This window comes from Bergeyella anatis, from assembly GCF_036016955.1.
Taxonomy (GTDB): domain Bacteria; phylum Bacteroidota; class Bacteroidia; order Flavobacteriales; family Weeksellaceae; genus JAYWXI01.
Genome location: NZ_JAYWXI010000012.1, coordinates 1 through 57,671, shown reverse-complemented (window position 1 = coordinate 57,671; position 57,671 = coordinate 1). Strand labels below are relative to the sequence as shown.

The following is a 57,671-nucleotide window of genomic DNA, read 5'->3' as shown; positions in this document are numbered from 1 at the left end:
ATAAAAAGACAAAGACCGACGAAAAACCTCCAAATTACTGGAAGTCCTCTTCGCCGCACGCACCCGATACCCCCGCCGTATCAATTCCAAAACGACGACCGTACCGACCATTCCTGTTGCTCCTGTGACTAATACCATTATTCTATAAGATTCACAAAGATAATGGAAAAACCAAAGCAAAGCTAATTTGCCCGCCGAAATCCCCCTAAAAGCACCCCTTCCCAAAGCAAACCTCCATCCAAACAGCGCGCCCGATTGAATTCAATCGGGCGCGCTGTTTGGGATTATAAAAAAAATCACACCACAAACTCCTCAATCGTCAGAGTACGCTGCTCCCCCGTGGCCAAATCCTTTACCGTAAGGCTTTGGGTTTTCAGCTCCTCTTCCCCCAAAAACACCAAATAAGGAATACCCTTTTTATCGGCATAAGCAAATTGCTTTTTCAACTTCGCACTCTCCGGATAAAGTTCACAAGCCACCCCTTTGGCACGCAACCGAGCAATAATTTTTGCCGCCTCCAAAGCTTCAGCTTCGCCATAATTGGCAAAAAGATATTCGGTCTTGCAAGAAGAACTCTCAGGAAACAATCCCAACTCCTCCATCACAAGGCAAATCCGATCCAACCCGAACGAAATACCAATCCCCGGCATATTTTTAACCCCAAAAACCTCCGTCAAGTTATCGTAGCGGCCTCCGCCCCCAATACTTCCCATTTCCACTCCTTGGGCCTTCACCTCAAAGATTGCTCCCGTATAATAGTCCAACCCCCGAGCTAAAGTAAGATCCACAACCACTTCGTCCGAAAGCCCCAACGCCTTGCACTGCTCCAGAACAAAGGTAAGTTCTTCAATCCCCTTTCGACCGATTTCAACCGTCTCAAAGCACTGATTCAAACAGAAGAGCACTTCATTTTCAGAAAGATTTTCAAATAAAAACCCAAGCTTTTCAATCGCTTCCTCGGAAATGCCTTTCGCCCTGAGTTCCTTCTCGACGCCGTCTTTTCCTATTTTGTCCAACTTATCCAATGCCACCGTGAAATCGACCAAACGATCGGCTATCGCCGCATATTCCGCCAATCCACTAAGAATCTTACGGTTATTCAAATGAATTTTGACAGGAATACCCAAATCGGCAAAAGATTTGACATAAAGCTGAACCAACTCCACCTCCTGCCAAAGGGAAGTGCTCCCCACCGCATCCGCATCGCATTGGTAAAACTCCCTAAAACGCCCCTTCTGAGGACGATCTGCCCGCCATACCGGCTGTATTTGATAGCGCTTAAACGGAAAGTTAAGCTGCCCATGATTCATCGCTACATAACGCGCAAAGGGAACTGTCAAATCATAACGCAATGCCTTCTCGGAAATCTGAGGCGTGATGCTCTGAATATTTTTTAGCCCCAGTTCTTCGTCCGCAATCTTATCCAAATAATTTCCAGAGTTCAAAATTTTAAAAATCAATCGATCGCCCTCTTCCCCGTATTTTCCCGTTAAAGTAGAGAGATTTTCAAAACTTGGCGTTTCCAAAGGCTGAAAACCAAACAACTCAAAGTTATTCTGCAGCCGTCCAATAATGTATCGTCGCTTGATGACCTCTTCCGCCGAAAAATCTCGCGTTCCTTTAGCTAAACTGGGCTTCATGTGTTCTGTTCTTAGGTATTAAAAACGCAAAAATACACAATTAAATCCACTCTTCGAGGATGCTAACCCGTGGATTTTACCCCATCGCCCTCCTTAAAGCATTTCCAATAAACCCAAAATTTCTTCGCCGTAATTTTCGATTTTATGTCGGCCAAATCCTTTAATCCGCTGCAACTCTTCCCGTTTGGACGGACGCTGCTGCGCCACGCAAAGCAATTCCTTATTGGAAGCAATGCAATAAGCCGGAACATTTTGCTCTTTCGCCTTTCGGGTTCTCCAGTCTTTTAAAGCCATCAAAATACGGTCCTCCGTCTCTTCCGAGACCGTCATCGGACGGAAAGACGCCCATCCCTCCGAAGTCTCCATAGGCTCTTCCGTGAAAAACAAAACGGACCAATACCCGCCTTCCTGATCTTCCGGCACAAAAGCGGCTTCCACCTTAAGTACTGTATGCTCCCGCAAAAAAGCATTCACCTTTTTTTGATCTTCGACCACCTCCTGAGCCGATGCCCGAACCCGCATCACTTGTATTTTCATAGTAACCGACTGTTTTTATGTTATTTTCAATGTAAATTAAGAATACGCTTCAGAAAAGCTATTTGCTCCCCAACAATAAAAGCTCTTCCACCCGAATCTCCGTTACAGAGCGCATCTGCCCTTCTTTATCCTCAAAACGGCGGTAGGTAATCTTGCCCTCGATGCCAATTTCCTTTCCTTTTTTCACGTACTTTTCCATCAGTTCGGCAATACGCCCATAGGCCACCAGCTGATGCCATTGGGTTTGCTCCACCTTCTCGCCCGACGAATTGGTATAATAATCGGTTGTAGCCAAACTCGTCTTTGCCACCTTACCATTGGCTAAATTCAACATTTCCACCTCTTTCCCTGTTCTTCCGATCAAACGGACCTGATTTCTCATAGACATCATAAATAAATTATAAAACGTTAAACTTTGGAAACGGAGCGCCTACTGTTTTTCCTCCGAATCCCTGAGGCAAAGATGCCCCCATCCCGTCTTTCGATTCGGTAAAAAAATATTTATTATCGTTTGTAGTCGTTTGTAATCGGATAAATAATTATATTTGAGGAAAATACCTACGGATGAATTGTTTGGAATGCCAAAGTAAAATCATAGGACGCAGCGACAAAAAGTTTTGCAACGACGCCTGCCGCAACGCCTACAACAACCGTCAAAACAAAAACACCTCCAATCGGATGCGCAACATCAACAACCTTTTAAGGAAAAACCACCGCATCCTGAGTGCCCACGCCTTTACCGACGGTAAAGCCAAGACCACCAAAGCCAAACTCGAAGCCGAAGGCTTTAACTTCGACTATTTTACGCAACTAAAAACCTATAAAAACGGCGCCCAGTACCGCTTTTTATACGACATTGGCTATAAATTTTTGGAAGAAGATTGGATTTTGCTGGTTCGGAAAGAATAATTTGCTATATTTGCACACCGAAAAAAGGATCGGGATGTAGCGCAGCCCGGTAGCGTACTTGCATGGGGTGCAAGTGGTCGCTGGTTCGAATCCAGTCATCCCGACGAAGATCCCTCCGCTTCAGGATTAATCCCGAAGCGGATTTTTATTTTATGTCTATTCGTTTTGTTTGCAAGGTAAACCTCCATAAGCGGCGTCGGCGTCCCAAGTCAAATACCGCTTTCCGCTCCTTCTTCCCTTCCCCTGTCGGGTTCCTCCGACACGGGCGGACAAACTTGCAGAATGCCCTCTCGCAATCCGCCCCTAAAAACGGCCGTGGTTTGTTCCCAAAACAAAGCCAAATTTTAAATCAAACCCAGCCCTCTTTTGAGCAACTCCGAACCAAGTTTCGGAACGCCTATGGTTAGGGGCTTTCCGAAGACAGGTTAGGTCGGCTAAAAAACCTGCGCAGGTTTCACTAAAAACGACCGCAGGTTTTACCCAAAATCACCGCAGGTTTTACCCAAAATCACCGCAAGTTTTATAAAAACCGCCCGCAGGTTTCCAAAGAAACCTGCGGGCGGTTTTTAAGGCGCATAGACAAGACGGTTTACTTCACTTTTTCAAAGCCTGCTTCTTTCATACGGTCTAAGATGCGTTTACCGGGGCGATAGTTTACACCTACCGATTTGATAAGGCTTTGGGTAAAGTCTTTCTCCGTGGCGGCTCCGCCGCTGCTTAGAGTAGGATACAGCGTCCCCAACTTCTCTAAACGGACGATTTTACTATCCGACAAAGCATTTTGGATGACATTCTCTAAAGCGATGATAACGCCTTTAATATCGGCCTCACTGAGGGCCGAAAACTTCTCGATTTGTTTTACGAGCTCGTCGATACCTATCTCGCCGTCTGTGGCAGCACTGGCATACCACTTTTTGTTACCGCCGCCGCTTACGCCCGGCCGGCCTCTTTCGATGACTTTAAATTTTACCTGCATAATCCATTGCTTTTGCAGGTTGTATGTTCTATTTGTTTATATCTATCGGGAGGTCTTCCCTTTGTTTCATTCAAATTCCCGGCCTTCGGTCTTGAATCCCGCCCAACGCAACGGTTCGGCACCCCCCAACCCCACTTCCTAAAGAGGTTCAGCAAAGTTTCTGGGACTGCTGCCATAGGTAGAGTTGTTTTTCTATATTGGTAATTTCTCTAAAGATGTAAGTCATTTGCTTTACTTTTAACAAACGGTACTCAAAACTTAACCGCATATAGAGTTTCAGTTGGTCTATTTTTCGGGTCATACGCTTAAAGTGCTTTTGCTGGGGTTTGCCTTGGCTCGTTGCGATGGAGTAAAGCGTTTCCACCACCGCCAAATTCGTTTTTATGATGCGCTGCCCTATGGTGTGGTAGTATTTCTTAGGATAGGTGTTCACCACGCGGTCGATATAGATATGAAGCCGAAAAATCACACGGTAAACTGGTATTTTTGCCAATTCTATCATAGGGCAAACGGCATTACGACACACTCCGGGTGTAGCTTTGCTTTCATTTGGTTTTTACTACTTACAAACTCAAAGGTGAGCCATTGGGTAATTTGGTTTGGTAAGGAAGCCACTAAGTGGTGCACATAACGGTAGGTATTGGCTTTGCAGAGGATACCAAAATAGGAGTTCAACCGATTGACCACCTCTTGCAAAGCCTCTAAAGTTAAGGTGGTGGTGCCTTGTTCTATGCGTGCGGCATAGGCTTCCATCTCTTTTATAAACCGGTAAATATGCTTTTTAATGCGTTTGCTGATGTAGGTTCGGTAGGGCTTAATGTACTGCCCAAGGAAATAGAACCCTTTGGTATAATGCTGAAAGTAGATTTTTTTCGGGTGGAGATTCAGTTGGATTTCTGCCAGCCAAGTGTTGATTTGTGGAACGAAGTCCAAGAGTTTTTCTTTATCTCTATCTATAAGGAGGAGGTCGTCCACATAGCGACCATAATAGTGGAAGTGGGCTTTTATCTTATGGTCTATATCATTAAGGTACACATTGCTAAAAAGCTGGCTGGTGAGAGAGCCGATGGGCAGCCCACAAGCTTCGGCGGTACAAAACAGGCTTTTGCTGGCGGGGATACGCTCCCAATAGTGGCGTGGCGACCCACGCTCTGCCCCAATGGCGGCATCGTGCAATACCACTTGCCTGACTAAGTAGTGGAGCGTATCTTGCTCGGTTTGGGTAATGTTGAGGGCGGTATAGTCTAAGTGTTGTTCCACACTCTGCCAAAGGAGCTCGCGGTTGATGTTCATAAAATAGCCGTTGATGTCTAACTTCAACACATAGGCGTCTTGCGTATAATTGGCGGAGGCTTTTCTTAGGAAGCCTTTTGCCCGTTCGATGCCAAACAAAGTGCCCTTCCCTACTCGGCAACTGTAGCTATCGTAAATAAATTGGGCATCTAAGTGCTTATAAATGTACTGGTAAATGAGGTGATGCACCACCCTATCGCGGAAACGAGGGGCAAAGATTTCTCTATCCACGGGTTTGCGTGTCACAAAAACCTTAGACGGCAGCGGCGTGTAGTTTCTGCTGATGAGGTCTTGGTAAAGGCGGTTGATTTCGGTTTCATAGTTTACTTCAAAACGAAGCTGTTCGGGTTTGGTGCGTTTGTGTCTTCGGGCGGCAAAATACGCCTGGTAAAGCTGTTGGTAGAGGAGGCTACTCATTGGGCAATAGTTTTTTTAGTTTCTGTACCAGGTTGAACGCATCTAATGGGGTGGCAGCTTCTATTCTGAACTGCTGTACCATTTTCGCTATTTTTTCGTAGGGTAAATGTGGGGGTTCTATCTCTTGTGTTAGGAGGTGCTGCTGGTATTGCAGGTCTTTCAGTTGGTTATGCTTTTGTATTTTTAGGGTACTCCATATTTCGTAAGGGGTGGTCATGGGCCAAGGCGAGGTGGCGAGTAGGATATAGTCTTGCGTTTCTTCTGCCACTTGGGCTTCGTGGTGGTTTTGGCAATGCTCTATATAGCGGGGCAGTGCGGTTTCGGGGAAGCCCATACTATGCACATAGGTATTGGCATTTTTGTAGAAACGGGTATGCACTTTCATAGGTTTGATGTGTTGGGTAAAGTGCATCGCGTGCTGGTTGTAGCACTTGCGAAAACCTCCCTCTTTGAAGAAACACAGGCCTGATTGCTGATGCAAGCCTACTATACTTAGTATATTATGAATATTCATAGGGTTTATATTTTTTTATTTAAGTTAACTTTATGACATAAGTTCTAAAAAGTGTAAAAACCGCTTCCCAAAACAAAGGGAAACTAAAGCCTACTTGTGTTATAATAAACACCTTGTGGGGCTATTCCTGAAGACAGCGGAGCGGGCGCCCCCAGTTGCGATTGTTGTTGTTGTTCGTGTTGCTGTTGCCATCATTGAAGTTCAAGTTCCAAGCGTTGTTACTGCTATTAGGAGAAGACGACCAGTACCAGCCGCTATTGGTTCCCGGAGCAGGATTCCAACCGCCCGAAAGACTAAAAGCCCAAGCCCGAAAAGGCAAAGCCTAACGGGAACGGGCGGCAACCCAACAACCAAAATAAGTTTACTTTTAATCTTACCTATGCTTATAGATAAAATGGGTACTGCCCCATACCTTATCCCTTCCCCCAAAGGGGTATAGGGGTAAACTTGGATTAGCCAAACCTATTCTTGTGTGTTTTTTACAAAACATACTACAGACAAGCTCCCGACATAACCCCTCCACTTTGTACTTGTGTAAACATAGCCGGTAGGTATTTACTCTTTCCAAAGTTTTGTGTTACATACCCGGATGTGGCTACTACGGAATTCGTATGCCTGCGAACAAGACCTTTCTAATTTCTACACTTTTAAAGAACTATGCTCTGTAAACTAAAGTTTACAAGTATCTCTTTGTTTTAGAGATAGGGCAATGCTTATAAATTAAGCTTACCGAGAAGTCCCCGCCGGCTTGCCTACGGCGGGCCGGCGGCAAACAGATGTGAACGCTCACCTAATCCTGAAGACAGCGGAGCGGGCGCCCCCAGTTGCGACTGCTGCTGTAGTTCGTGTTGCTGCTGCCATCATTGAAGTACAAGTACCAAGCGTAGCTACTGCTACCAGGAGAAGACGACCAGTACCAGCCGCTATTGGTTCCCGGAGCAGGACTCCAACCGCCACTACTACTCAAGTCCCCAGCATAGGTGAGCTTTAAAGGGCTTGCAAACCAACCTGCCGCATTCTTAGAGGTAAGCAAATTCTGGTAAGCCTCCCATTCTACTCGGGTAGGCACGTGATAACCATCAGGACAAGGGTTAGTATAAGTCTGCAACTGAGCATTATCATACAACGGGATACTTGGGTTTACTCTATTCCCTGTGGCTGCCGTTGGATAAGTTACCAGCTCGTGCCCGTCAGCATCACGCCCCCACTGGAAGTGAGAACCATAAGCATTCTTATCCGTCAAACTGGTGGCTTGTTTCACAGGATTAAAAGCGGGAGAATTGAGGTTAGCATAGTCCGCCCCAAGGTTATTATTGAGCCAAGTTTTACCATCACTCCCCGTTATAGGAATATAGATAAACTGATGCTCTAATCTTCCGTTAGTCTGCACCCCAAACTTCTTATCCGGAACCCCACCGATGGCTTTTACCCCAAACGGCGTACTGGAGACATTCCCATTAAAGGTGATGGTGTAATTAGATGCCCCCAAAATCAGGTTGTACTGCTGACCGTCAGGACCATAAGTTTTCGCTTTGAAAGGAGCACCCGACACATTTCGCAACTTCGCCGTAATCGTTCCGCTTGCTCCCGCCAAAGTCCCCGCAGGATAGTACAGCTTGAAGTTCTGGGTGCCTCCCGCATCGTTCTGGAGCGGCAAAATCTGCTCGTAAGCCGAATAACTGCCGTTGGTCGGGTTGGCATTGGTGTAAGGGATTTTCACCTCAAATTCGTAACCGTCCGGAATACCCGTGGCCGGCGAATGGTACTTTTGATTGTTGTAGTCTAAAGCCACAATCAACTGGTCTTTTACCGGCCCCAAAGTCGCCGTGGCGGCACTGATGTTAAAATTAGTGGTTAGGGTCGCAAACGGCGCCGAGCTAAAAGTCGCTGTAGCGCTACCGGGAGCCGTTGGCATCCCCGTTACCGGATATGTCAGCGTAAGCGACTGGTTGGCGGGGAGGGTTACGCTGCTGTTGCTACTCCCATTGATGCCCAAACCGTTGGAAATGCTGAGGGCATTGCTCAAATCCAAGTTATTGAGGGCATAATTGTTATTGTTCTGAAGCATCACCTGTACCGTACCATTGCTGCCTACGCCCACTACATAAGTCCCGTTAACGGTTAAATTGCTGGAAGTCGCATTGGCAAACTGCCCAAACGCTTGGTTAGCAGTTTGCGTACCGCCAACCTGTCCAGAGGTAAAGTTCGCCTTTAATGTCCCTATCGAAGGCGAAGACCCCGCCAACTGGTACTGCAAGGTTTTTATCGTATTTCCAGCAATGGTTACCGAAGTGTGCTGATTCGGCACTACACTAATCCCCGAAAGCTGGCTTAGGCTGATGGCATTAGACAGGTTGAGACCACTTGCCGTTGCCCCACCCGTATTCTCGATTTCAACGGTGATGTAGTTGTTTGTATCCATCGCCTTCCCTCGAATCCAAGAACCGGAAGCGTTAAACGCCATCGTTTTCAGCGTAGGGGCGGCGGCGGTTACCACTTGCGTGCTGCCACTACCCGATAAGCCCAAACGGCTGAAGTTCGCCGTGAGCGTCCCTGCCGTAGTAGGCGTCCCCGAGAGTTTATAGGTCAGCACACGCGACTGCCCCGGGTTGATGGTTACATTCGTCGTGTTAGAATCCCCCACTACCGTAAGCCCATTGGCCACCTCCGCAGGCGTACCGCTTAAACTTACGGCAGTACTGAAGTCCAAAGACCCCACGGGGTTAAACGAGTTGTTGATGACCGAAAACTTGACGACATTCGCCGCATCAAAGGCTTGCGTGGTAACATAACTGCCCTCGAAGGCGTCAAACGACACACTGACATTAACCGCCGCATTCGACACGCAACGCCACTCGGGAACCGAACCCACCCCAAGGGTGTAAATCTCCAAACAATGTTTGTCTTTGTTGTAAATCATCAACCCTTCTTTCGGAGAGGGGATGTTCGTTTTTTCGGATTCGGCTAAAGTAGGGAACAACACCCCGCCCGTTTCGCCCGAATCTTTACCCAACTGCGCCACCGCCGACGGGTGGACATCGGACACCCGAAGCCCCAAACGGTTGCCGCCCGTAATCAACACCTGGGCATCGCCCGTGATGGTAAGTTTGCGGTCTAAATTCGATACCGTGCGGTCGGTCGCCAAAGTACCGTCGGCTTCGTAAAGGGTGGTTTTAGTCCGCCAAACGTATTGGTTGGCAGCGGCGTCCCAAGTCAAAACCTGACCGTCCGCCGTACCGGTAGGAAGGCTGAAAGGCACGCCTGCATTCAGCTTGACCCAAGTGCCGGGATCCGAAGAAGTTTCTTGGCTGTAGTAATAATACCCCACATCGGTAATCCCCGTAATCGTGCCGGTCCCCATGCTGCCGGTGGGGTTCACGTCCTTCACAAACACCAACATCGAGTGCTGGTCGGGCGTCAAGGTCATATGGGACACGGCTTCCAAAGTCAATCGGGGAATGAGAAGTCCCTTCGCTCGTTCTTTGGGAAGGCTCTCATTGGGGGCCACTTCCAAAGTGGCTTTGGGCGTGGTGGTGTTAATCCCCATCCGCCCATTGTACTGATCGCTCTGCCCGAAGGCCTGCACGCCGAGACCCAAAAAAGCCCAAACGGCGTAAGATGTCGTTTTTTTCATCATGGTCTGTTCATTTTAAGTTTGTTCTTAGGAATGGTTTTTTTGGGGTTCTGCAAACGCCCTCTGCAAGGGCTTTCGCAAGGCGCCCCAAAAACACACGTGTTTTTGGAGAAAAACACGCGTGAAAAAAAAATCCGCACGCGTGTTTTTTTCTCCAAACACGCTACATTTTTTCATACTTCAGCGTGGCCAACATTTTTTTCAGGTCAGAGCCTGGCGTAAAGACCACTTTGGCGCTTTTTATTGCCGAGGCGGTTACTTCTTCCTCCGTGGCTTTACCCTCGCTACTAATGCTCACCCGCATACTGCCGAGCTCGCCTAACCTCACCACCTGCCCCTCCGCTAAAGCGGTCTGCATGACATCCACCAAGGCGTACAACACCGCCCTAATGTCCGCGCCGCTTACGGTGGAAATTTTCTCGATGTCTTTGGTAAGTCCGGCTAAAGTTTTCTCGCTTACCGTGTTTGCAGAGGCGTAATATTTCTTCTCGCCTCCGCCGGCAACCCCGGGTTGCCCTTTCTGAATGACTTTGTACTTGATTGGCATAACTTAATAATGATTAATGGTTAATGATTAATGGTTAAGGGGTAAAAGCATCGGAAACGGGCCGGAATGGGGTTAGGTGTTGGTTGGTTATGAAGACTACCATCCCATGCCCGTACTCCCGATGCAAAAAACAATGAACGCCTGCGCCGTGCTTCCGCACTTTTTTAATGCTTTTCTTTTTCTCTATTTTCCGACGAAGCCGCCGCTTTACTTTTTTGACTATCGTCGGAAGTGCTTTGGTCTTTGGTCTTGAAACCAACCTAACGCTGGGGTTCGGCGGAGCCAAAAGAACCAAACGTTCAAGCCCCTGAAAACTCGGCTAAACGCCCCCGTTTTTGAGGGGGCGGAAAAGACCGCTTTCTTTGTTTTGGACGGAAGACCAAAGGGGAACGCCTTGGTCATAATTGGCTGCGAGGTTTTATTGTGAGGTTGAAATCGTTTTGAAAGAAAGCCGGAAAGCCATGGGGTGGCCTTCCGGCGGCTAAAAGCCCCGATACACTTAAACTTTAACTTATGAAAACAAAAACGGGCTTTTAGCTTGGGATTTAGCGTTGAGAATAACCTTTCCGAAAAAGCAAAAAGAATAATGGCTAAAGCCACCGCAAAGATCGAAACGAAAAAAGCGTCGTTTCGGGGAATGAAATTTCCTAAAACGACGCCCAAACCCCAAACCTCAAAAAAAGAAAGCAGGGTTGGTTTTTCCGAATTTTTTTTATAAGCTACGCCTACCTGCGCGCCCCTATAAGAATTTAGGGAATAGTTGTGTGTGTGTGTGTGTGTGTGTGTGTGTGTGTTTACACAATTATCCGAAACCACCAAATTTTTCGGCCGTTTTTTTTCGTTTTTTCGGATGTCCTTGGGTTCCAAAAGCATAACAGAGCCAAATGTAGAAAATTACAAGGACTTGCACAACAATTTTTACGGATTTGTGGCTTTTTTCCCTCCCAAACGCCATCCATTCGGAGATCTCCCCCCCTTAAAGGCTAATACCGAAGCAGGACACTCCCCCAAGTAAAACCACTGCCAAAAGCCGAAAGAAGAATCAAATCGCCCCGCTTTGCCCTGCCCTGTTCCACCGCCTCGCTCAACGCCAAAGGAATGGAAGCCGCCGTCGTATTCCCGTATTTCTGAATATTATTAAACACCTTCTCGTCCGAAAGACCGAATTTCTCCTGAATAAACTGCACAATCCTCAAATTCGCCTGATGAGGAATAAACAAATCCAAATCCTCCAACGTCTTGCCTGCCGACTCCAAAGCCTCCATCATGGTCTGAGGAAAACGCGTTACCGCATGCTTAAAAACAAAATTCCCATTCATGTAAGGGTATATTTTTCCCGAATCCACCGCCCCGGGCTCTTTCAGCACCCGATCGCTCCATCCGTACTTCGTCCCCGGATAAAGCACCGCCAATTCCTCCGCGTACCGCCCTTCGGAATGCATATTCACCGCCAATATATCTCCGCTGTCTTCCGCCTCCGAAGCCGACAAAATAACCGCCCCCGCACCGTCTCCAAAAATCACCGAAACCCCACGCCCCTCATCGGAAAAATCCAAACCAAAAGAATGAATCTCCGCACCAACCACCAAAATAGTCTTGTACGTTCCCGATTTTATAAAAGCATTCGCCACACTAAGCGCATAAACAAACCCCGAACACTGATTGCGAACGTCCAACGCCCCAACCGTTCTACACCCCAGCATCTCCTGAAGCAAAACCCCACACCCCGGAAAATAATAATCCGGTGAAAGCGTAGCAAAAATAATATAGTCAATAGATTCCGCCGACATCCCCGCCAGGCGAAGCGCACGCTCCGAAGCCTTATAGCCCAAAAACGCCGTGGTTTCCTTCTCATCAATTCGGTTTCTGCGATGCCGCCTCTCCTTAATCCCCGTACGCTCGGTAATCCACTGGTCACTGGTGGTCATCCTCTTAGCCAAATCCTCATTGGTTACCACCTGATCCGGAACATAATGCCCAACCCCCTTTATTGTGCTTTTAATCATAAGTTTTATTAATTTTGGCAAAGATAACCGATATTAAAAAAATAGCTAAACCGCTCACCAGAGCCTACACCTATGCCATCAAAAACCATTTTCAAAAACGAATTCCTCGAATGGATCGATATTGAAGAACCCTCCGAAAAAGATTTGAAAGCCCTAAACCAAAACTATCAAATCAACCATTTGCTCCTGGAAGACACCATTGACACCAACCACCTTCCCAAATACGAATCCTACGGGAATTTCCATTTTTTCCTAATGCGCGAAAACACCGCTAAAGAACGAAAAAGCCTCAACAGCCTAAGCGATGTGAGTACCAAATTGAGCGTTTTCTTATTCGAAAACCAAATCATCACCCTGCACCGAATCCCAAGCCAAAGCATCGAAAATACCCTAAACGAAATTCGCCAACTGCCTCCCGAACAATGCACCCCCGACCGAACGGCTCTGTCCCTAGCCCTAAAAGTCATTAAAACCTTTGACGACGAAGCCGTCGCCCTACTCGACACTTTGGATAAACTGGAGACCCAAATCTTCCTAAGCACCTCCACCCGCTCCAACTACCTAAGACAACTCTACCGCCTAAAACGCAAAGCAGGACTCAACACCCGAGTGCTGAACACTTCGTCCGATTGGGTGGAAAAATTCAAAAACCTGAAACTCTCCGAGTATGAAATCACGGATTTAAAAGACAAATACAAAGATGTTATTGCCGATTTCGATCATCTCAATGCCCAAATCACCAACCTCCTCTCCCTTTCTCTGGCCTTGGCCGATCAAAAAGCCAATCAAGTCATGAAGATCCTGGCCATCTATTCCATGTACTTTCTGCCCATCACCTTCATCGCCGGAGTATACGGCATGAATTTCGACCATATGCCCGAACTTCACCACCGAAACGGGTATTTCGTCACCTTAGGATTCATGGCCGCCATCGTACTGGCCACCTTTCTCTACGTGAAAAGAAAAAAGTGGTAAAATCCTCATCCGCGCCCCTTAAAACCGTCCATCGTCTCGTAAATCCCCAAAACATGACGCATGACCCAATCGTAAAGCGGCAAAGGAAGAATCCCCTGAAAAAACCGAACCAGCCCATAAGGCAAAGGAAAAGCCACGAGTTTTTGCTCCCGTTCCACAGCCCGAAGAATGCGCTCCGAAGCACGCTCGGGCTCCAAAATAGGAATCCGCTTGGAACGCACCCCCTCAAACATCCCCGTATTAATATAATACGGCATCACCGTGGTTACCGAAACCGCGTTCCCCAAATGTTCCATTTCCAAACGAAGACTGTCACTCCAGCCTACCGCCGCCCATTTGGAAGCCGCATAAACCGACATCTTAGGATTAGACACCAAGCCCGCCGAAGAAGCAATATTGCATACCGCCCCACAATTGCGCTCCATCATTCCCGGTAAAAACATTTGGGACACCAACATCGGCGCCAGTGTATTTACCCGAAGGCTCTTCTCCATCTGCTCAAAAGTATGTTCGTGAAAGTAGGAGCCCACCACTACCCCCGCATTATTAATAAGGACATCAATCCCGCCGACTTCCGACAACACCCGCCGCGCCGCCCCTTCCACACTATCTGGACAAGCCACATCCACCACATCGCCATGCGCCCGCCCGCCCAAAGACGCCATCTCAGCAACAGCCCGATCCAGCCCCGTCTTATCTATGTCCCAAATCACTAAATCCGAGCACCCCCGCTCTAACACCTTACGCGCCATAATCTTCCCAATGCCCGAAGCACCGCCTGTAATCAGAACTCTTTTATACTTAAATTCCATTTTGTTTCATTTTAAATGGTTCGTCAGACTTTGCAAAAAATCTTTTGTTTACCTTTACGTTTCAATACCCCCAAGATAATGAATTTTAAAGAAATTTTACAAAGCCAGCGCCTCTTCTTCAACGGCCAACACACCAAGCCCTTGGAAACGCGGAAAACCCATCTAAAAACCCTACGCAAAGCTATCACCGATCACCAACCCTTACTTTACGAAGCCATAGCCAAAGATTTCGGCAAATCCGTGATGGATACCTACACCACCGAAATCGCTTTCGTGCTAAGTGAAATTGATTATTTCCTAAAAAACCTCCGGAAGTTAGCCCGCCCCAAACGGGTAGGCACCAACCTGGTCAATCTGCCGGGACGCAGCCAAATCCATAAGGAACCCCTAGGCTGCACCCTGATTATCGGCGCATGGAACTATCCCTATCAACTTTCTCTATCGCCGTTGGTGGCTGCCATTGCCGCCGGAAACACCGCTATCGTAAAGCCCAGCGAAGTCGCCCCGCATACCATGGAAGCCATTGCCAATCTCCTGAACCAACACTTCCCTCCAAATCTGATTTTTTGCGCCCAAGGCGGCGTAGAAACCACAACCGAATTGCTAAAGCTGCGCTTCGACAAACTGTTTTTCACCGGTAGTCCCAAAATCGGAACGCTTATTTATGAAGCCGCCGCCAAACACCTAACCCCCGTCACCCTGGAACTCGGAGGAAAATCTCCCGCCATCGTCAGCCGCCATGCCGATCTTGACAAAGCCGCCAAACGCATCGTCTGGGGAAAATTTTTAAATGCAGGGCAAACATGCGTTGCCCCCGATTACCTACTGGTGGACCAAAGCATCCAAAAACCGCTACTGGAACGCCTGAAAGCCTACATTACCGCTTTCGACTACCAAAAAGACAGCCCCCACTACACCAAAATCATTAATGAAAAGCATTTCGACCGCCTATCCGCCCTCATCCCGACCGACAAAATCTACCACGGCGGCGAAAGCAACCGAAACCATCGTTACATTGCCCCCACCCTTCTTGCTCCAATTTCTTGGGACGATGCCATCATGCAGGAAGAAATTTTCGGTCCTCTGCTCCCCGTATTAAGTTACGACTCCTTTTCGGACGCCCTGGAGCAAATCCGTCAGCACGAAAAACCACTGGCCGCTTACCTCTTTAGCCATAACGCAGAAGAGCAACAACGTTTCACCCAAGAGATCTCTTTCGGAGGAGGCTGCATCAACGACGTGATCATGCACCTAAGCAATCCCAACCTCCCCTTCGGAGGCGTAGGTCAGTCTGGGATAGGCCATTACCACGGAGCCTTCGGCTTTGAGGCCTTTTCCCACCAAAAAGCCTTACTAAAGAAAAGCCTTTGGGGCGAACCCAACTTAAAGTACCCACCCTACAGCGAGAAAAAATTTGCATGGATTAAACGCTTTTTATAGTCCCCTAAAAAAACATGACAAAAATCATTTTACCAGCCTCTTCGGATTACCTATCTTTGCGGCAAACAAAATAACGTTTTATTTAAAGTTAATAAACAATGAAAAAACTATTTTTAGTAGGTGCTTTGGCACTTTTCGGAGCGGTAAACGCTCAAACTTCAGGATTCGAAGGAAGAACTTTTGTTACTGGTACTGCTCAGTATAACTCTTCTACAGACAACCTAAAAAACGAAACAACAAGCAAAACTGCTTTTGTTCCTACAGTTGGATACTTCATCTCTCCAACTGTAGCAATCGGAGCTGGAGTAGGTTACGAAGGAAAAACTGTAAAGTATTCTAATGACAACAAGAATACTGTTTCGTCTTTCGTATTCCAGCCAATGATCAGAAAGTACTGGGGGGTTGCTAACAACTTCTACCTTTTCGGTCAATTCGACGTTCCAATGGCTTGGGGTAGCGAAAAGAGTACTGTTGCTGGAAACAGCACTACATCTAACAAAGTTTCTTCTTTCGGTTTCTACTTGAGACCAGGGGTAGACTACTTCATCACCAACAACTGGTCTGTTGAAGCTACTGTGGGAGCTTTCGGATACCAATCTGTTAAGCCAGAAGGTGGAAAAAGCACCGACAACGCTACTGTAGGTCTTAACCTTGGAAACCTTGGTCTTGGTATCAAGTATCTATTCTAAGAATAAGAAAAACACCTTATAAAAAAGAGCCGCTTTCATTTAGAAAGTGGCTCTTTAAATTTCATCCCCTCTTAGAAGAAGAGTGATCCAATAAAAAAAACAGTACAAAAAAGTACTGTTTTTTTATTGAAAAAGTTGGGTAAAAGTTTATTCCGCAACATTTATCACCTCGCTAATCTCCGGAGCATACTGCTTAATAGTGCCTTCCACCCCCAACTTCATGGTGGAAGAACTCATAGGACAACCGCTACAATTCCCCTGAAGTTTCACATAGGCCTTATCGCCTTCCACATCCACCAACTCTATATCTCCCCCGTCATTATTAAGAAACGGACGGATGCTCTCCAAAGCTTCCTGCACTTTCGCTACGATTTCGTCCTGATGAAGGTCTTTTTTCATGCGTCTTTATTTCTTTTATATCGTTATTATTTCTTCTTGGAAGAACAGCCCGCCATCGTCGTAATTTTAACCGCTTCCGTAGGAGGAAGATTACGGTTGCGCTCCACCAAACTCTCCACCATATTCCGCGTCAATTCTTGATAAACCGCCTCGATCCGACTTCCCTCTTGCAACGCCGCCGGACGACCAACATCCCCCGCCTCACGAACACTTTGGATTAACGGAACCTCACCCAAAACCGGAATACCTAAGTCTTTTGCCAAAAACTGAGCCCCTTCCTTCCCAAAAATATAATACTTGTTATCCGGAAGTTCCTCAGGAGTAAAATAAGCCATATTTTCCACCAAGCCCAATACCGGAATATTAATGCTTTCCATCTGGAACATCGCTATCCCCTTCTTCACATCCGCCAAAGCCACGTGCTGAGGCGTCGAAACAATAACCGCTCCCGTTACCGGAACCTCCTGAATAATCGACAAATGAATATCTCCCGTTCCCGGAGGAAGATCCACCAAAAGAAAATCCAACTCGCCCCAGTGTGCATCCCTCAACATCTGATTAAGCGCCTTAGCCGCCATCGGCCCACGCCAAACCACCGCCTGGTTCGCTCCCGAAAAATACCCTATCGAAAGCATTTTAACGCCATAATTTTCAATAGGCTGCATCAGGTTTCTGCCGTCCACCGTAACGGAAACCGGCTTAGCCCCCTCCGTATCCAACATCGTAGGAACCGATGGCCCGTATATATCCGCATCCAAAAGCCCTACCTTAAATCCCATTTTAGCCAAAGTAACCGCCATATTAGCCGCCACCGTAGACTTCCCTACACCTCCTTTGCCGGAAGCCACCGCAATAATATTCTTAATCCCCGGAATCTGCTTCCCCTTAATCTGGTTCTGCTGGACTTCGGTAGGTTCGGGAGAAACAATCTTAAGCTTAAGATTAACCGCCTCCCCAAACTCCGAAGCAAATGCCTGCTTCATGGCCACTTCCAATTTTTTCTTTTCGTGCATTGCAGGCGAATGCGCCGTCATATCAATATAAACGTCCTCCCCCATAATCTGGAGGTTATTCACTAAATCGTCTACTTCTATCTCTTTCAGGAATTCCTGAACTCTGGTTTTCGTCAGCATAATCAATGATAAATATTTCCTACAAATTTACGTATTTATTTCCTTAATTTAGAACGATTAAAGCAAAGCATCGACGAAATCAATCGTCTCTAAACCAAACCTTACGCCCGCCTGCCCCGATCCATAAGCGCCGTAACCCCAAATGCCAAAAACGAAGGCAAAACCCACTCCAAATGACGCGCCGACAACGGCAAAAAAGAACGCCCTCTCTCAATAGTTTCCGCAAACACTCCCCAATGCAAAAACACCGAGCCCAACGCCAAAAACGCCGCCACCGAAACCGCCGCAAGGTAAGGCCGAGGCGAAGTTACATACCGCCCAAAAAACAAAATGGTAAGAATCAAAGTAAACGTAACAGGATACACAAACCCCAAAATCACCACGGCATACTCAATGATTTCGTCCACCGATTTTACCGACAAATAAGCCGAAAAAAGACAAGTAAGCAAAACACCCCAACGGTATTTCAGCTTTCCTTTCGTCCATTCCTCCAAAAAATCGCCCATCGCAGAAGTTAAAGCAATCGCCGTAGTCACACAGGCTAAAGCCATCGCCACCGAAACCACCAACGTCCCACTGCCTCCCAAAACACTCCGAGAAAGCCCTAAAAGGAGTGCCGTACGCGAAACTTCTCCGCCTTGAGACGATTCATAATGCGCCCCAAGGTAAATAAGCCCCCCGTAAATAACCAGCAAAGCCACCATCGAAATCAACCCTGCCGAAACGGTAATCCCCAAACGTTCCTTCGCTCCGGTATACCCCTTAGCAATAGCCGCACTAATGATAATCCCCGCAAAAACCACTCCCGCCAACACATCCAAGGTTTGATACCCCTCATGAAAAGCATAAATGTAAGCCTCCTGCGCCGAAAAATCCGTCGGTAACGGAGCCACCCCCGCCGTACGGTAAATCCCCACAAAAACCAATACCCCTAAAACCACCATCAAAAAAGGCGTTAAATAATTCCCGATGATGTCCACAATTTTAGACTTTGATACGCAAAGCAAGTATATTAAAGCGAAAAAAATAAGCGAAAAAACCACCCCATTAAACCCCGGAACCAAAGGCAATACCCCCACTTCGAACGTCGTAGAAGCCGTACGCGGTATCGCCACCAGCGGCCCGATACACAACATTATCAAAAAAGCCAAAATACGAATCACCCAAGGGCTAACCCGACGACCCAAATCCGTAAAAGAATCGCCATACTTCGCCACCGTCAACACACTTAAAAAAGGCGCCACAATGCCCGTCGTCAAAAAACCAGCCACCGCCCAAAGCCATTGCCCGCCAGATTTAATACCTATATAAGGAGGAAGCACCAAATTGCCCGCCCCGAAAAACATCGCAAACAAAGCAAACCCCAACGTAACCGACGTAGCGAATTTCTTATTCATTATTTTAGATTTAGGTTTAGTTTTTTTTATTCTTCCACGAAGTTAGCCGCTTTTGCCTCGTCAAACTCGCCTTCCCATTTGGCAATCACCACCGACGCCAAACAATTCCCGATAACATTAACCGAAGTACGCCCCATATCCATCAGCTCGTCAATCCCCAAAATGGCCGCAATAATAAACGTAGGCAACCCAAACTGATCCGCCGTGGCAATCAAAATAATCAACGAAGCCCGAGGAATCGCCGCCACCCCCTTACTGGTAATCATTAGCGTAAGACAAATTAAAAGCTGCTGCCCAAAAGAAAGGTTCATCCCCGCCGCCTGAGCCACAAAAATAGAAGCCAAAGACAAATAAAGCGTCGTCCCATCCAAGTTAAACGAATAGCCCGTAGGAACCACAAAAGACACAATCTTACGAGGAACCCCGAAACGCTCCATATTCTGCATCACCACCGGCAACGCCGCATCGGAACTCGTCGTAGCAAAAGCAATGGAAACCGGTTCTTTCACCGCTTCAATAAACTTCCTAATCGGAATTTTTAAATACAATGCCACCGGAAGAAGCACCAACAACACAAAAGCAATCAAAGCGCAATAAAGCGTAAGAAGAAGCTTAAACAAATACTTCAAAATATCAATCCCCATATGCCCCACCGTGTACGCCATAGCCGCCCCAACCCCAATCGGAGCAAAATACATGATAATATGCGTGTATTTGAACATGGTTTCGGCCAAGCTATCCATAAAATCAACCAACGGTTTCTTCTTTTTCTCGGGAAGCTGAGCAAGCCCTATCCCAAAAACAACAGCAAAAACCACAATCTGAAGCACTTGGTTTTCATAAATGGATTTAATAATATTCTCCGGAAAAACATCCCTGAAAAATGCCGTGGTCTTAAAAATCCACTGGTTATGTTCCGGAATCTGCTCCAACGCCTTCACATCCGCCTCTTTCACCGTCGAAGCCTTAGGCAATTCATGATGAGGAATTTTCGAAGCATCCACTCCAACTCCCGCCTGCGATATATTAATCGCCGCCAAACCAATAAACAAAGCCAGCGTAGTCGCCGTATAAAAATACAATAGCGACTTCCAAGCCATACGTCCAACCTGTTTCAGATCCGAATGCCCCGCAATACCGTAAACCAACGTCGCAAAAAGAATAGGCCCCACAATGGTCTTCACCAAACGAATAAACCCCTGACTGAGAGGCTGAAGCGAAAGCGCCACTCCGGGATAATCGCGCCCGATAATAATCCCTAAAACAATACTGATCAAAATCCAAGTGGTGAGGTTCTTCCGACGCAAGGCATAAACCACCAAGCCCGCCATCAATACCAAATGCCCATAAACCAAATACTCCGGTGGAAGCGGACTAAGCAAATTAACCCCGTGAAGCAACACCGCCACGGTCAAAGCCACTAAAGGAAAAAACTTAAATAATTTCGATTTCATCTTATTTCTTCGGTATAAACCACAAATATAACCTTTTTCGTTAAAATTATGTTAACTCCCCAAATTCTCCCTCGCCATTTTCAGCACTTGAATCCAAAACTTTCTCGAATGCTTTTCGCGCCGAACCCCGAAAATAAACCTCACCGCAATACCGATACCCCAAACGCCTTAAAATATGAAGCATCGCCCCATTGTCGTAATTGGTATCCACCCGAATACTCGAAACCCCTTGGCGGCCCACCCAAGATTCAAGCCTTCCAAACAACGCCAAAACATACCCCTGACCCAAAAAAGCCTCCGCCACCGCCACACGGTGCACAACGTAAAAATCCCCCTCACTCAACCAACGCCCCTCAATCGCTTCGTAAGCCGGCTCGTTATTTTTAATCAAAGCACAATAAACCACTATGTCCCCGTTAAGGGTTAGCACATGCCCGTACCCTTTAGCAATATCCTCTCTCAGCGTTTCCTCATTAGGATAGCCGTCCTGCCACTGCGTACTGCCGTCCTGCTTCCGTCGGTGGATGGCCCGCTTTATAATAGTCCCTATTTCCGGCAGATCCCTCTCCTCCGCAGAACGAAATCGCACGTTAAAATCATTCATTATCTATTCAAAAAAAAATTAATACGTTGTAAATTTCATCTTTTCCGCTTTCATTTTCAAGCCAAATTTCCACCCATTCAAAATAAAACCTTCACCATGAATCAAAAAAAACAAAACCCTCGGTTTTTCAACCAAGGGTTCAATGGTATCGCGTCTAAAACTTAAATTCCAACTTCACATTAAAAAACCGTCCCGTCAGCCTTACCGGCACCGGATAAATGTATTGCGTGTTCACATCCGTAATCCACTGATTGGCCACCGTATTGCGAATATTAAACGCATTAAAAATCTGAACCCCCAACGCCAACTCCCTGAAATTGCGCCAAAACAAACGCTCCGTGCGAGGGTTTTTCGGATCGATGAACAATTTGGTCAAACCAATATCCACCCGTTTGTACGAAGGCAGGTTTCGCTGAAAAGAATACGCCGCCCCAAAATCCGGAAGCCGAGTCTGCGCATCAATACGAATCGGCGCCCCCGTAGGCAGCCCCTGCGCATACACCGCCGTGAGATTGACCCTCATGCTCGGAAATTTCGGCATATAATCCTGATAAAACATCGAAAAACGAAAACGCTGATCGCTAGGACGCGGAATAAACCCTCGCCCTTCAACGGATTCATAAACCCTTGCATAACTGGCCGAAATCCAAGAATCCACTCCCGGAACAAACTCCCCGAACAATCGCGCATCCACCCCATAAGCATACCCTTGGGCATTATTCTTCCCCGAATACCTCGTCCGAACATTATCTATAAAATAAGGAATCAAACGTTCCATTTTTTTATAGTACAATTCCGTTGACAATTTGAAAGGCCTCTGCGCCATCTCAAACTCGTAATCGCCGCCTAAAATAACCTGATAAGAACGCTGCGCCAAAATCAGAGGATTAAAACTTCCCGACAAATCCTTAATCTCTTTGTAGAAAGGCGCCTGATAATAAACCCCTCCCGATAACTTAAAAAGCATATCGGTCCTCCAGTCGGGCTTCAACGCCACCTGCATCCGAGGGCTAAACAACCACTCCCCATTATAAGACCAATGCTGCCCGCGAACCCCCGCATTGAAAAACATCCGATGAGCCCCCCAATAAAACTTCTTAGCATATTGCCCATAAGTCGACCATCGGGTCGGTGAAATTCGGTTATCGCCGTAAATATGATAACGCATCCTCAAGTCTCCCGCATCCAAAACGCCCGGCTCTACCCAATGCCTTGGCGTTGCATACCCCAAAGAATCCACCAATTGCCATTCGTTGGTCAAATCCCGAAGAAGCTCCCTTTCATACTTCACCCCAATTTCGTAATCGGTATTGGCGTCCGAAGCATACCGCACCCTAAGCTGACTGCCATAAGTCCGCACCAACAAGTCGTTACGGGCATGATCAATCTGTCCGCCCACATCGTATGAGGGCACCGGATCCCCCGTCATGGGGTCAAACGTCTGAAGACGATACCCCGACAAAATCGTATAATACTCCCGCTCCCGATTTTGATACGCAAAATTATCCAACGTAAATTGCCACTGCTTATTCGGTTTATACTGAACCGAAACCGTTCCCATGGCATTACGATAACGGTCCTCTTCCCGCCCCGCATACCCTATCGAAAGACGAATGGGCTGCTGAAGCGAACCAAAGTCCACCTCTTTGCGCCGAGGCACCATTTCGTAATCGTTTTTGGAATAAAAGCCGAGGAAAGAAAATTTCCAACGCTCATTCAGCGTATAGGTAAGGTACGACTGAACATCCATAAATCGGGGATTAAAATCCGTGTCCTCATTAAGGGTATTGAGCACCAAATTGGTGTTTCGATAACGCCCAGAAACCAATGCCGTCATCTTTTTATTCTTGCTCACCAATCCCGTCGAAAGACGACCTCCGATAAGACTCGCCTCCCCCGAAAGCTCAAACCGTTCGGGCTGGCGGTAATACAGATTTAAAGCCGATGACATCTTATCCCCATAACGGGCTTCAAATCCTCCGGGCGAAAAACTCACCACCGAAACCATATCCGGATTAATCACACTCAAGCCCTCCTGCTGGGAGTTTCGGATAAGAAAAGGACGGTAAATTTCCACATCATTGATGTAAATCAGATTTTCATCGTAACTCCCACCTCTCACCATGTATTGGGAAGAAAGTTCCGTATTGCTATTGACGGAAGGAAGCGTCTTCAAAAGCCCTTCAATCCCCCCGGAAAGCGAAGCCATCTCCCGAGCCTGGCGCGCCGACAGCTCCACCGACGTTATATCCGTCACCACTGGGCGTGCTTTTTTGCGAAAAACCACGGCTTCGATTTCCGCCTCTCGCTCGCTGCGAACCATAAGAACATTAAGTTGCTGAACCTTCGGCAATGCCGCTATCCTCTTTTGAAAAGGCTTAAATCCCGGTCGTTCGATTTTCAACGGAGCCTCCGTCTCCAACAAGGTGATTTTCACCCGGCCACGATCGTCCGTAAGGTAAACCTTCTCGTCGTAACGAACCTCCGCCCGAGCCATCCCGCGCCCCTTTTCATCCAAAACCTGAACCTCCAACTGCGCCGAAACCCAAGCCGAAAAAAAAAGAAAAAAAGAAATTAATAGCCGATTAAATTTCATTGTTAAAAGTTTTTTTGAACGTTAAGGCCTACATAAAATCACCAATCTCCACCGCCTAAACCAAACGAATGACCGCTCAATGCTTTACAGAATCGCCTCTCTTAGCCTTGTAAGCTTCTCCAAAAGCGGCTCCAAACGATCCAATTTCAGCATATTGGCGCCATCGGATTTCGCCACCGAAGGCTCCGGATGCGTCTCAATAAAAATACCATCCGCCCCCACAGCAATCCCGGCCTTCGCAATGGTCTCAATCAGTTCGGGACGGCCTCCCGTAACCCCGCTGCTTTGGTTAGGCTGCTGCAAAGAGTGCGTAACATCCAGTATCACAGGAGCATAAGCCCGCATCGTAGGTATTCCCCTGAAATCCACCACCAAATCCGTATAGCCAAACGAATTGCCACGCTCAATAATCGCCACCCGATCATTCCCCGAATCCTTCACCTTATCCACCGCAAACTTCATCGATTCCGGAGACAAAAACTGCCCCTTCTTAAGCGTTACAGCTTTTCCCGTTTCTGCCGCCGCCACCAGCAAATCCGTCTGCCGAACCAAAAAAGCAGGAATCTGCAAAACATCCACATACTGCGCCGCTAAAGCCGCATGAGCATTTTCATGAATATCCGTGGTTGTGGGAATATCAAAATGACGCCCCACTTTTTGAAGAATTTCCAATGCATTTTCGTCTCCGATTCCCGTAAACGAATCAATCCTAGAACGGTTGGCTTTCTTAAAACTCCCCTTGAAAATATAAGGAATCTGATACCGATCGGCCAGTTCGACAATTTGTCCCGCAATGTCAAAGGCCATCCCTTCCCCTTCAATAGCACAAGGACCGGCAATAAGAAAAAAGTTTTTAGACGCTTTATGACGAATGTTTTCTAAAGTCTGTATCATAATGTAAAAATTAACCCCTCAAAGATAAGGTTAATTTTACGATTTTACCCCTACGTTCTGCTTCACCAATAATAGTTGCCTATCAACTGCATCGCAAAAGTCTGCAACAAACACCATCCAAACAAGACCTCAAGGCTACTCTGCTTTAGTTGCTTCAAGAACAAAAGAAAAAAAGGAACAATATACAAACATGCCCGTGCCGTCTCCCCCGTGCCGTAAGCCCCCGTAAGAAACATCAGCAAAAGCACCGCAAAGGCCGAAAATGAAAACCCGTTAACCGCACTGTCCGAATACAGCCGCCCGTAACGCACCGGGCTAAACAAATAAGACACAAAAGGAAACGAAAGAAAAAATAAAATCTCACAAATATCTTCTAGTCGCGTGAAAAAATAAATCCGCGGAGAATAGAAAAGCATAAACCCGTTAGGATTCTCCGAATGACTGGCCTCAAAAAAAGTCGTAAGCCAATTGCTTCCCGTCCCGTAAGAGACTAAAACCAATCCCAAAAGACACCCCACTCCCGAAATCACGGAAGCCCAGAGCACTTCGTAGCGCCGATACCAACACTGAACCAAAGAAAACAACCCTAAAAAAGCAAATAAAAACAGTCCCGAAAACGTCATTAAATTCGTCAACAAAAGCCCCGAAACCATACACGATAACGAAACCCAGTCCATCCTGCGCGCCGCACTGACTCTTGAAACCCCATAAAAAACCAACAGAGAGGAGGTAAGCACCAAAGCGTCTATCGACACCATAAGATAAATGTTTACCGAAGGAATTACAGCAAACAAAAGAAGAAGAAGCTTTCGCCTCTCCGTCGGAATCGAGAAGTTCTTCATCACGCCATTAACCAAAGGAAAACTGAACGCCGACAACGCCAAAAAAGTCAACCCCAACCCCAAAATGCTACCATCGAACACCCAAAGAAAAAAATAATGCAAAAGCGTAATATAGGGCGGATGCGTCCGGGTATGAAGCTGAAATTCGTCCAAACGCCCGTTAAATTCCTTCAGCCAAAGCCGCCAATCCGTAATTTGCACCGCATCTGCATAATACTGACGTCCTTTGTAATAAAACGGCTTCAGCAAAGCTTCGTCTATATTGCCCTGCCCCATATTGCCTAAAAACACCAACAACAAAGCGACTGCGAACAAAACATAGAAGTTCCAACGCCCATACCATTTGAAAGCCCAAAGCCCTAAAGCAAGAAAAGCAACCCCAAACAACGGCCCCGACCAAAGAAATGCAGAAGGGTAGATGACCGAAAAAGGAAACAAAATATTATTTCCCGTAAAAGCCACAAAAGTATTAATCCAATACACCAAAGCCGCCAAAGCCACCCAAACCACTACGGCCCAAATCATCGTCCCCAAAGGGAAAACAGTCCGATCGCCCAAACGCCTTATCCAATCTATCTTCATGCTTCTAATGCGCTAATTCTACTGTGTTACCTTCATCAACTGGCTCTCAATCTGTTTGAGTTTTTCGTCGCCATAAGTGGAATCGTAAGGCTTCATCACATCAAAAATATAGTGGTAGAAAGGCACGATATTTTGGATTTTATCGACCTCGCCATACGCCTTCTCTTTACCCATAGCCTGGAGATTTTTAATAAAATCGTTATACCGCTTGTCCAAAGGTTCCAAAGAACGCACCACGTAAGCATACCCTTTAGACTTCGCTCCAAGTTTCTCGTAAGCGTCCGCAACGGCTCCGACCACCAAAGCATACTCCATGGGTTTGGTTTTCATCTGACGCCCGGCGAAACGCTGCTCCCGCAACGAAAGACCCCGGTAATAATCGTACTCTGCAAAGATTCCTTTTTTCAGTTCTTCCGCCAATTTCAGCCCTTTCTGTTCTTGTCCGGCAATGATATATCCGTAAACCATCGAACTGAGCGACCTCGGATCATTGTATTTTTCCACCGGAATCTCCCTTGAAGCCAAATCCATGATTTCCAATGCCTTTTGCTTTTCACCTTTCAAAACCAGCGCTTCTGCTGCACGGCTGGCCGAACTGCGGTAGCTCACAATGTTTTGCGTACAAGTCTCGTCAAAATGAACGGAAAGGTCCTTAAAATTCCCCCAACGGTATTGTTTAACCGTCGAATAAAGTTCATCGGCAACCACTCGGCCCATCTCTCCCGACTCGGCTTCCTTCGTACGAATGGGCACCAAACGATAACTAAACCCGTCGTATTGTAGATAATCGCCTAAATAAAAAAGATTCTCGGCATCGTACACCCCTCCTGAAGAAAAGCTAATTGGCCGTTTCCAATCGAAATTGGCTAAAACATCCAACAACATCAGGTTGTTTTTAAACATACTGCGACGCTTGTACTGTATCGTAATGGCATCTTCCGCCAAAGACGCATCTTCCGCTCTGATAATGCCGGATTTCACCGCATTTTGTTTATTAACCGGAAGAACAAACTTAGTAACCGGAAGGAAATTATAACGTTCGAAACGGCTTTCCCCGAAAATCATGCTTAAAACCAAATTCTTACTTTCGGATTCGACTTTTAAGAACTTTAATGCCTCTTGCACCGTCATGGAATCCTGCGTTTGGTATTTACGGAATTCTTCCAGCGTCGAAGGCGAAAGCCCGCGTTCTTCCAAAGATTCGAAGATTCCCTTCCACTCCTCGCTGGAAATCAAGTACACCTGATCATTCACCCCGTCTCGGTATTCCTCATGCTTCAAGGATGAAGGAATCGGCATGGCGTTATACGTCCGACGTTTTACCTGATCGATATTCCACGGTGTGGAAAGCAGCGTAAAATTCACCACCTTCACATCGTCACGAAAACGCTCGGTCTCCTGAATCGCCCAGTTGGGGTAAGTGTCGTTATCCCCATAGACAAACAAAATACTATTTTTCGGCAACGATTTCAAGGTGGAATAAGCATAGTCGTAAGCCGTGGAACGCCCGCTACGGTCATGAGGCGTGTAATTCTGGAAGCCCATCATCATCGGCACCCCCAACAATACCAAGCCCGCCACAAAATTCACCGCATCCGATTTCACCCGTTTTTGCAGCGTCCAAAGCAATGCCGCAGCTCCCAAACCAATCCAAATAGCAAACGCATAAAAAGCTCCTACCATCGCATAATCCCGCTCCCTCGGCTCAAAAGGTTTAACCCCCGTATAGAAAATAATCCCTACACTCGTGAGAACAAAAAGAGATAAAATGGCATAAAACCGCCCAAAATCCTTCCCTGCCTGATAGAATAGTCCGATTATTCCCAAAAGGAATGGCAGAAAGAAAAAGGCCACCGTACTTTCGTTCCTGTATTTTGCCGGCATATTTTTCTGACTTCCCCAAAGTGCGTCGTCTATAAGGGAAATTCCCGAAATCCAATTTCCTCGGTTATTCTCCATATGCCCCTCCAAATCGTTCTGTCTTCCCACGAAATTCCACATCAAATAACGCAAAAAGTAATACCCGTTCTGAAACGTAATGAAATAATCCAAATTCTGCATGAACGAAGGGCGTTGCACATTGATTAAATCATAATTTTTAACCTGAAGATAATCGTCCACCGTAATACTTTGATCTTCAAACTTTTTCCGAAGTTCATCAAAAATCTTCTGTGCTTCGGGGTTATCGGCCACATTAGGATTACCGTAGTTAAACGTAAAATCCGGCGCACCGTACATCGAAATATAATTGGCCATCACATCCCGATCGTCATTGAACATCCTGGGCATCAGACTAACATGGGCCGGGTTGTAAACATAATTAAAACGCTCGCCTACCTTGCGGTAAGTTCCCGTGGTTTCATCTTTTTCGTAAACATCTCCTCGCTTATTCTGTTTATAGCTGCCGTCTTCATTTTTCTCCATGCCTTTGAAGTCCAGAGCCGCCGTGTAATTCTGACCATAAAGCGTCGGCCAGTCGCCATATTGTTCGCGATTATAGTAATCCAACATGCCGATTGCATTATCGGGATTGTTGAGGTTCATCGGTGGATTGGCATTCGCACGGATAGGGATAACCATCCAGCAGGAAAACCCTATAATCATATAAACCACAGACAAAACAGCCGTTTGAAAAACCGTTTTCTTCTGTTTACGAGCATATTTTATGGCAAAATAACAGGCCACTACCAAAAGAAGAAAAGCCACCACCGTTCCGGAATGGAAAGGCAAACTCAACCCATTGACCGCAAAAATTTCGAGCTTACCGAAAAAGGTCATGATAAAAGGGAAAATCAATTTGAATACAAAAATCAAAACCCCAAGCGTGATGAGATTAGCCCAAGCAAAGCCCTTCCACGAAAAACGGTAGTTTCTGGCATAGTAAATAAGGCACACCGCCGGAACCGCAAGCATACACATCATATGCACCCCTACCGAAAGCCCCACAGCGAAAAAGATAAGGATAATCCACCGCTCGTTGCCCAAATCATGGTACTCGTTTTCCCATTTGGTCATCAACCAAACAAGCAATGCTATGAACATCGATGCCATCGAATAAACCTCACCCTCCACCGCAGAGTACCAAAACGTATCGGAAAAGGCAAAGGCTAACGCCCCCACCAGCCCCGAAAACAAAATCGAGAGCTCCTGATGACGGGTAATTTCCTCAAAATCTTTATTAAGCAACCGACGAACCAAATGGGTGATCGTCCAAAACAAAAACAAAACCGTAAACGCACTGAACAATGCCGACATGGCATTGATAACCAAAGCGTAATTCGCCGGATTACCAAAAGCAAACAAAGCCGCCACTGCACCAACCAACTGAAAAAAAGCCGCTCCCGGCGCGTGAGTCACCTCCAATTTAACGGCCGAAGAGATGTATTCGCCCGTATCCCAAAAGCTGAACTTGCGCTCCATTGTTAAGAGGTAGGTTGCAAAAGCAATAGCAAAAACCACCCATCCCAATACCGTATTCCAAGTCTTAAAAGTCCAATGTTTCATAAAAGTCATTTCGATGTTGCGAAAATAAGATTTTTCTGCAAAATGAGCTCTAAGCATTGAATGTCATTTTCGTTGCTCCGTAAAAATTAAACAAATGATTAAAATCAGTTTGTTCCGGCTTCCTCTCTAAACATAAACCGAAAAAAATTGTATCTTTGCCGACGATTTTGAGTGAAAATTGAATTTAAAATGAAGAATGTTTATAACAATATACTGGAACTTATAGGAAACACCCCGATGGTACGGCTCAACGCTGTAACAGAGGGCATTGCCGCAAAGGTTTATGCCAAACTGGAATCCTATAATCCCGGACATTCTACAAAAGACCGCATTGCTTTCCATATCATCGAAAGCGCAGAAAAATCGGGGCTTCTAAAACCCGATTCCATCATCGTGGAGACCACTTCCGGCAACACCGGTTTTTCCGTGGCCATGGTATCTATTGTTAAAGGTTACCGCTGCATTCTTGCCGTAAGCGACAAAACCAAAGCCGAGAAAATTGCTTATCTGAAAGCTTTGGGCGCCCAAGTGTACGTTTGTCCGGCCAATGTGCCTGCCGACGACCCGCGTTCTTATTACGAAGTGGCCAAACGGATTGCCTCCGAAACGCCTAACTCGATATACATTAACCAGTATTTCAACGAACTGAATATCGACGCTCACTACCGTACCACGGGTCCTGAGATTTGGGAACAAACCGAAGGAAAAATCACCCATCTGTTTGCTTGTACGGGAACGGGAGGCACGCTTTCGGGCTCCGCTAAATTTCTAAAAGAAAAAAATCCGGACATCAAGGTCATCGGAGTTGATGCCTTGGGATCCATCCTGAAAGGCTACCACGAAACGGGAAAAATCAACAAAGAAGACATCCGTCCCTACCAAATTGAAGGCATGGGCAAAAACCTTATCCCTTCGGCACTTTTGTTCGATAAAATCGACGAGTTTGTAAGGGTAAACGACGAGATGTCGGCTTACCGAACCCGTGAAATCGCCCTGAAAGAAGCCATTATGGGCGGCTATACCACCGGAGCGGTTACTCAGGGCTTTATGCAATACGCCCAAACCCATCCTTTCACCGAAAACGACCTTGCCGTACTGATATACCCCGACCACGGATCCCGCTACATCACCAAGGTGTACAGCGACCAATGGATGGCCGACCAAGGATTCATCAACAACGGGGTTCACAACTACGACGAAATTTTCAAAACCGAATTTGTAAAATAAAAAGCCAAATTTACTTTAAGCCTTTTGATTTGACAAAAGGCTTTTCATTTATCAATTATTCGTAAATTTGCTATTCATTTTTATTAAAAAAAAGAAAAATCATAATCTGATGACAGACCTATTTGAAAGAATCAAGCAAAATCCCGGGCCTTTAGGCCAGTTTGCTGATTATGGCGAAGGCTATTTTATCTTCCCCAGACTGGAAGGCCCTATTGGCCCAAGAATGAAATTCCAAGGGAAGGAAGTCGTATTTTGGAGTGCCAACGACTACCTCGGGTTGTGCAACCATCCCGAAGTAAAGCAAGCCGATGCCCAAGCCGCAGCCGAATACGGTATGTTCTACCCTATGGGGGCAAGAGCCATGTCCGGCGAAACCGAACAACACCTCCAACTGGAAAAAGAACTCGCCGAGTTCGTTCAAAAAGAATCGGCCTACCTTCTTAATTTCGGTTATCAAGGAATGGTTTCCACCATTGACGCCTTGGTTTCCAGACACGACGTCATTGTGTATGATGCGGACTCCCACGCCTGCATCGTGGATGGCGTGCGCCTGCATATGGGAAAAAGCTTCACCTACCGCCATAACGATATCGAAAGTTTGGACAAAAACCTTGCCCGTGCCACCAAAGTTGCTGAAGAACAAGGCGGAGGCATCCTCGTCATCACCGAAGGCGTTTTCGGTATGCGCGGTCAGCAAGGAAAGCTTAAAGAAATTTGCGAACTGAAATCCAAGTACAACTTCCGCCTTTTGGTGGACGACGCCCACGGATTCGGGACTCTCGGAGCCACAGGAGCCGGTGCGGGTGAAGAACAAGGATGCCAAGACCAAATTGACGTTTATTTCTCCACTTTTGCCAAATCCATGGCCGGATTCGGTGCCTTTTTGGCCGGGGATAAAGAAATCATCCGTTATCTGAAATTCAACCTGCGCTCCCAAATTTTCGCCAAATCCCTTACCATGCCAATGGTCATCGGTGGATTGAAGCGTTTGGAACTTCTCCGTACCCGTCCGGAAATCAAAGCCAAATTATGGGAAAACGTTCACAAACTACAAAACGGACTTCGCGAAAGAGGATTCGACTTGGGCGAAACCAACACCTGCGTAACCCCGGTTATGATGAAAGGCTCTCCTGTGGAAGCCACCCTCTTGGTAAAAGATTTAAGGGAAAACTTCGGAATATTCACCTCAGTAGTGGTTTATCCGGTTATCCCTAAAGGCATGATTCTCCTAAGACTCATCCCTACCGCCTCGCATACCGATGCGGAAATCAACGAGACCTTGGCCGCTTTCGAAGCCATCCACGACAAACTCGTCGGCGGTTTCTATAAACAGCAAGCCGAAAAGTTCCTTGAAGAAAACAATTTGAGCTTCAAAGAAATCTAAACGGTTTCGACGAATCTCTTGAAATTAAAACCTTTGCTTTAAAGCAAAGGTTTTTTCGTTGTTTTGCATTTTTTTATCCGAGTTTAAACCTTATTTTTGTTGAAAGTTTATTTTTCCCGTTGAAGAATTACAGAACCGAAATCCAAAAATTCATCACCAGCCAGTATCTTTACGCCGGCCTATGGATGGCCTTTGCCATCGTGGCTCCGGCTCTCGTACTCGCTTATTTCGGGCTTCTGAAAGAGTATTTCTTATGGCCGTTGGCCACCAGTTTCGTCGGGCTCACCGACCTGCCCGGCCCTTTCATAAGAAGACGAAACACCTTAATTGCCGCTATTCTTTTTTTTACGCTTATCGCGGCTGTCACCAGCCTTCTGAAAGATTTCCCTCCGTTGGTTTACCTCCAAATCGTCGTTTTCGGAATTTTCTTCTCCATGATTGGCGTTTACGGTCAAAGATTGGCTTCGGTTGGAGGCCTTTCGCTGGTGGTATTCTCCATTTTCGTGGACGGCCATCTTACCGGAACCCACTTGGTCGAAAGTCTTTTGGTTTTTGCTTTGGGATGCGTCTGGTTTTTCCTCGTCTTTTTGGCTCTCAACAAACTTCAACCCTACAAACTGGCACGGCAGATGATCGGCGAAAACTATTTGGAACTCGCCCAATACCTCCGCATCAAAGCCCGCTTCTACGAAAACCAACTGCCCTTCGATGCCATCCGAAAACAATTCATCGCCCAACAAGTCGTCATCAAAAATCTGCAGGAAGAAACCCGAGAATTGGTATTCAAAACCCGAACCTTCGTCAACGAATCCACCACCACCAGCCGGGTACTGATGCTCATCTTCCTCAACTCCATCGACTTTTACGAAAAACTCTTTACCTCCGAACAAGATTATCGAAAATTGCATCAGGATTTTCAAGGGCAATCCATCTTGCCCCAAATCCACGACTACCTTCTTCTCATGGCCGAAGAAATCGCCCACATCGGATTATCGCTCCAGCGGGGAACCCAACCCAAACCCTTGCACCAAATTCCGCAAGCCCATCATCAAATCCACGAAGCCTATTTCGATTTAAGAAACAAAGAACTCTCCGGCTCCAATTTGGAAAAATTCATGTCCCTGAGAACCATCCTCCACCGCATCAACGAAATCACAGAGGACATCCAAACCATCTACAAAGTAGCCTCTCAGGATCCCCAAAATGCCAAAAGCCTCTCCACCGGATTGGATTTTGAAAAATTTGTTCCAAGACAAGAAAAACTGAACCGTAAAGTTTTTTTCAATAATTTTTCGCTAAAATCCTCCCACTTCCGCCATGCCCTCCGCATCACGGCCGCACTGCTCGTAGGCTACGGTGTGTCCCAAATCAAAGCCCTAAACATCGGCCATTCCTACTGGATTTTGATCACCATCATCGCCATCATGCGCCCGGCTTACAGCACCACCAAACACCGAAATAAACTAAGACTCTACGGCACCGTCTCAGGAGCCGTTACCGCGTACCTGCTTTTGGTATTCATCCCAAATGACACCCTTCTGCTAGGCGTGCTTTTAGGCAGCATGATTCTCTGCTTTTCGCTGCTGAAAATCCGATACGCCTCCGCCGTTTTTTTCATGACAATCTATATTTTCATCACTTTTAACTTCCTAAATCCCGGAAACGTTCACACCATCTTCAAAGACCGCCTCGTAGACACCGTCATCGCCGGTGCAATTGCCGTACTGGCCTCTTACTTCATCCTCCCCGTTTGGGAGCACACCCAAACCATAGACCTGATGAAAGCCAGCCTAAAAGCCAACCAAAACTACTTCCACACCGTGATGGCCAAACTGCAAGAAGCCCCCATAACCACCCAACAATACAAAATCGCCCGAAGGGAGGCCATCATCAATCTTGCCAACCTTTCCGACAATTTCCAAAGAATGTTGTCTGACCCCAAAAATCAACGACGAAAAATGGAAATGGTTCACCAATTCGTAAACACTTCCCACCTGATCACCGCCTACACCGCTTCGCTTTCCCGATACAGCGGCGAAGGAAAAACCTACCCCGAAATCGACGCCGAAAAATGGAGTAAAAAAATACTGGCCGAAACCAATCTCTCATGGGCTCTTCTCAATGGTGAAAACATCGACCAAGAGAACAAAGCACACCGTCAACTCACCCCTGAAGACTTAGTGGTCCCCATGCTAATGAAAAGGAAAAATGAAATCGACGAAAACGACCTGCCCGAGACCCGGGATCCCAATAAAATAACCAAACTAACCGAGCTTAAAAGCCTGCGGGAACTCCTGATTCTAATCTACGACGTAGCCCGAGAGCAAAGAAAACTCATCGAACACTACCAAAGCACCCTCTACTCTGAAGAAACCGCCGTTTCCAAAACATAGTTCAAGCAGTGGTTTTCCTCGATTACCGCAAAGTAAAAATCACCCACACGCCGCACACAAGCCACATAATCGTCCTGAAAAGTGTCATCAAAAACAGCGCATTTAACCGCCGAAAGATGAGCCAAATCAAAAGGTTCCACCCGATAATGCTTCTTCAAAGACCAATATTTCGAAGGATGCAGCTTGTACAAAGCCTCTTTAATCACCCATATTACCGTTAAATACTCGGCTTCACACTCACTCCCTAACCAATTTTGTTCGGAAGCATGAAGAAATTTAGATTTAACGTTAAGCACCTTAGGCGATACCCGCTCCAAGTCGATTCCCACCCTTTTTTCCGAGACCGCCAAAGCCGCCAAAGGAAACGAATGCGTAATCGAAACAAAAGCCTCCTTCGGCCAAAGATAAGGCTGCCCCAGCCCACGGTAAAGAATCCTGCATCCGGGCTTTAGCAGCCGAAGCATCCGACGCACCATAAGAAATTCAGCCTTTTTTTTCGGAGCATACGCCTCAATTTTCTCCCTCTCGTCGGGATAGACCAATCCCTCATCCAATGCTGACTCCCCAGCATCGTATTCCCAAAAGAGAATGGTCGTATGAGCGGTTTCAATTTTTTGATGTAAAGGCATGGGCGGTACAGAAATTAGTTCGTAAATTTGCGAAAATTTTTTGAATCCGATGGAAACGAAAACCTCATACATTCCTTACAAAGTAAAAGACCTTTCCCTCGCCGAATGGGGGAGAAAAGAAATTGAACTGGCCGAAGCCGAAATGCCCGGTCTAATGGCCATCCGTGAAGAATACGGCCCTCAACAACCCCTGAAAGGGGCAAGAATTGCAGGCTGCCTTCACATGACCATCCAAACGGCCGTACTTATCGAAACGCTTGTCGCCTTAGGCGCGGAAGTCACTTGGTCGTCCTGCAACATCTTTTCCACCCAGGATCACGCGGCCGCAGCCATTGCAGCAGCAGGCATCCCCGTGTACGCATGGAAAGGAATGAACGAAGAAGAATTCGACTGGTGCATCGAACAAACCCTGTTTTTCGGTGAAGACCGCCAACCCCTCAATATGATTTTGGATGACGGCGGTGATTTGACCAATATGGTGCTCGACAAATACCCCGAACTGACCAAAAACATCAAAGGACTCTCCGAAGAAACCACCACCGGCGTACACCGCCTCTACGAAAGAATGGCCAACGGCACTTTGGTTATGCCTGCCATTAACGTCAACGATTCGGTAACCAAGTCCAAATTCGACAATAAATACGGCTGTAGAGAGTCGGCCGTGGACGCCATCCGAAGAGCCACCGACGTTATGCTCGCCGGAAAACGCGTTGTCGTTTGCGGCTACGGCGATGTAGGCAAAGGAACCGCTGCCTCTTTCCGCGGAGCAGGATCCATCGTAACCGTTACGGAAATCGACCCGATTTGTGCACTGCAAGCCGCCATGGAAGGTTACGAAGTAAAAAAATTAGATTCCGTCATCGAGAAAGCAGACATCGTAATTACCACCACCGGAAACTTCGGTATCGTTCAGGACAAGCATTTCAAAAAGATGAAGGACAAAACCATCGTCTGCAACATCGGGCACTTCGACAACGAAATCGACATGGCATGGTTGAACAAAAACTACGGCCACACCAAAACCACCGTAAAACCCCAAGTCGACATTTACAACATCGAAGGAAATGACATCATTATTTTGGCCGAAGGCCGTTTGGTGAATTTGGGTTGTGCAACCGGCCACCCCAGTTTTGTGATGAGTAATTCTTTCAGCAACCAAACCCTCGCTCAAATCGAGTTGTGGACCAATGCTGAGGCCTACGAGAACAAAGTCTATATGCTTCCCAAGCATTTGGATGAGAAAGTAGCCGCCCTTCACCTTAAAAAAATCGGAGTGGAACTGGAAACCCTATCCCCCGAACAAGCCCAATACATCGGCGTGAAAGTGGAAGGCCCTTACAAACCCGATTACTACCGCTATTAATTTCTGCTGTTGAATTCGTTAAGATAAAAAGCCCCGCCGCATCTAAAGATGCGGCGGGGCTTGGCATTTATTAGCCCTTTATTTTTGAGAAATTATCAAAGTGGCTTTACACAGGCCGTAAATTCACTACTCCTCCCACTCCTCAAAATGATTTCACCCTCCGACTCCTTCGCTAAAATTCTCCAGGCAGAGCCTTAATAAAAACTTCCCTCTGTTGTTCAGCAACAACGTAAAACCTTCTCTCAACAAAAAAGCCATCCTCTCTAAAAACAAATAAAAAACGCCACCTCTCGAAAAGAAGTGGCGTTACAATTATTTCCAGTCCAAATTAATAGGAAGCCTGCTTCAGCCGTTCCACCGTTTCCAAAAGTTCCGGGTCTTCCGGAGAAATTGCGTAATATTTCGCAATATTTCCCGTCTGATCCACCACCACGAAACGCGGCACCCAATTCAACTCCATATAATTATTAAACTTATTCTTCCATCCCTCATCAAACCAATAGTTCTCAAACTGCTTAATATTATATTTTTCCAATCCCCGCTTCCATTGCGCATCCGAACGATCCAACGAAAAATAAACAAAATCCACTTCCGGATGAGCTTTCTTCAACTCGTCCGTCTTCGGCAACGCCAAAATACAGTCCTTGCACCAACTCGCCCAAAAATCAATAATCAAAATTTTGCCTTCGTGCTTCTTCAACACCTCCGAAATCGGCACCTTACGCCCATCCAACGAAACCACCTTCTGACCCAAAACCTCCGCCGTAAATTTGGACTTCACCTCCTCAGGCGGCTTTTGAGCAAAACCAAACCCCATCCCCAACAAACCAATCAACGAAAAAAAATGTTTTAATTTCATGTCTAAAAAAATATTAGATTCAACAAATAAAATGCTGTTCCCAAATAAAGAACAGCAAAAGACTTGCAAATAGTATGCAAAAGAGGATTGCCCTAACGTTTTTCTTCCAAAAGCATAATCCCAAAAGGCGTATCCAGCACCACTTTTCCGTCGGTTACCACCGTCGTTTTGCCACTATAAGCCTCCCGAAGTCTGGTGCCCTCAGGAAAAAAGCCGCCCAAAGCCACCGTTTTCGGCCCCGGCCCCAAATCCAAACCTACAACCACCTTATCCTTCCCATAATGACGGCTGAACCAATACGGCGAATCCGAAATCTTACGATGAACACCCGCTCCCACCGAAGGATGCGCCGCCCTGAAACGCCCTAATTTCTGCCAATGAAGCAACAAATCCCGTGTTTCCGCACAATCTTCCAAGTCCTCCCAGTTCATCATGCTCCGCAAATTAGCATCGCCTTCCGCTCCCGAAACCGTCAGCGTACGCCCCGTTTCGTCCCCGTAATAAATTTGGGAAATCCCAGGAGCAAGAAGCAGTTTCACCGCCGTTTCATAAGAACGCTTACGGTCTTTATCAAATGGAGAACCATCGTCATGAGACGTCGCATAATTCATCACGCTAAGCCCTCGAAGTTCGCCATGAAGAACCTCCGAATAACGACTGAACAAAGCCTCGTAGGTCCCGTTGGCATCCCCCTTAAAATCAAAATTAATGAGCGAACCAAAACCATTCTGAAAATAATTCACCTTCCGGTCCCCAAAATCATAAAGCTGCTTCTGAGAAAGCCCGTAACCGTAAACTTCGCCCACGGTGAAAAACGGAGCCCCGTCCAAAACCTTCGACGGATTATTCCTCTTATACTCATCAAACGCATCCTGACACACCTTCTGAAAAACCTTCCATACATCCTCATTGGTATGCTTCACCGTATCAACCCGATACCCGTCAATCCCAAACTCGGTGATGTAATCCGCCAGCCATTTCATAATATAATATTTCGGTGCTCTAGGAAAGCCCGTCTTAGCAAAAAAAGCATCCAAAGACCGCATCTCGGCCTCGTAACGCCCCTCCCGCTTCCATTTTTCCACCAATTGTGACGGAAGCTCCACCGGTGCATCGCTCTCCGTTAAAACATCCGGAAGGTTCGCCACCAACGTGCAGGCCGTCGTATTATCATACCCGTCGTAAGTACACTGAGGCGAGGTCCTAACCCAAGAAGCCGGAAAAACCGGATCTTCGGGCGTTACCGGCCCCGTATGATTAATCACCGCATCCAAAACCACACGAATCCCCCGTGCATGAGCCTTTTCCACCAACTCCTTCAACTCCGCTTTCGTTCCGAAGTTAGGATCCAAAGCCGTCCAATCTTTCGCCCAATACCCATGAAAACCATACGTATTGCCCGTCCCTTCATTGGTCGCCCCATGAATCTGCTCCACCAAAGGCGTCATCCATATCGCATTGACCCCCAAATCCGTAAAATACCCTTCCTCTATCTTTTGGATCACCCCTCGAAGATCGCCGCCCTCAAACCCCCGCAACACCCCCGTTTCCGCCGTACGTCCGAAGTTTAAATCATTGGTCGGATCCCCGTTTTTAAAACGATCCGTCAGCAAAAAATACAAATTGGCTCCCTCCCAAACAAAAGGTTCCGGTGCCTGCGCCTTCCGCACCGTGCCGCAAGAAGCCAACAACCCAACGGAAGCCATCCACAAAATCTTCTTCATATCAAAAAAATAAAATTGACGATAAAGATAAGAATTTGAAAAGACAAGCCCCCCATGCCTGATAAAAAACAGCCCTCCCCTTAGAAGCTTTAACACTTTTTAACAAAAATAATTATCTTTGCCCCACGTTATACGTTTTCAATCCTAACACCCGAAATTCATGAGCATCATCGCTAGACAAGGCTTCAAATACTCTTTAATCAGTTACTTCGGTTTTCTGATCGGAACTTTCGCCTCTATCTTCCTCTTTCCCAGAGACATGAATTTCTACGGAAAACTGCGCTTTATTCTTCCCACCGCCGAAATGCTCCTGCCCATAGTGGTTTTCGGCCTCTCCTTTTCCAACGTAAAATTTTTCGCCATAGCACAAAAGAACGGTAAACACCAAAACCTCCTAACCCTCTCGCTGGTCGGAATCGGAATAAACTTCACGCTTTTCTGTGCTGGATTTTGGGGCTTTTTTCACCTCTTCCCCGATTTTCAAAAATTAGAAATGTGGAAAATGAAAAACCTCATCCTCCCCCTGATTCTGCTGCTCGCCCTCTCCGCCGTCCTGAACAAGTACATCAGCAATTACAAACGCATCGCCATCCCCAACATCTTCGAAAACCTTTTTCCCAAATTAGCCAATATCGGCGCTTTTTGCCTCTTCTTTTTCGCCGGCTTATCGGAAACTGGCGCCATGGCCTTTTTCTTCGGGATGTTCATCCTCTCCCTTACAGGCTATTTTACTTACGCCAATCGCCTGGAAAAAATAACCCCCGATTTCGGAACCGGGTTCATCCGAAACAATCGGCTATGGGTTTCGATTCTCAGTTACAGCTTTTTCGGATTTCTGGGAAACATCGGCAATTACATCGCCTTTCGGGTAGACAACTACATGATCGGAGAATTCTTAACTTTTGAAGACAACGGCATCTACAGCATCATGCTATCGGTCATCTCCTTCGTTACCATCCCGCAAATGGGACTCTTCAACATCTCAGCCCCCCTCATCAACAAAGCCATCGAAGAAAATAATTTTGAAGAGCTCAACCGCTTCCACAAAAAAACATCTTTAGCCCTATTCTTTTTAGGTGCCGTGGTTTTCTCATGCATTTTGGTCGGCTTTCCCTACCTTACATTCTACATGAAAAACGGAGAACAACTCCGCCTTGCACAACCCGTTATTTGGATTTTGGGATTCACCATGCTCTTCGACTTAGCCACCGGCTTCAACGGGCATATCATCTCCCTTTCTAGATACTACCGCTTCACCATTCCCATTATGCTCTTTCTGGCCATCACCACCATCCTCCTAAACCACCTCTTTATCACCCAAACCCATTGGGGCATCGTCGGAATCGCCTTGGCAACCGCCATCTCCCTAACGCTATTTAACCTGATTAAAATAGGATTCAATTACCTGAAATTTAAAGTTTATCCGCTGTCCATCGAAATGGTCTACATCACCATTCTCTGTACTCTCGGCATCACTTTAGCCATTCTACTGCCCAGTTTCGAAACGCCTTTTCTCAATATGATCTATAAACCCCTCGTAGTCTTAGGCATTCTGCTGATCGGCAATCACTTTATGAAAATCTATCCCCTGGGACACTTTTTAAACAAAGATTTCATGAAAGGATTATTAAAAAAATAACCGACTTACCCTTCAAGCATTTCGTTTAAACTTCTTTCAAAAGCCCGAGAAACATTCGCTTTGGAGTAGGTTTCAAAATCCGCCTCCGTCCGATGAGCCAATGCTCTTAACTGCGCCTCCAACCGATCGGACTCCTCCTCCGTAAAAGGCAAAAGACCAGCATACCCCTTGGGAAAAACAACCGGCTTGGCAAAACCAATGGCATCGCCCAAATTCCCCGTCATTTTCGTCGTACCATAGACTTCTCTGCAACCGAAAAAAGAAGTTTCGATACGCAAAGGACACCACAAAACATGCGCCCGCTTCATCCATTCGTTAAACCGGTCCTGAGGAACTTTTTCCGTAAAATAAACCAACGAAACTCCCAGCGGTTTAGTCCGTTCAAAAGCCTTTACCCTCTCCAGTTCTGCCCCTTCGCATTTCCCCAAAAAAACCACCCTAATCGGAGTCGTAAACGTCTCAAGCGTCTTTAAAATATGAGCATAATCCCGACGTTTTTGAGAAACCGCCCCCGGAACCACCACCGTAAGTTCCGCCTCCCGAGAGCCTTCTCCATACGCATTGAAAAACAAAGGAAGCACCTTCGATTTCCCGTCCCAAATCGTTGCCAATGCTCCCGACAACCCGTTATCCAATACCAATCGGTAATCCGCCAGACGGTAAACGGAAGGAGCCGCCATTAACCCTTCTCTAAAAAGCAATTTCAAACGGTAAACCCAATCTCCTTCCATCACAGCCCGCAGCAATTGCCACCGCGACAATCCGCTAAAATTAACGTTATGAACCACCACGGCCGTCTTATACCGATCCGCCACCCGTCGGAACACCCGAAAATAACGATGCACGGTTCCTATCACTACCAAATCGTAAGACTTCCCGGTCATGGCTTCCAGCAACGCAGAGGCCTCCGCAACGCAAATCTGTCCCGAAGAAAGCCCACCGGCATCCAAACGTCCCATGATTTTCTCCGAGAAATAGTAATCCACCCGACAAAAGTCAAGACCTTCGGCCAAAGCCATAAACCGTGAGGCTATCTCCGCGTGCGTATCCAACTCGATATAGGCAATGTGTTTCAATGTCAAAAATCCAATGTTTTTCTGGTTGATTATTATTTTTTCTCGTAATGGCGAAATAGGCCAAAGTCCGTAGGCGTCCATAAAGCCGCCTTCTGCCCCGCTGCTTTCAGCGCATTATTAGCCCAAGTATTACAAGTATGCAAAAAACTATACGAGCCTTTCGCTTCATAAAACGCATCATTATCCCCATAAACCGCCTCGGTCTTTATCGGAATATACCGCTGATCCCTTTTCTCCATCGAACCGTCGATAAACTCTATCAACTGGCGGTACTGCCGCTCGGTCATGGTAAAAGCCCTTACATCCTCTCCTTCTTGCACCGATTTATAATACGTGGCATGCACCGCCGCATCTCCCAGCCAAAACGCCGCCTTTAACGCCGTGGAAGGCTTCAATTCCGCCCATGTCGGCGTATCCAAATAAAACCCTTTATCCCCCCAGCCTATCGCAATATAACGGTAATCTGATGCTCCAGACCGAAGATTCTCGTAAGGAAAACGCTCACTCCAGTCCACCTGTTCGGACACCACAGGCATCACGATATCCGTATGAACCCCATTGGTCATAATAAACCCCTTGACGACTTTAGGCTCAGGCGTAGCTTCTGCCTGAACCGGCAAAAAAGGAACAAAATACCCCAAAAAAACATAAAGCAAAACCAACCCTAACAAACCGCCAATACCCTTTATCACAATAAAAAAAAGACGCCGCATAATTTTAAAATCTCTAATTTTCAATGCGAATATAAGGTTTTTTCACCTTCCCACACGTTGTCATCTTCTTTCCGCCCTCCGTTTGTTTGGTAAAAAATCCTTAATTTTGCCCTTTGGAAACCAATTTATGGAAACAATTACAGTTCACGACAAAACCTTTGTCCCTTATCTTAAAAACGAAGAGTTGCAACAGATCGTCAAAGATCTCGCCCTAAAAGTGTATGAAGATTATAAAGACGAAACCCCCGTATTCATAGGGGTACTGAACGGGGTTATCATGTTTTTCTCCGATTTTCTGAAACATTATCCGGGCCCCTGCGAAATCGCCTTCATCCAAATGAGCTCTTACGCCGGCACCCAATCTACAGGAATCGTCTACAAAAAAATGGACCTAACCAAAGAAGTCGAAGGAAGACCCATCATCCTGATGGAAGACATTGTCGACACAGGCAACACCATCGAGAGTCTGTACAACTACTTCGAAAGCACCCAACGTCCAAAATCGCTAAGGGTAGCCACCCTATTACTCAAACCGGAGGTTTATAAAAAAGATTTCAAAATCCACTACGTGGCCAAAGAAATCCCCAATAAGTTCGTCCTAGGCTACGGGCTTGATTATGACGAACTCGGACGAAACCTACCGGATTTATACCAGCTTTCGGAAGGCAGAATCAATCATTAATTTTTTCAAAATAAACCTAATCTGATGATCAATATCGTATTATTTGGGCCTCCGGGAAGCGGAAAGGGCACTCAGGCTCAAAATCTTATCGAAAAATTTAACCTCAAACAAATTTCGACCGGAGATTTGTTCCGCCATAACATCAAAAACGAAACCGAGCTAGGCACCCTTGCCAAGTCTTACATGGATAAAGGTGAATTGGTTCCCGACCAAGTGACCATCGACATGCTGGTGGACGAACTGAAAAAACCAACCCAAGCTGCCGGATTCATTTTTGACGGATTCCCGAGAACCGCTAAACAGACCGAAGCTTTGGAAACGATTGTCCAAGACGTTCTCGGCGATAAGATTGACCTCTGCCTTGCCCTTGTGGTGGAAGACGAAACCCTCGTCGGAAGGCTTCTGAAAAGAGGCGAAACCAGTGGAAGAAGCGATGACGCCGATGAAGGCATCATCCGAAACCGCATCAAGGAATACTACGCCAAAACAGCCGAAGTAGCCGAACTCTACAAGCAACAAGGCAAATATGTGGAAGTCAACGGTGTAGGGGAAATTTCCGAAATTTCCGAGAAACTATACGCCGAAATCGAAAAAATAAAATAATACAATTGCCCCAAAAGTGATGGATACCCCCGATCCCCAAAAGGATCCGTATTCATCACTTTTTCTTAACTCCGAGCCTGTCTATACTATGTCAAACTTTGTCGATTACGTAAAAATACATTGCAAATCCGGCCACGGTGGAGCCGGATCCGCCCACTTGCGAAGGGAAAAATACATTCCTAAAGGAGGCCCCGACGGCGGCGACGGCGGACGTGGTGGACACATCATCATGAAAGGCAATGCCCACGAGTGGACTCTGCTTCCCTTACGCTACACCCGACACGTAAAGGCTGAGCGTGGCGAAAACGGCGGAAAAAACCAACTGACCGGCGCCGATGGAAAAGACGTCTACATTGAAGTTCCCATCGGAACAATTGCCAAAAACGAAGACGGCGAAATTATCGGCGAAATTTTGGAAGACGGACAGGAGATCATCTTAATGAAAGGAGGAAAAGGCGGCTTGGGCAACGAACATTTCAAATCGTCCACCAGCCAGACTCCCCGCTACGCTCAACCCGGGCTTCCCGGCGAAGAAGGTTATATTGTTTTTGAATTGAAAGTGCTGGCCGATGTGGGACTGGTCGGATTTCCCAATGCCGGAAAATCAACACTTTTATCGGCGGTATCGGCCGCAAAGCCTAAGATTGCCGATTATGCTTTTACCACCCTAACCCCTAACTTAGGCATCGTAAATTACCGAAATTACAGGTCGTTCGTAATGGCCGACATTCCCGGTATCATCGAAGGCGCAGCCGAAGGAAAAGGCTTAGGCCATCGTTTCCTAAGACACATCGAACGAAATTCTATTCTTTTATTCCTTATCCCGTCCGATTCGGAAGATCATTTTCAGGAGTTTAAAATTCTTGAAAACGAACTCAAAGAATACAACCCCGAACTGCTCGACAAAGATTTCATCGTATCCGTATCGAAAGCCGATTTGCTCGACGACGAACTAAAACGAGAAATCGCCGCCGAATTCCCAGAAAACCGACAGCCACTGTTTTTCTCGGGCGTTACCGGCGAAGGGCTAACCGAACTTAAAGACGCCATTTGGAAACAATTGCACGGCCCATCGGAACATCCAAACGGTTAATTTATTTTAACCTACCTTTGCAAAAGTAAAATTCCTCTTTTATCGGAGGAACTTTTTTATCATTAACCAAACCTCATTCATTTGAATTTCTCAGAACTAAACCTGATTGAGCCCATACAAAAGGCTCTACAAGAAGAAGGATATACTAATCCTACCCCCATTCAACAACAATCCATCCCGGAAATCCTTCGCGGGAAAGACCTTTTGGGAACCGCCCAAACAGGAACGGGAAAAACCGCAGCCTTTGCCATTCCCATCCTGCAAAACCTCCACAAAAAAGCCAACCGTAATTCGCACATCAAAGCGTTAATTCTAACACCGACAAGAGAACTCGCCATCCAAATTGACGAGAGCTTCAAGGCTTACGGAAGGCACCTTCCGCTGAAAACCCTCGTGATTTTCGGAGGCGTGAAGCAAGGCGCACAGGAAAATGCCCTGAAAAAAGGAACCGACATTCTCATCGCAACGCCCGGAAGACTCCTGGACTTCATCGGGCAAGGCCTCATCTCGCTTAAACATTTGGAAATCTTCGTTTTGGATGAAGCCGACCGCATGCTCGACATGGGGTTTGTACACGATGTCAAAAGAGTGGTAAAATTACTCCCAACCCAAAGGCAAACGTTGTTCTTCTCGGCCACCTTCCCCGAAGAAATAAAAAATTTGGCCGATGCCATGCTAACGCAGCCGGTTCGGGTTTCCGTCACCCCCGTTTCTTCAACAGCGGACACCATACAACAAACCGTGTATTTCGTAGAAAAAGAGAACAAACTAGACCTATTGACCCATATTCTTAAAAACCATATCACCGAATCGGTCTTGGTTTTTTCCAGAACCAAACACGGAGCCGACAAAATTGCAAAAAAACTGCAAAAAAGCGGTATTTCCACCGAAGCCATTCATGGCAATAAATCCCAAAATCAAAGGCAAAGCGCCCTTAACAATTTCAAATCGGGAAAAACAAGAGTTCTCATCGCCACAGACATTGCCGCAAGAGGCATTGACATCGACGAATTGAAACACGTTATCAACTACGAGCTTTCCGACGTCTCCGAAACCTACGTCCACCGCATCGGACGAACCGGAAGAGCGGGTAACGAAGGGCAATCCATCTCTTTTGTTGACGGTTTGGATTTAGCCAACCTTCGCAACACCGAGAAATTAATCGGCAAAAAAATCCCCGTGGTGAAAGACCACCCTTACCACACGGACAACCTCATCGAACAAAAAAGGGACAGCAATAACCGACCCGTAAGAGCCCAACCCAAAACGGAAAACCGCTTTAAAAGGAACGTAAAAAAAACGGGATCGGCCAGAAGGCCTTCGTAATCTCCTCATACCCAAGGACGGCTCTTCGAAAAGGCCGTCCTTTTTAATATGAAAATTAATTGCTAAATTGTCGGTCAAAAATTAAAACCGAATGAAACACTACACCAAACTGGTATGGGCACTCTCGCTTGCCTCCACCGTTTACCTCTCCGCGCAAAGCCAGCAGCAAACCGTGGAAGCCATCGTAAACGAAACTTACACCAACTCCCAACTCGAAAAATTAGCCTATGAGCTTTTGGATGGCATCGGCCCCCGCTTGGTAGGCAGTCCTAAAATGCAACAGTCCCATGACTGGGCTGTGAAAACCTTTAAAAATTGGGGCATTGAGGCCAAAAACGAACAATGGGGCGAATGGAAATCGTGGGAAAGAGGGCTTTCTTCTGTCGATATGGAGTACCCTTACGTCAAATCCTTGGAAGCCCGCCAACTGGCCTTCTCGCCGTCTACCCCTGCCAATGGAATTTCCGCCGAGGTCATCATGCTCCCACTCTTTTCAAGCAAGGCGGATTTTGAAAAGTGGCTTCCAAACGTAAAAGGAAAATTCGTAATGGTTTCCCAATACCAACCCAGCGGAAGAACCGAATACAACTGGAAAGAACACGCCAGCCCAGAAACCTTCGAGAAATACAAAAAAGAAACCGATGAAGCCAACAAAGCCTGGAGTAAATCCATGGAAATATTGGGTTTCAACCGCCACACATTAAACAAGCCCTTTGAAGACGCTGGTGCCGTCGGTATTTTGTGGAGCAATTGGTCACGCGGCTTCGGCGTAAACAAAGTCTTTTCAGCCGGAACAAAAAAAATACCCGCCGTCGATTTATCGTTGGAAGACTACGGCCAACTCTACCGTATGCTCAGTAACGGCGTAAAACCCCGATTAAGAATTAAAGCCCAATCCAAAGACTTGGGAATGGCCCCCACATTTAACACCGTTGCGGAAATCAAAGGAAGCGAAAAGCCCGACGAATACGTGATTCTATCGGCTCACTTGGATTCTTGGGATGGAGCGACCGGCGCCACCGACAACGGCACGGGAGTTATTACCATGATGGAAGTGGCCCGAATCCTGAAAAAACTTTACCCTAATCCCAAAAGAACCATCATCGTAGGCCTTTGGGGAAGTGAGGAGCAAGGCTTAAACGGAAGCCGTGGATACGTTTCCGCTCATAAGGATCAAATGCATAAAATTCAGGCCGTGTTCAATCAGGATAACGGAACCGGAAGAATACAATACATCAACGGACAAGGCTTTCTCCATTCCTATGATTACCTTCAACGCTGGTTGAATGCCGCTCCAAAAAAACTGACGAAAGACCTCAAAACCACGTTCCCCGGCTTTCCGGGAGGAGGAAGCAGCGACCACGCCTCCTTTGTGGCAGCCGGTGTTCCTGCCTTTATGCTCATTTCATCGGATTGGTCTTACGGCGCCTACACTTGGCATACCAACCGCGACACTTACGACAAAATCGTCTTTGACGAACTAAAAAACAACGTTGCGCTTATCGCCATTATGACCTACATGGCAAGCGAAGACCCCGAAAAGGCTTCCGCCGAGCGGATAAAAATGCCCATCGATCCTCAAACCGGCACCACCGCCAAGTGGCCAGAAGTAAAAGAACCCACCCGCAAAGGCGGACTTTAAAAACAAAAAGAGTTGTCTTAGGACAACTCTTTTTATATTAAGCTTTTTCCTATGGCTGAGCAAATGACCCCAATCGTTCGGCAGGTCTCCCACCTCTGCTCCCCTTCTATCTGCCATTATTCGTTCTTTTTCATTTTTAGATAAATAACGAATTTCCGAAAACATCCACTATAAACTCACGTTATAGTGGATTTAAAACTTTTATGATACCGATATGGATTTAATGCAAGAAACTATTTAAAGTAAAGCTTCCTTCATCCGAAACTCTATTTTTAGCAGCAACGAGTTGTTTTAAATGTATTTTGGAGAAACCCTACTGACATTTTTTACAATTATTAGGATTAATTGCAATGCGATTAATAAATTTCATTTTCTTTTTTAATTTCCAAAAACCAACCTTTTAACAAAAAAAACACATTAATTATTCAATAAAAATATTTACCACCATTAAATAATTCATTTTTTTTATTACATTAGCCAACAATTCACATTAAACACCCATTATGAAAAAACTTTTACCATACTTACCTTTATTATGCGGGGTTTCATATAATGCGAAGGGGCAGTCGGTCTCATTGTACTTTCAATATGACGCTTCTGGAAATCAAATCTATAGAGGGTTAGACAAAAGCTACACCTCTACTTCAAAGGAAGGCAACGCACATCCTATCGTTATTTTATCCGACGAATCCGATAGATTTTGGAATGAGATCAAAGTGCATCCTGTGCCTGTAAAAGATTTACTCACCATTTCTTGGACAGAAGAAATAGATGAAATGATCGAATCCGTGAGTTTGTACGCACACAACACCCTTTACGAGCCTATCCATCGCAAAAATAGTCCTAATATCAATCGGCAAATACAGGTCGATATGAGCGCTTATTATATGGGCGTTTACCTATTGAGTTTTCAGCTTAAAGATGGAACGGTGCATACCAAAAATATCATAAAACAATAGCCATGAAAAGGATTTCTACTCTCTTTTTGCTTCTTTTGTTTTCTTTTCATTTTGCACAAAATAACTTTCACGACACCCAAGGTCATATTGAGGTTAACGGCAACGGCCAATTGCAATTTACACTTCCCATAGCCCTTCCTCCTGCGGTAAAAAGCGTGGCGCCACAAGTGAATCTAATTTATACCAGCGGTAGCGGAAATGGTATTGCGGGGTATGGATGGAATCTTTCGGCAGTAACCTCCATATCGAGAATGGGCAGGACCATCGAAAAAGACGGTGAAGTCAAAGGAATTCAGTTAGATTACTCCGATTATTACAGTTTTAATGGGCAGCGGCTCATCTTAAAGTCCGGGGAATACGGTAAAAACGGAGCAGAATATATCACCGAAAAATTTTCCAATGTCAAAGTAAAATCCGTGGGAACGTTATCGGATACGGAATGGCAAGGCCCCGAATATTGGGAAGTAACCTTTGAAGATGGTTCGCAGGCTTGGTATGGCGCCACCCAATCAGGGATGAGTCCGGCAAGAACCCCGAACGACTATAATATCGTAAAATGGAAAGACGCCCAAGGCAACGCTATCACCTATGAGTATCTTCAAACCGATCATGTGGCCCGAATAAACACTATCCGCTGGGGTGGCAATGAGCGTCTTGGAAAACCTCATTTTAACACGATAAATTTCACCTATGGCAATAGAGAAATAAGGGAAACCTCTTACCTCAGAGGGCAAGAATATATTCAAAATTATGTTTTGAATGCCGTACAGGTAATGAGCAATGGGGCCCCGTTTAAAAAGTATGTCTTACATAATCAATCTGTTGAGGGGTATCCAAGGGTAGAAAAAATCACGGAATACAACGCTCAAAACGAAGCCGCAAATCCTATTGCTTTCACTTATCAAACAGATCCGACCTACTCGGATAAAAACACCATAACGCAAGGCGTGAAAGACACTCATACAAAAAAGTATGGCGATTTTGATTTCGACGGTATCACCGATTTTTTAGAAATTGAAACGAATGGAAATTTACATTTTAAAAAATCGGTCTATAAAGAAGGGGAATCCGAATCACTCAGCTATAATAAAGGCGAGTTCTCGGCAAGTGATTTTAGGCAATCCGCTGTTATTACATTCAAAAAAGATAATATCGTAAGTCCATCGGCCGGCATCGTCATTCCTGTCAGAAAATACAAGAATGAAAGTTTTGACGCATATGATTATGAGTTTAGAATATATGCGGTTAATCTAACAAACAAAACCTTAGATTTTCAGTATTCCAAAACGCTGAAATACGAGGATTTTAAAACCGATTCCGAACCGGTTTCCGATGACTTGGGATGCTCCATCGCCCCATCGTCATTGGTATCATTATCGGCCTATGACTACGACGGCGACGGAATTTCCGAAATCTTAACAGAGTTTAGCTACTCTCGCGAATGCCTCAGAAGAATCGATCCCATCGAACCGATGCCTTACGATGTCGCAAAGAATGCGCCGGAAGATGCTGCCGAAGAGCACCTCGACTATTATGGAGGCAAAGTTCCTGTTTTACTGCCGGACAATACGGAATACTACGATGATAGAAATGAAGTATCAGGCACAACGGTAAATTTAAGAATACGCCCCCCTAATGAATTGCAGCCGATACCGGAATTTATACGATCCACTATTTTTTTTGACCTTAAACAGGAGGTTCCTTACGAGCAAAGTTTTTATAAGTTTAATGTTGAATATTCGGAATCTTACATCCATAGAAAACCCTTTGAAATGGCCGACTTCAACGGGGATGGCATTGACGAGCTTTACATCATGGAAAACAAAGCCATTCGGAATGTTTTTACCATTAAGAAAGACCGCCATGGAAAATATTACCCGTCTGTCGTAATGGAAAATCAGCCCTTAAAAGGATTGGAAACCCATGCCATCATGGCTGACTTTAATGGCGATGGCCGAATGGATTTGGCGATTCCCCAAGCCCAAAAGTCGTTTCATTGGAAGTTTTATTTTGCGACGGACGTCGGGTTCAAAGAGTACGATTACACCAACTTCATCTATTTTTCATCTGCGCAAGAACTTTCAAATACGGGAAGCCATAGGAACTTTATGTTTGAAAAGTATTGCCATTACGGTACAACAACCTATTATCGTTATGATGCGGTAGATTTGGATAAAGATGGCAAGGCCGAAATAACCGTTTCAAAAGTAGAAGTTGTGGATCACGGATGGAATGCGCATAATGACAGAGAAAACACAAAGGTCTATTTCAGTGTCTATTCGGTAAGTAAGCCGGGGCATATTCCCGTTGTAGGCCACACCGCTTCTCCATTGAAATATGGATTGACGCTGTCAAAAGGGTTCTACTTCGGGGGCAAAGTCATTTACTTCAGTCCGTTGTTTATCAACAAAACCAACCAGCAGATTATTTTGGTTGGCCGCCCCAACGACTGTCCCACAAGTGGATGCGACAGAATCAATGTCATACATCTTGATTACAAAGATTTACCCGCCAAAACAAGATTGGCGGCCATAGATCAGGGAAAAGTAAGAACTTTGGTGTCGTATGCCGAGCTGCTGCCATCGGGAAACACTTATCAGCCTCTGCCAGCCATGGCTTATCCTTATTTGGCATTGCATAAGGTGAATCAGAGTTATGTCGTAAGCCGGCTCAGCCAAGAAGGACGCTTTCAGGACTTCCGTTACAGAGGACTTACCACACACCTGCAGGGGAAAGGAATGCTCGGTTTCAGACAAATGGCGCGCTCTTCTTGGTATGCTTATGGTTTCGTAGACACCAAAGTTTGGGCAGGAACCGAAACGGATCCTTTAAAAGAAGGGGTTCCGATAAAAGAATGGAGCATCAAAACCAACGAGGAAGATCAAATTTTCCCTTCGGATATTTCCTTGAACAACCATCAGCTATTATCCGTAAAACTTACAGACTATAAAACCGACTATTGGGTAAATGGCCTCAAGAAAACCGCGCTTTTACCCGAAGAGAAATCCGTAGCCGTTACGGCCATGGTACCGACCTCTACCACAAGTAAGGATTTTATGACGGACATGACCACCGTAGAAAGCGTGGAATACAATTCTTTTTACCTTCCTGTAAAAACCACCTCCAACCTCAATAATAACTTCGCTGTATCCACCACGCAAATGGATTACTACCCGCCTAACCTTGAAGGGCTCGGAAGTCAATATAGCGTAGGCCGCCCAAGACAAAAAATAGAATTGAGGCAAGCCTATGGGGATAGCAAGGGAGCCAAAGAAGAATACACCTATGAAAACAACCAACTGAAAACCTTAACCTCTTGGAATAATGACAATACCGGTTGGGTTCGTGAGACCTATGCTTATGATGACTTTGGGAATATCATCAAAAAAGAGATTACCAATAGTTTAGACGAGCAGAAAAAATCTTCCTTGGCCCAGTACGAAGACAAAGGGCGCTTTGTGGTCAAAAAAAATGAAATTGCCGGCGACCTCAATCTTGAAACGCATATTTCTTACAACGACTGGGGGCAGGTGCTTACGCAACAAGACCCATTAGGCGGGATCCTCACCAATACCTATGACGCATGGGGGAAAATACAGACCTCTAATACTAATTTATCCGGAACGACAACGTACCAATACCAAAAACTATCCAATGGTGATGCCGTGATAACGCAGATTTCCCCGGACGGCAGCCAAAGCAGCGTAACAAGGGATAAGTGGGGCCGGGAATACCTATCCACCACCAAAGGGTTCGACTCCGGAACGTTCGTCTCTAAAATGGTGCAATATGACATTTTGGGAAGAAAAACAGCCGAAAGCGAACCCTATATCACGGGGCAGATGCCTACGCAGTGGAACCGCATTCAGTATGATGACTATTCCCGCCCGATAAAGGCGACGGCTTTCACGGGTAAAGTGGTGGAAACCACCTATGAAGGGCGGACCACCACCGTTAGGGAAACGAATGCCGACCACCGTTTCCGAAAACAAACGACGGACGCATTGGGCAATGTCATCACTTCGGAAGACAAAGGCGGCGTTATTCATTTTAAATACAACGCCGCCAGCCAAAACACAGAAGCCCGATACGATACCAATGTCGTAACAACGAAATACGATAATTGGGGAAGAAAAGCAGAATTTCACGATCCGTCGAACGGCACTTACCGCTATGAATATCGGGATGGCTTTGGAAAAATCACTAAAGCGATTTCCCCGAAAGGTTATAAAGAATACCAATACAATGCTGCGGGGCAACTGGTAACCCAAAGAGAACAATCCAATGAGGGCGGTAGCACCCAAAAAACGATTACCTATGCATACAATGCCCAAGGCCTTCTCCTGAGCAAGTCCGGAACAGCGAATGGGGAGATGATGAGCAGCCAGTCTGCCTACGACCAGTACGGCAGGTTGCTGTCCACCACGGAACAGAGTTTCGGAAAGACTTACGGCACCTACGATATTGTTTATGACGATAAAAACAGAATAACCTCTTATCGGAAGCGTATGGTTTCCAATGGAACCGTTACGCAGGTCCATATTGAGAACCTCTACCATCCTTGGAACGGCACGCTCTATCGACTGAAGGATAAAGATACCGACAAAACTTTATGGCAGCTGAATGCCACCAATGCCAAAGGCCAAATAACGAATGCCCGGTTAGGAGCCGTAACCGTAGACAACATTTATGATCAAAACGGCTTTTTATCCAGCATCAATCATAGTACCCCGCAACGCACTATTTTGCAGGTGGGTTATCGTTTTAATGCCATTAAAAACGAACTGAACAGCAGGGTTACAGGAGGAGATTTCAACATTATAGAGCAGTTTGCATACGATGATTTTAACCGATTGGTCAATTGGACGGATCCCGTAACGGGAGCCTTTTCGCAAGGCCAGAACAGGAACGTGTATGACCGCAAAGGGCGGATTGTGGAGAATGATGCTTTGGGGGTAGTGAAATTTGAAGACGCCGATAAAATTTATCAGATGACCCGTGCCGAACTCAGCCCACAGGGCGAGCGGAATTTAAGCCACAACCTCGTACAGGTCATACAATACAATGAAAATAATGACCCCACAGCCATAGAAGGCACAAAAGGAGACTATCTCTTCTCCTACGGTTTATCTTCCATGAGACAAAGAATGGAATATGGCGGTAAATTTATAGCTCAAAGAAAAAAAGAAGTTCCTATTACCCCGCCGACGGACTTAGATCCCGGCGAGCCCATTCTTGTTAACCCCTATTTTCCTTCGCCTCCGACAGACTTAACAGGAGATGTGGTAAGTAGCAGGTTTACCAAATATTACAGCGAAGACGGGGCTTTTGAGGTGATCAGAAATAACGGCACCGGACAAGAAAAGCACCTCATTTACATTGACGGTACGCCATACGAAAGCCACATTATTTTCGTTAAAGACTATAACGAGAGCAGCGGTTCTTACAAATTTTTGCACAAAGATTATTTGGGAAGCATTTTAGCCATTTCCGACGAAGCCGGCAATAAAATAGAACAACGCCACTACGACGCTTGGGGGAATCTCACGCATTTGCAATTTGGAAATGGCGAGATCATCACCAACAAAGAGCGAATCGCCGACAGCCCAATGCTGATAGACCGTGGCTACACCTCTCACGAACACCTGTTGGATGTAGGGCTTATCCACATGAACGGAAGGTTGTACGACCCATTGCTAAGGAGATTCTTAAATGCCGATGAAAACATACAAGACGCCTTTAACACCCAAAACTACAATAAATACGGGTATGTCCTAAACAACCCGCTGATGTACAATGACCCAAGCGGGGAGTTTATAGGGATTGTATTTGGAGCGATAAAAATAATATCTACTATAATCACAGCAATACAGGTGGTAAAGTCTGTGGATGCTTTGGTTACAGGTAGAATCGATGCTTTGCAATTTACTAAAGGGATTTTTTTTATGGTTGTCTCCAAAGTTGTATCTGCGGGCGTGGGAGATCTATTTAAAGCCGGAGGAGACGTCGCAAAGGCATTAGGAGATTATACCTTTTTAGCTCAAGCCGGTGTACATGCCGCTTCTCAATCATTATTATCTACTATGCAAGGGGGTAATTTTGGAAATACTTTTTGGAAAGGTTTTGGAACGAATCTGACACTCCACGGACTTGGGATGCTGACTTCTTCTAAAAAAGAAACAGAAGGAGGAAATGCGCCCCATAGCGAGAGCAAAGATGCGGAAATAGCACCAACATCTGAAGAAGGATTGAGAGAAATACTTATCCCTGAAGTGGTCCTTCCCAAACAGGAAGGCTACTGGGGGAGCAAGATCTATAGCCATGTAAATAATGCCATAGCCGATTTTAATGTATATCAAAGCAGAATGCGTTTGGCGAATGCAATACAGCACTCCAACGCCGCCCAAAGCGTAGGCCGTTTTGAACAATTTTTGTTTGATGAGGCCCCGGGGTGGTTTTTGGGTGGCTTGCCTATAGGTAGAGTAGGTAGAATCGCCGCTAAGACGAGTACATCAGTAATTAAAGGGGTTACACAGCACGCCACTAATCAAGCAGTAACAAGAGGGTTTAAAACCGCCAACATTTTAAAGATTGTTAGAGAAGGTACACCGATTCAGGCGGCGGGTCGGTATGGAACACAAACTCGTTATACATTAGGAGGAAATACAGTAGTTGTGAATGCACAAGGTAAGGTAGTTACTGTTTTTAGTAATGCACAAGGTACGGCAAAAGGCTTAGGCAAAGGACATTTCATCCCCTTCGAGTAATTACATTATGAAAAAGATAATAGAAGACATAAATCGTGTTTTGGCAGATTGGAATCCTATTGGAGTACCTGAAGACATTGCCATAGATGAATATAAAGGATACATTCCTTTGATACTTGAATCTATTAAAAGCCAAGAACAGCTTGTGAAATGCTTGGAGGATATTTTAATCCAAAAATTGGAACTTGATTATACCCCTTTTAATAAAGAGCATTCAGAAGATTTACAGCAAGCGTGTGATAAACTAATCCAAGTATATCAAAAGACAAAAGCCCCCGAATAAGGCTTTAGCAGAATAACATCAAACATCAGACTTGAAACTTGGCGTTTTTTTCACATCAAAGAAATTTTGCTTGCTTTGATAAAGTGATCAACGGTAATAAGCAGGTGTTCCTTTCTACACCTCTCCAACGCCGCCCAAAGCGTAGGCCGTTTTGAACAATTTTTGTTTGATGAGGCCCCGGGGTGGTTTTTAGGTGGCTTGCCTATAGGAAGTGTAGGTAGAGTAGGTAGAATCGCCGCCAAGACGGGACTTACAAATCCACAGTTAGTTCAAAAGTCTGCAACATTAGCTGAAAGAGCAATTGGAGGTACAGGAGGCGTTGCGGGTACTGCAAAACATCAATACGCTAATAAACTTTTAAATCGCTATCAAAAAATATATGGAGATAGAGGTTTACTTCCCAATCATTCATTTAATAATGGAGTTGGGAATAGGGGATTTTTAGATGTTTTGGATAATACAAATGGAATTATTTATGAGTTTAAATTTGGTAATGCTGTTATGAGTCCTGCCCAATTCAACAAATACACAAGGAATTTTGGATTACCAATTCAAATAATTAGACCTTAAAAAAATGGCATTCGAAAAAGAAATAAAAAAAAGAATTACTGAGGAATGGTTAAGTTCCGTTCCTCAACTTTCGGCATTTGCACAGAATAAGCTTTACAGAATAGTTGGTTGTTCCATCATTGGAGTAGAATTGATTAAACTACCACATTCAGAAGAGTATCGACCACATTTTGTATGCTATCCATTATGGAAAGATGATGTAAAAAAATGCTTGGATGCTCCTTTCATTTATTTTGCACTAAAAAGTAATAAGGGATTACAATTTGATATACCTTACTTGAAGCATAGTGCCTATTTTAATGAAGCTATTGAGTGCTTAAAAAAACAAGTACCAATTTTATTTATTGAAAATGTGCCGTTGAAATCTTTGTTTGATTTAGTAGATAGTCGTTTTAATGATATTTTGATTAAATCAAATTCTGCACAACAGGCGAAACTATTTGAGTTAAAATTTTATTCAGCTCTATACACAGGAAATCAATCGCAGGTTCAAGGTGTTTTAAATCAAGTTCAACAGGCGAGCAAAAGTTGGAATATGCAGATGTTTGAAATGTGGTATGGAAAATTTGATTTGTGGTTACAAGTATTACAAGGAAAAGCAAGTAACCGAGAAGATTTTTTAAAGCAGATAGAAGTAAACAAGCAAGACAAAAAAATATCGCAGTTGAAGGGTTCAGAACTTTCAGCATAACACAAAGCCACCGTGTAGGTGGCTTTGTTATTTTACATCAGAAAACGCACCACTAAGAGCATCCTTTAATTTTTTCTTACCCGCAAACACATCCATTTTTGGAATTTAAGACCATTTTAATCAAGCAAACATGACCATTATATATTAGATTCAACTTATAAAAGTAACTTTCCGTTGTTATTAATAGTTTTCAAATATACTTGTTTTGGACTTAAAAATCCAAATCTTTTGCGTGGTCTTGTATTCAAAATTTC

The 57,671-nt window shown here is 45.8% G+C and carries 45 protein-coding genes and 1 tRNA gene (1 of these 46 running past the window's edge); 20 read left to right on the top strand and 26 right to left on the bottom strand.

The genetic code is table 11. From position 1 onward, the window contains the following. From VQ048_RS09495 to VQ048_RS09480, 4 genes are all read right to left on the bottom strand, one after another. Positions 1–138: the 5' portion of an NAD-dependent epimerase/dehydratase family protein gene (locus VQ048_RS09495; RefSeq protein WP_327611458.1), read on the bottom strand. It extends 870 nt beyond the left edge of the window; only the first 138 of its 1,008 coding nucleotides appear in the window; its start codon is at positions 136–138; its stop codon lies beyond the left edge, outside the window. 158 nt (positions 139–296) lie between these two features. Next, complete coding sequence (hisS, locus tag VQ048_RS09490; protein ID WP_327611457.1) at positions 297–1,640, bottom strand: histidine--tRNA ligase; 1,344 nt, start codon at positions 1,638–1,640, stop codon at positions 297–299. A gap of 93 nt (positions 1,641–1,733) precedes the next feature. Beyond that, positions 1,734–2,177, bottom strand: a complete 444-nt coding sequence (locus VQ048_RS09485; protein ID WP_327611456.1) for an HRDC domain-containing protein — start codon at positions 2,175–2,177, stop codon at positions 1,734–1,736. Positions 2,178–2,235: 58 nt separating this feature from the next. Further along, positions 2,236–2,565 carry a single-stranded DNA-binding protein gene (locus VQ048_RS09480; protein ID WP_327611472.1) on the bottom strand — a complete coding sequence of 110 codons (330 nt, stop codon included), beginning with the start codon at positions 2,563–2,565 and terminating at the stop codon, positions 2,236–2,238. Positions 2,566–2,741: 176 nt separating this feature from the next. Between VQ048_RS09480 and VQ048_RS09475 the strand changes: the two genes are divergently transcribed. Together VQ048_RS09475 and VQ048_RS09470 are read left to right on the top strand one after the other, a co-directional pair. Beyond that, entirely contained in the window at positions 2,742–3,086 is a 345-nt protein-coding gene (locus VQ048_RS09475; protein WP_327611455.1) for a hypothetical protein, read from the top strand. A 30-nt stretch (positions 3,087–3,116) separates the two neighbouring features. Continuing rightward, positions 3,117–3,190 (top strand) — tRNA-Pro (locus tag VQ048_RS09470). A 485-nt stretch (positions 3,191–3,675) separates the two neighbouring features. On the opposite strand, the gene VQ048_RS09465 is transcribed toward VQ048_RS09470, so the two are convergent. From VQ048_RS09465 to VQ048_RS09435, 7 genes are all read right to left on the bottom strand, one after another. Then, on the bottom strand, positions 3,676–4,062 hold the full coding sequence (locus VQ048_RS09465; RefSeq protein ID WP_327611454.1) for an HU family DNA-binding protein: 387 nt from the start codon (positions 4,060–4,062) through the stop codon (positions 3,676–3,678). 148 nt (positions 4,063–4,210) lie between these two features. Then, positions 4,211–4,564, bottom strand: coding sequence for a four helix bundle protein (locus tag VQ048_RS09460; RefSeq protein ID WP_327611453.1), 354 nt, complete (start codon positions 4,562–4,564; stop codon positions 4,211–4,213). Next, positions 4,561–5,772 carry a reverse transcriptase domain-containing protein gene (locus VQ048_RS09455; protein ID WP_327611452.1) on the bottom strand — a complete coding sequence of 404 codons (1,212 nt, stop codon included), beginning with the start codon at positions 5,770–5,772 and terminating at the stop codon, positions 4,561–4,563. Before VQ048_RS09455 ends, VQ048_RS09460 begins: the two co-directional genes overlap by 4 nt. Then, positions 5,765–6,286 carry a hypothetical protein gene (locus VQ048_RS09450; RefSeq protein WP_327611451.1) on the bottom strand — a complete coding sequence of 174 codons (522 nt, stop codon included), beginning with the start codon at positions 6,284–6,286 and terminating at the stop codon, positions 5,765–5,767. Before VQ048_RS09450 ends, VQ048_RS09455 begins: the two co-directional genes overlap by 8 nt. 790 nt (positions 6,287–7,076) lie before the next feature. After that, positions 7,077–9,923 (bottom strand): phage tail-like protein, encoded by a 2,847-nt coding sequence (locus VQ048_RS09445; protein ID WP_327611450.1) that lies wholly within the window; start codon positions 9,921–9,923, stop codon positions 7,077–7,079. Positions 9,924–10,083: 160 nt separating this feature from the next. Beyond that, a complete protein-coding gene (locus VQ048_RS09440) occupies positions 10,084–10,467 on the bottom strand; it encodes an HU family DNA-binding protein (RefSeq protein ID WP_327611449.1) in 384 nt (127 codons plus the stop codon). Positions 10,468–11,450: 983 nt separating this feature from the next. Then, positions 11,451–12,473, bottom strand: a complete 1,023-nt coding sequence (locus VQ048_RS09435; RefSeq protein WP_327611448.1) for a 3-oxoacyl-ACP synthase III family protein — start codon at positions 12,471–12,473, stop codon at positions 11,451–11,453. A 72-nt stretch (positions 12,474–12,545) separates the two neighbouring features. Between VQ048_RS09435 and VQ048_RS09430 the strand changes: the two genes are divergently transcribed. Then, the gene (locus tag VQ048_RS09430; RefSeq protein ID WP_327611447.1) at positions 12,546–13,448 is read left to right on the top strand and encodes a CorA family divalent cation transporter; all 903 of its coding nucleotides are present in this window, start codon (positions 12,546–12,548) and stop codon (positions 13,446–13,448) included. 5 nt (positions 13,449–13,453) lie between these two features. On the opposite strand, the gene VQ048_RS09425 is transcribed toward VQ048_RS09430, so the two are convergent. Then, entirely contained in the window at positions 13,454–14,260 is an 807-nt protein-coding gene (locus tag VQ048_RS09425) for an SDR family oxidoreductase (protein ID WP_327611446.1), read from the bottom strand. Between the two features lie 78 nt (positions 14,261–14,338). On the opposite strand from VQ048_RS09425, the gene VQ048_RS09420 reads away from it, so the two are divergent. Continuing rightward, positions 14,339–15,700: an aldehyde dehydrogenase gene (locus tag VQ048_RS09420; RefSeq protein WP_327611445.1), complete on the top strand. Its 1,362-nt coding sequence runs from the start codon at positions 14,339–14,341 to the stop codon at positions 15,698–15,700. A 98-nt stretch (positions 15,701–15,798) separates the two neighbouring features. Next, positions 15,799–16,389, top strand: a complete 591-nt coding sequence (locus VQ048_RS09415; RefSeq protein ID WP_327611444.1) for an outer membrane beta-barrel protein — start codon at positions 15,799–15,801, stop codon at positions 16,387–16,389. A gap of 147 nt (positions 16,390–16,536) precedes the next feature. Here VQ048_RS09415 and VQ048_RS09410 read toward each other — a convergent pair whose 3' ends face one another. The 9 genes from VQ048_RS09410 to VQ048_RS09370 form a co-directional block, all read right to left on the bottom strand. After that, complete coding sequence (locus VQ048_RS09410) at positions 16,537–16,788, bottom strand: NifU family protein (protein ID WP_327611443.1); 252 nt, start codon at positions 16,786–16,788, stop codon at positions 16,537–16,539. 26 nt (positions 16,789–16,814) lie between these two features. Beyond that, positions 16,815–17,921: an Mrp/NBP35 family ATP-binding protein gene (locus VQ048_RS09405; RefSeq protein ID WP_327611442.1), complete on the bottom strand. Its 1,107-nt coding sequence runs from the start codon at positions 17,919–17,921 to the stop codon at positions 16,815–16,817. Positions 17,922–18,022: 101 nt separating this feature from the next. After that, complete coding sequence (gene brnQ / locus VQ048_RS09400; RefSeq protein ID WP_327611441.1) at positions 18,023–19,318, bottom strand: branched-chain amino acid transport system II carrier protein; 1,296 nt, start codon at positions 19,316–19,318, stop codon at positions 18,023–18,025. Between the two features lie 26 nt (positions 19,319–19,344). Then, positions 19,345–20,772: a dicarboxylate/amino acid:cation symporter gene (locus VQ048_RS09395; protein ID WP_327611440.1), complete on the bottom strand. Its 1,428-nt coding sequence runs from the start codon at positions 20,770–20,772 to the stop codon at positions 19,345–19,347. Positions 20,773–20,818: 46 nt separating this feature from the next. Then, positions 20,819–21,376, bottom strand: a complete 558-nt coding sequence (locus tag VQ048_RS09390) for a GNAT family N-acetyltransferase (RefSeq protein WP_327611439.1) — start codon at positions 21,374–21,376, stop codon at positions 20,819–20,821. Positions 21,377–21,530: 154 nt separating this feature from the next. Then, a complete protein-coding gene (locus VQ048_RS09385) occupies positions 21,531–23,699 on the bottom strand; it encodes a TonB-dependent receptor plug domain-containing protein (protein WP_327611471.1) in 2,169 nt (722 codons plus the stop codon). Between the two features lie 357 nt (positions 23,700–24,056). Next, positions 24,057–24,866, bottom strand: a complete 810-nt coding sequence (gene kdsA, locus VQ048_RS09380) for a 3-deoxy-8-phosphooctulonate synthase (protein WP_327611438.1) — start codon at positions 24,864–24,866, stop codon at positions 24,057–24,059. 62 nt (positions 24,867–24,928) lie between these two features. Continuing rightward, complete coding sequence (locus tag VQ048_RS09375) at positions 24,929–26,290, bottom strand: hypothetical protein (protein WP_327611437.1); 1,362 nt, start codon at positions 26,288–26,290, stop codon at positions 24,929–24,931. Between the two features lie 18 nt (positions 26,291–26,308). Further along, positions 26,309–29,794, bottom strand: a complete 3,486-nt coding sequence (locus VQ048_RS09370) for a glycosyltransferase family 117 protein (protein ID WP_327611470.1) — start codon at positions 29,792–29,794, stop codon at positions 26,309–26,311. 189 nt (positions 29,795–29,983) lie between these two features. Between VQ048_RS09370 and VQ048_RS09365 the strand changes: the two genes are divergently transcribed. The 3 genes from VQ048_RS09365 (at position 29,984) to VQ048_RS09355 (ending at position 34,798) form a co-directional block, all read left to right on the top strand. After that, positions 29,984–31,021: a PLP-dependent cysteine synthase family protein gene (locus VQ048_RS09365; protein WP_327611436.1), complete on the top strand. Its 1,038-nt coding sequence runs from the start codon at positions 29,984–29,986 to the stop codon at positions 31,019–31,021. A 109-nt stretch (positions 31,022–31,130) separates the two neighbouring features. Further along, a complete protein-coding gene (locus VQ048_RS09360) occupies positions 31,131–32,405 on the top strand; it encodes an aminotransferase class I/II-fold pyridoxal phosphate-dependent enzyme (RefSeq protein WP_327611435.1) in 1,275 nt (424 codons plus the stop codon). Between the two features lie 119 nt (positions 32,406–32,524). Continuing rightward, positions 32,525–34,798: an FUSC family protein gene (locus tag VQ048_RS09355; RefSeq protein WP_327611434.1), complete on the top strand. Its 2,274-nt coding sequence runs from the start codon at positions 32,525–32,527 to the stop codon at positions 34,796–34,798. Here the strand turns inward: VQ048_RS09355 and VQ048_RS09350 are convergent. Further along, entirely contained in the window at positions 34,765–35,427 is a 663-nt protein-coding gene (locus tag VQ048_RS09350) for a 4'-phosphopantetheinyl transferase family protein (RefSeq protein ID WP_327611433.1), read from the bottom strand. The two genes, VQ048_RS09355 and VQ048_RS09350, sit on opposite strands and share 34 nt — an antisense overlap. A 49-nt stretch (positions 35,428–35,476) precedes the next feature. Between VQ048_RS09350 and ahcY the strand changes: the two genes are divergently transcribed. Continuing rightward, positions 35,477–36,790 (top strand): adenosylhomocysteinase, encoded by a 1,314-nt coding sequence (gene ahcY, locus VQ048_RS09345; RefSeq protein ID WP_327611432.1) that lies wholly within the window; start codon positions 35,477–35,479, stop codon positions 36,788–36,790. 328 nt (positions 36,791–37,118) lie between these two features. Here the strand turns inward: ahcY and VQ048_RS09340 are convergent, their stop codons facing one another. Continuing rightward, the gene (locus VQ048_RS09340; protein ID WP_327611431.1) at positions 37,119–37,649 is read right to left on the bottom strand and encodes a TlpA family protein disulfide reductase; all 531 of its coding nucleotides are present in this window, start codon (positions 37,647–37,649) and stop codon (positions 37,119–37,121) included. Between the two features lie 92 nt (positions 37,650–37,741). Next, positions 37,742–39,373 (bottom strand): alpha-amylase family glycosyl hydrolase, encoded by a 1,632-nt coding sequence (locus VQ048_RS09335; RefSeq protein WP_327611430.1) that lies wholly within the window; start codon positions 39,371–39,373, stop codon positions 37,742–37,744. 160 nt (positions 39,374–39,533) lie between these two features. Here VQ048_RS09335 and VQ048_RS09330 point away from each other — a divergent pair, with 160 nt between their 5' ends. Beyond that, entirely contained in the window at positions 39,534–41,012 is a 1,479-nt protein-coding gene (locus VQ048_RS09330; protein ID WP_327611429.1) for a lipopolysaccharide biosynthesis protein, read from the top strand. A 5-nt stretch (positions 41,013–41,017) separates the two neighbouring features. On the opposite strand, the gene VQ048_RS09325 is transcribed toward VQ048_RS09330, so the two are convergent. Further along, entirely contained in the window at positions 41,018–42,094 is a 1,077-nt protein-coding gene (locus tag VQ048_RS09325) for a hypothetical protein (RefSeq protein ID WP_327611428.1), read from the bottom strand. Between the two features lie 26 nt (positions 42,095–42,120). Then, entirely contained in the window at positions 42,121–42,801 is a 681-nt protein-coding gene (locus tag VQ048_RS09320; protein WP_327611427.1) for a TIGR02117 family protein, read from the bottom strand. 127 nt (positions 42,802–42,928) lie between these two features. Here VQ048_RS09320 and VQ048_RS09315 point away from each other — a divergent pair, with 127 nt between their 5' ends. From VQ048_RS09315 to VQ048_RS09270, 10 genes are all read left to right on the top strand, one after another. Beyond that, positions 42,929–43,483, top strand: a complete 555-nt coding sequence (locus tag VQ048_RS09315; protein WP_327611426.1) for a phosphoribosyltransferase — start codon at positions 42,929–42,931, stop codon at positions 43,481–43,483. A 24-nt stretch (positions 43,484–43,507) separates the two neighbouring features. Next, on the top strand, positions 43,508–44,086 hold the full coding sequence (locus VQ048_RS09310; protein WP_327611425.1) for an adenylate kinase: 579 nt from the start codon (positions 43,508–43,510) through the stop codon (positions 44,084–44,086). Positions 44,087–44,174: 88 nt separating this feature from the next. Further along, positions 44,175–45,179 (top strand): GTPase ObgE, encoded by a 1,005-nt coding sequence (obgE, locus tag VQ048_RS09305; RefSeq protein WP_327611424.1) that lies wholly within the window; start codon positions 44,175–44,177, stop codon positions 45,177–45,179. Between the two features lie 81 nt (positions 45,180–45,260). Beyond that, positions 45,261–46,505 (top strand): DEAD/DEAH box helicase, encoded by a 1,245-nt coding sequence (locus tag VQ048_RS09300; protein ID WP_327611423.1) that lies wholly within the window; start codon positions 45,261–45,263, stop codon positions 46,503–46,505. A gap of 91 nt (positions 46,506–46,596) precedes the next feature. Next, positions 46,597–48,147 carry a M20/M25/M40 family metallo-hydrolase gene (locus VQ048_RS09295; RefSeq protein ID WP_327611422.1) on the top strand — a complete coding sequence of 517 codons (1,551 nt, stop codon included), beginning with the start codon at positions 46,597–46,599 and terminating at the stop codon, positions 48,145–48,147. Positions 48,148–48,722: 575 nt separating this feature from the next. Next, positions 48,723–49,106 carry a T9SS type A sorting domain-containing protein gene (locus tag VQ048_RS09290; RefSeq protein WP_327611421.1) on the top strand — a complete coding sequence of 128 codons (384 nt, stop codon included), beginning with the start codon at positions 48,723–48,725 and terminating at the stop codon, positions 49,104–49,106. Between the two features lie 2 nt (positions 49,107–49,108). Next, on the top strand, positions 49,109–55,873 hold the full coding sequence (locus VQ048_RS09285) for an RHS repeat-associated core domain-containing protein (protein ID WP_327611420.1): 6,765 nt from the start codon (positions 49,109–49,111) through the stop codon (positions 55,871–55,873). Positions 55,874–55,880: 7 nt separating this feature from the next. After that, entirely contained in the window at positions 55,881–56,156 is a 276-nt protein-coding gene (locus VQ048_RS09280; RefSeq protein ID WP_327611419.1) for a hypothetical protein, read from the top strand. 162 nt (positions 56,157–56,318) lie between these two features. Further along, entirely contained in the window at positions 56,319–56,726 is a 408-nt protein-coding gene (locus VQ048_RS09275) for a hypothetical protein (protein WP_327611418.1), read from the top strand. Between the two features lie 4 nt (positions 56,727–56,730). After that, positions 56,731–57,417 carry a hypothetical protein gene (locus tag VQ048_RS09270; protein ID WP_327611417.1) on the top strand — a complete coding sequence of 229 codons (687 nt, stop codon included), beginning with the start codon at positions 56,731–56,733 and terminating at the stop codon, positions 57,415–57,417. The last annotated feature ends 254 nt before the right edge of the window (positions 57,418–57,671 follow it).

Excerpts from the sequence above, each read along its gene's own strand:
- hisS (WP_327611457.1), bottom strand. The coding sequence starts at position 1,640 with ATGAAGCCCAGTTTAGCTAAAGGAACGCGAGATTTTTCGGCGGAAGAG.
- VQ048_RS09485 (WP_327611456.1), bottom strand. The coding sequence starts at position 2,177 with ATGAAAATACAAGTGATGCGGGTTCGGGCATCGGCTCAGGAGGTGGTC.
- VQ048_RS09480 (WP_327611472.1), bottom strand. The coding sequence starts at position 2,565 with ATGTCTATGAGAAATCAGGTCCGTTTGATCGGAAGAACAGGGAAAGAG.
- VQ048_RS09475 (WP_327611455.1), top strand. The coding sequence starts at position 2,742 with ATGAATTGTTTGGAATGCCAAAGTAAAATCATAGGACGCAGCGACAAA.
- VQ048_RS09465 (WP_327611454.1), bottom strand. The coding sequence starts at position 4,062 with ATGCAGGTAAAATTTAAAGTCATCGAAAGAGGCCGGCCGGGCGTAAGC.
- VQ048_RS09460 (WP_327611453.1), bottom strand. The coding sequence starts at position 4,564 with ATGATAGAATTGGCAAAAATACCAGTTTACCGTGTGATTTTTCGGCTT.
- VQ048_RS09455 (WP_327611452.1), bottom strand. The coding sequence starts at position 5,772 with ATGAGTAGCCTCCTCTACCAACAGCTTTACCAGGCGTATTTTGCCGCC.
- VQ048_RS09450 (WP_327611451.1), bottom strand. The coding sequence starts at position 6,286 with ATGAATATTCATAATATACTAAGTATAGTAGGCTTGCATCAGCAATCA.
- VQ048_RS09445 (WP_327611450.1), bottom strand. The coding sequence starts at position 9,923 with ATGATGAAAAAAACGACATCTTACGCCGTTTGGGCTTTTTTGGGTCTC.
- VQ048_RS09440 (WP_327611449.1), bottom strand. The coding sequence starts at position 10,467 with ATGCCAATCAAGTACAAAGTCATTCAGAAAGGGCAACCCGGGGTTGCC.
- VQ048_RS09435 (WP_327611448.1), bottom strand. The coding sequence starts at position 12,473 with ATGATTAAAAGCACAATAAAGGGGGTTGGGCATTATGTTCCGGATCAG.
- VQ048_RS09430 (WP_327611447.1), top strand. The coding sequence starts at position 12,546 with ATGCCATCAAAAACCATTTTCAAAAACGAATTCCTCGAATGGATCGAT.
- VQ048_RS09425 (WP_327611446.1), bottom strand. The coding sequence starts at position 14,260 with ATGGAATTTAAGTATAAAAGAGTTCTGATTACAGGCGGTGCTTCGGGC.
- VQ048_RS09420 (WP_327611445.1), top strand. The coding sequence starts at position 14,339 with ATGAATTTTAAAGAAATTTTACAAAGCCAGCGCCTCTTCTTCAACGGC.
- VQ048_RS09415 (WP_327611444.1), top strand. The coding sequence starts at position 15,799 with ATGAAAAAACTATTTTTAGTAGGTGCTTTGGCACTTTTCGGAGCGGTA.
- VQ048_RS09410 (WP_327611443.1), bottom strand. The coding sequence starts at position 16,788 with ATGAAAAAAGACCTTCATCAGGACGAAATCGTAGCGAAAGTGCAGGAA.
- VQ048_RS09405 (WP_327611442.1), bottom strand. The coding sequence starts at position 17,921 with ATGCTGACGAAAACCAGAGTTCAGGAATTCCTGAAAGAGATAGAAGTA.
- brnQ (WP_327611441.1), bottom strand. The coding sequence starts at position 19,318 with ATGAATAAGAAATTCGCTACGTCGGTTACGTTGGGGTTTGCTTTGTTT.
- VQ048_RS09395 (WP_327611440.1), bottom strand. The coding sequence starts at position 20,772 with ATGAAATCGAAATTATTTAAGTTTTTTCCTTTAGTGGCTTTGACCGTG.
- VQ048_RS09390 (WP_327611439.1), bottom strand. The coding sequence starts at position 21,376 with ATGAATGATTTTAACGTGCGATTTCGTTCTGCGGAGGAGAGGGATCTG.
- VQ048_RS09385 (WP_327611471.1), bottom strand. The coding sequence starts at position 23,699 with ATGGTTCGCAGCGAGCGAGAGGCGGAAATCGAAGCCGTGGTTTTTCGC.
- kdsA (WP_327611438.1), bottom strand. The coding sequence starts at position 24,866 with ATGATACAGACTTTAGAAAACATTCGTCATAAAGCGTCTAAAAACTTT.
- VQ048_RS09375 (WP_327611437.1), bottom strand. The coding sequence starts at position 26,290 with ATGAAGATAGATTGGATAAGGCGTTTGGGCGATCGGACTGTTTTCCCT.
- VQ048_RS09370 (WP_327611470.1), bottom strand. The coding sequence starts at position 29,794 with ATGAAACATTGGACTTTTAAGACTTGGAATACGGTATTGGGATGGGTG.
- VQ048_RS09365 (WP_327611436.1), top strand. The coding sequence starts at position 29,984 with ATGAAGAATGTTTATAACAATATACTGGAACTTATAGGAAACACCCCG.
- VQ048_RS09360 (WP_327611435.1), top strand. The coding sequence starts at position 31,131 with ATGACAGACCTATTTGAAAGAATCAAGCAAAATCCCGGGCCTTTAGGC.
- VQ048_RS09350 (WP_327611433.1), bottom strand. The coding sequence starts at position 35,427 with ATGCCTTTACATCAAAAAATTGAAACCGCTCATACGACCATTCTCTTT.
- ahcY (WP_327611432.1), top strand. The coding sequence starts at position 35,477 with ATGGAAACGAAAACCTCATACATTCCTTACAAAGTAAAAGACCTTTCC.
- VQ048_RS09340 (WP_327611431.1), bottom strand. The coding sequence starts at position 37,649 with ATGAAATTAAAACATTTTTTTTCGTTGATTGGTTTGTTGGGGATGGGG.
- VQ048_RS09335 (WP_327611430.1), bottom strand. The coding sequence starts at position 39,373 with ATGAAGAAGATTTTGTGGATGGCTTCCGTTGGGTTGTTGGCTTCTTGC.
- VQ048_RS09330 (WP_327611429.1), top strand. The coding sequence starts at position 39,534 with ATGAGCATCATCGCTAGACAAGGCTTCAAATACTCTTTAATCAGTTAC.
- VQ048_RS09320 (WP_327611427.1), bottom strand. The coding sequence starts at position 42,801 with ATGCGGCGTCTTTTTTTTATTGTGATAAAGGGTATTGGCGGTTTGTTA.
- VQ048_RS09315 (WP_327611426.1), top strand. The coding sequence starts at position 42,929 with ATGGAAACAATTACAGTTCACGACAAAACCTTTGTCCCTTATCTTAAA.
- VQ048_RS09310 (WP_327611425.1), top strand. The coding sequence starts at position 43,508 with ATGATCAATATCGTATTATTTGGGCCTCCGGGAAGCGGAAAGGGCACT.
- obgE (WP_327611424.1), top strand. The coding sequence starts at position 44,175 with ATGTCAAACTTTGTCGATTACGTAAAAATACATTGCAAATCCGGCCAC.
- VQ048_RS09295 (WP_327611422.1), top strand. The coding sequence starts at position 46,597 with ATGAAACACTACACCAAACTGGTATGGGCACTCTCGCTTGCCTCCACC.
- VQ048_RS09285 (WP_327611420.1), top strand. The coding sequence starts at position 49,109 with ATGAAAAGGATTTCTACTCTCTTTTTGCTTCTTTTGTTTTCTTTTCAT.
- VQ048_RS09280 (WP_327611419.1), top strand. The coding sequence starts at position 55,881 with ATGAAAAAGATAATAGAAGACATAAATCGTGTTTTGGCAGATTGGAAT.
- VQ048_RS09270 (WP_327611417.1), top strand. The coding sequence starts at position 56,731 with ATGGCATTCGAAAAAGAAATAAAAAAAAGAATTACTGAGGAATGGTTA.